The 57,671-nt window shown below is 60.4% G+C and carries 40 protein-coding genes (1 of these 40 running past the window's edge); 20 read left to right on the top strand and 20 right to left on the bottom strand.

The window, feature by feature from the left end; translation table 11 throughout:
• Both phoR and WH299_RS20575 read left to right on the top strand, forming a co-directional pair.
• A protein-coding gene (gene phoR, locus WH299_RS20580) for a phosphate regulon sensor histidine kinase PhoR (protein WP_240037379.1) crosses the window boundary here: on the top strand, nucleotides 1-806 show its 3' portion. Its footprint begins 481 nt before the window's first position; 806 of the gene's 1,287 nt are visible here — the last part of the coding sequence; its start codon lies beyond the left edge, outside the window; its stop codon occupies nucleotides 804-806.
• A 124-nt stretch (nucleotides 807-930) separates the two neighbouring features.
• The gene (locus WH299_RS20575) at nucleotides 931-2,271 is read left to right on the top strand and encodes a hemolysin family protein (RefSeq protein ID WP_010207573.1); all 1,341 of its coding nucleotides are present in this window, start codon (nucleotides 931-933) and stop codon (nucleotides 2,269-2,271) included.
• Nucleotides 2,272-2,274: 3 nt separating this feature from the next.
• Here WH299_RS20575 and WH299_RS20570 read toward each other — a convergent pair whose 3' ends face one another.
• The 8 genes from WH299_RS20570 to WH299_RS20535 all read right to left on the bottom strand — a co-directional run bounded on the left by WH299_RS20570 (nucleotide 2,275) and on the right by WH299_RS20535 (nucleotide 12,626).
• The gene (locus WH299_RS20570) at nucleotides 2,275-2,937 is read right to left on the bottom strand and encodes a M23 family metallopeptidase (RefSeq protein WP_339551151.1); all 663 of its coding nucleotides are present in this window, start codon (nucleotides 2,935-2,937) and stop codon (nucleotides 2,275-2,277) included.
• Between the two features lie 192 nt (nucleotides 2,938-3,129).
• Nucleotides 3,130-4,041: a response regulator gene (locus WH299_RS20565; protein ID WP_122729929.1), complete on the bottom strand. Its 912-nt coding sequence runs from the start codon at nucleotides 4,039-4,041 to the stop codon at nucleotides 3,130-3,132.
• 167 nt (nucleotides 4,042-4,208) lie between these two features.
• A complete protein-coding gene (gene phoU / locus WH299_RS20560; RefSeq protein WP_010207581.1) occupies nucleotides 4,209-4,970 on the bottom strand; it encodes a phosphate signaling complex protein PhoU in 762 nt (253 codons plus the stop codon).
• 70 nt (nucleotides 4,971-5,040) lie between these two features.
• Nucleotides 5,041-5,874: a phosphate ABC transporter ATP-binding protein PstB gene (pstB, locus tag WH299_RS20555; RefSeq protein ID WP_010207582.1), complete on the bottom strand. Its 834-nt coding sequence runs from the start codon at nucleotides 5,872-5,874 to the stop codon at nucleotides 5,041-5,043.
• Nucleotides 5,875-6,051: 177 nt separating this feature from the next.
• Nucleotides 6,052-7,722 (bottom strand): phosphate ABC transporter permease PstA, encoded by a 1,671-nt coding sequence (gene pstA, locus WH299_RS20550; RefSeq protein WP_323622947.1) that lies wholly within the window; start codon nucleotides 7,720-7,722, stop codon nucleotides 6,052-6,054.
• Between the two features lie 15 nt (nucleotides 7,723-7,737).
• Entirely contained in the window at nucleotides 7,738-9,771 is a 2,034-nt protein-coding gene (locus tag WH299_RS20545; RefSeq protein WP_339551162.1) for an ABC transporter permease subunit, read from the bottom strand.
• Between the two features lie 384 nt (nucleotides 9,772-10,155).
• Complete coding sequence (locus WH299_RS20540; RefSeq protein WP_016978637.1) at nucleotides 10,156-11,142, bottom strand: phosphate ABC transporter substrate-binding protein PstS; 987 nt, start codon at nucleotides 11,140-11,142, stop codon at nucleotides 10,156-10,158.
• 194 nt (nucleotides 11,143-11,336) lie between these two features.
• Nucleotides 11,337-12,626, bottom strand: coding sequence for an MFS transporter (locus WH299_RS20535; RefSeq protein ID WP_122729937.1), 1,290 nt, complete (start codon nucleotides 12,624-12,626; stop codon nucleotides 11,337-11,339).
• Between the two features lie 454 nt (nucleotides 12,627-13,080).
• Here WH299_RS20535 and WH299_RS20530 point away from each other — a divergent pair, with 454 nt between their 5' ends.
• From WH299_RS20530 to WH299_RS20520, 3 genes are all read left to right on the top strand, one after another.
• The gene (locus tag WH299_RS20530) at nucleotides 13,081-13,485 is read left to right on the top strand and encodes an acyl-CoA thioesterase (protein ID WP_003176975.1); all 405 of its coding nucleotides are present in this window, start codon (nucleotides 13,081-13,083) and stop codon (nucleotides 13,483-13,485) included.
• A gap of 58 nt (nucleotides 13,486-13,543) precedes the next feature.
• Nucleotides 13,544-14,446, top strand: a complete 903-nt coding sequence (locus WH299_RS20525; RefSeq protein WP_122729939.1) for a D-hexose-6-phosphate mutarotase — start codon at nucleotides 13,544-13,546, stop codon at nucleotides 14,444-14,446.
• A gap of 102 nt (nucleotides 14,447-14,548) precedes the next feature.
• Nucleotides 14,549-20,203, top strand: coding sequence for a hypothetical protein (locus tag WH299_RS20520; protein ID WP_339551150.1), 5,655 nt, complete (start codon nucleotides 14,549-14,551; stop codon nucleotides 20,201-20,203).
• Nucleotides 20,204-20,248: 45 nt separating this feature from the next.
• Here WH299_RS20520 and WH299_RS20515 read toward each other — a convergent pair whose 3' ends face one another.
• The 5 genes from WH299_RS20515 to WH299_RS20495 form a co-directional block, all read right to left on the bottom strand.
• Complete coding sequence (locus tag WH299_RS20515; protein WP_123478434.1) at nucleotides 20,249-20,785, bottom strand: DUF3299 domain-containing protein; 537 nt, start codon at nucleotides 20,783-20,785, stop codon at nucleotides 20,249-20,251.
• Nucleotides 20,786-20,863: 78 nt separating this feature from the next.
• On the bottom strand, nucleotides 20,864-21,109 hold the full coding sequence (locus WH299_RS20510) for a GlsB/YeaQ/YmgE family stress response membrane protein (protein WP_028618516.1): 246 nt from the start codon (nucleotides 21,107-21,109) through the stop codon (nucleotides 20,864-20,866).
• 109 nt (nucleotides 21,110-21,218) lie between these two features.
• A complete protein-coding gene (locus WH299_RS20505) occupies nucleotides 21,219-22,301 on the bottom strand; it encodes a 5-(carboxyamino)imidazole ribonucleotide synthase (protein ID WP_177011841.1) in 1,083 nt (360 codons plus the stop codon).
• Nucleotides 22,302-22,312: 11 nt separating this feature from the next.
• A complete protein-coding gene (gene purE, locus WH299_RS20500; RefSeq protein WP_339551147.1) occupies nucleotides 22,313-22,804 on the bottom strand; it encodes a 5-(carboxyamino)imidazole ribonucleotide mutase in 492 nt (163 codons plus the stop codon).
• 315 nt (nucleotides 22,805-23,119) lie between these two features.
• Entirely contained in the window at nucleotides 23,120-24,031 is a 912-nt protein-coding gene (locus tag WH299_RS20495) for a LysR substrate-binding domain-containing protein (protein ID WP_028618518.1), read from the bottom strand.
• A gap of 182 nt (nucleotides 24,032-24,213) precedes the next feature.
• Here WH299_RS20495 and aspA point away from each other — a divergent pair, with 182 nt between their 5' ends.
• The 9 genes from aspA to WH299_RS20450 all read left to right on the top strand — a co-directional run bounded on the left by aspA (nucleotide 24,214) and on the right by WH299_RS20450 (nucleotide 41,114).
• Nucleotides 24,214-25,638, top strand: coding sequence for an aspartate ammonia-lyase (gene aspA, locus WH299_RS20490; protein ID WP_028618519.1), 1,425 nt, complete (start codon nucleotides 24,214-24,216; stop codon nucleotides 25,636-25,638).
• Between the two features lie 380 nt (nucleotides 25,639-26,018).
• Nucleotides 26,019-27,464, top strand: a complete 1,446-nt coding sequence (locus WH299_RS20485) for an alanine/glycine:cation symporter family protein (protein ID WP_028618520.1) — start codon at nucleotides 26,019-26,021, stop codon at nucleotides 27,462-27,464.
• A gap of 76 nt (nucleotides 27,465-27,540) precedes the next feature.
• Entirely contained in the window at nucleotides 27,541-28,518 is a 978-nt protein-coding gene (locus tag WH299_RS20480; RefSeq protein WP_122729946.1) for an asparaginase, read from the top strand.
• Between the two features lie 50 nt (nucleotides 28,519-28,568).
• Nucleotides 28,569-29,561 carry an AraC family transcriptional regulator gene (locus WH299_RS20475; RefSeq protein WP_122729948.1) on the top strand — a complete coding sequence of 331 codons (993 nt, stop codon included), beginning with the start codon at nucleotides 28,569-28,571 and terminating at the stop codon, nucleotides 29,559-29,561.
• 153 nt (nucleotides 29,562-29,714) lie between these two features.
• The gene (locus tag WH299_RS20470; protein ID WP_123478431.1) at nucleotides 29,715-30,752 is read left to right on the top strand and encodes a histone deacetylase family protein; all 1,038 of its coding nucleotides are present in this window, start codon (nucleotides 29,715-29,717) and stop codon (nucleotides 30,750-30,752) included.
• A complete protein-coding gene (locus WH299_RS20465; RefSeq protein WP_323622949.1) occupies nucleotides 30,749-31,840 on the top strand; it encodes a polyamine ABC transporter substrate-binding protein in 1,092 nt (363 codons plus the stop codon). Before WH299_RS20470 ends, WH299_RS20465 begins: the two co-directional genes overlap by 4 nt.
• 99 nt (nucleotides 31,841-31,939) lie before the next feature.
• Nucleotides 31,940-33,970 carry a dermonecrotic toxin domain-containing protein gene (locus WH299_RS20460; RefSeq protein WP_339551146.1) on the top strand — a complete coding sequence of 677 codons (2,031 nt, stop codon included), beginning with the start codon at nucleotides 31,940-31,942 and terminating at the stop codon, nucleotides 33,968-33,970.
• A 27-nt stretch (nucleotides 33,971-33,997) separates the two neighbouring features.
• Nucleotides 33,998-36,415, top strand: a complete 2,418-nt coding sequence (locus WH299_RS20455) for a hypothetical protein (protein WP_339551145.1) — start codon at nucleotides 33,998-34,000, stop codon at nucleotides 36,413-36,415.
• A gap of 136 nt (nucleotides 36,416-36,551) precedes the next feature.
• Entirely contained in the window at nucleotides 36,552-41,114 is a 4,563-nt protein-coding gene (locus WH299_RS20450) for a dermonecrotic toxin domain-containing protein (protein ID WP_339551144.1), read from the top strand.
• On the opposite strand, the gene pdxR is transcribed toward WH299_RS20450, so the two are convergent.
• The gene (gene pdxR, locus WH299_RS20445; protein ID WP_339551143.1) at nucleotides 41,111-42,646 is read right to left on the bottom strand and encodes a MocR-like pyridoxine biosynthesis transcription factor PdxR; all 1,536 of its coding nucleotides are present in this window, start codon (nucleotides 42,644-42,646) and stop codon (nucleotides 41,111-41,113) included. The genes WH299_RS20450 and pdxR overlap by 4 nt on opposite strands.
• Nucleotides 42,647-42,733: 87 nt before the next feature.
• Between pdxR and WH299_RS20440 the strand changes: the two genes are divergently transcribed.
• Genes WH299_RS20440 through WH299_RS20430 form a run of 3 tightly spaced genes read left to right on the top strand, consistent with a single transcriptional unit; the run spans nucleotide 42,734 to nucleotide 44,497 of the window.
• Nucleotides 42,734-43,372 carry an FMN-binding negative transcriptional regulator gene (locus WH299_RS20440; RefSeq protein ID WP_339551141.1) on the top strand — a complete coding sequence of 213 codons (639 nt, stop codon included), beginning with the start codon at nucleotides 42,734-42,736 and terminating at the stop codon, nucleotides 43,370-43,372.
• Nucleotides 43,369-43,815, top strand: coding sequence for a GNAT family N-acetyltransferase (locus tag WH299_RS20435; RefSeq protein WP_339551139.1), 447 nt, complete (start codon nucleotides 43,369-43,371; stop codon nucleotides 43,813-43,815). Before WH299_RS20440 ends, WH299_RS20435 begins: the two co-directional genes overlap by 4 nt.
• Before the next feature lie 10 nt (nucleotides 43,816-43,825).
• Nucleotides 43,826-44,497 carry a GNAT family N-acetyltransferase gene (locus tag WH299_RS20430; protein ID WP_122729962.1) on the top strand — a complete coding sequence of 224 codons (672 nt, stop codon included), beginning with the start codon at nucleotides 43,826-43,828 and terminating at the stop codon, nucleotides 44,495-44,497.
• A gap of 41 nt (nucleotides 44,498-44,538) precedes the next feature.
• Here WH299_RS20430 and WH299_RS20425 read toward each other — a convergent pair whose 3' ends face one another.
• The gene (locus tag WH299_RS20425; RefSeq protein ID WP_122729964.1) at nucleotides 44,539-44,814 is read right to left on the bottom strand and encodes a helix-turn-helix domain-containing protein; all 276 of its coding nucleotides are present in this window, start codon (nucleotides 44,812-44,814) and stop codon (nucleotides 44,539-44,541) included.
• A gap of 415 nt (nucleotides 44,815-45,229) precedes the next feature.
• Between WH299_RS20425 and WH299_RS20420 the strand changes: the two genes are divergently transcribed.
• Nucleotides 45,230-46,522, top strand: coding sequence for an autotransporter outer membrane beta-barrel domain-containing protein (locus WH299_RS20420; protein WP_339551137.1), 1,293 nt, complete (start codon nucleotides 45,230-45,232; stop codon nucleotides 46,520-46,522).
• 75 nt (nucleotides 46,523-46,597) lie between these two features.
• Here the strand turns inward: WH299_RS20420 and oadA are convergent, their stop codons facing one another.
• Together oadA and WH299_RS20410 are read right to left on the bottom strand one after the other, a co-directional pair.
• Complete coding sequence (oadA, locus tag WH299_RS20415; RefSeq protein WP_123478426.1) at nucleotides 46,598-48,406, bottom strand: sodium-extruding oxaloacetate decarboxylase subunit alpha; 1,809 nt, start codon at nucleotides 48,404-48,406, stop codon at nucleotides 46,598-46,600.
• Nucleotides 48,407-48,417: 11 nt separating this feature from the next.
• Entirely contained in the window at nucleotides 48,418-49,833 is a 1,416-nt protein-coding gene (locus WH299_RS20410; protein ID WP_016978663.1) for an acetyl-CoA carboxylase biotin carboxylase subunit, read from the bottom strand.
• A gap of 196 nt (nucleotides 49,834-50,029) precedes the next feature.
• Between WH299_RS20410 and WH299_RS20405 the strand changes: the two genes are divergently transcribed.
• The gene (locus WH299_RS20405; RefSeq protein WP_339551136.1) at nucleotides 50,030-51,004 is read left to right on the top strand and encodes a LysR family transcriptional regulator; all 975 of its coding nucleotides are present in this window, start codon (nucleotides 50,030-50,032) and stop codon (nucleotides 51,002-51,004) included.
• On the opposite strand, the gene WH299_RS20400 is transcribed toward WH299_RS20405, so the two are convergent.
• The 3 genes from WH299_RS20400 to WH299_RS20390 form a co-directional block, all read right to left on the bottom strand.
• The gene (locus WH299_RS20400) at nucleotides 50,934-51,131 is read right to left on the bottom strand and encodes a PA3496 family putative envelope integrity protein (protein ID WP_122729970.1); all 198 of its coding nucleotides are present in this window, start codon (nucleotides 51,129-51,131) and stop codon (nucleotides 50,934-50,936) included. The genes WH299_RS20405 and WH299_RS20400 overlap by 71 nt on opposite strands.
• A gap of 210 nt (nucleotides 51,132-51,341) precedes the next feature.
• Nucleotides 51,342-52,208, bottom strand: a complete 867-nt coding sequence (gene hexR, locus WH299_RS20395) for a transcriptional regulator HexR (RefSeq protein ID WP_003177007.1) — start codon at nucleotides 52,206-52,208, stop codon at nucleotides 51,342-51,344.
• A 158-nt stretch (nucleotides 52,209-52,366) separates the two neighbouring features.
• Nucleotides 52,367-55,243, bottom strand: a complete 2,877-nt coding sequence (locus WH299_RS20390; RefSeq protein ID WP_126569424.1) for an EAL domain-containing protein — start codon at nucleotides 55,241-55,243, stop codon at nucleotides 52,367-52,369.
• A gap of 247 nt (nucleotides 55,244-55,490) precedes the next feature.
• On the opposite strand from WH299_RS20390, the gene uvrD reads away from it, so the two are divergent.
• The coding region (gene uvrD / locus WH299_RS20385) for a DNA helicase II (protein WP_339551135.1) at nucleotides 55,491-57,671 on the top strand (2,181 nt) is incomplete at its 3' end.

Genomic DNA, 57,671 nt, shown 5'->3' with positions numbered 1-57,671 from the left:
ACCGCGTGCGCATCCAGCTGTACCTGACGCGCTATGGCAACAACGAGCACCTGATGCTGGTGCGCGACGTCACCCGCATCCACCAGCTGGAACAGATGCGCAAAGACTTCGTCGCCAACGTCTCACACGAGTTGCGCACACCGCTGACGGTGATCTGCGGCTATCTGGAGACGCTGCTGGACAACGTCGACGAGATCAATCCGCGCTGGAGCCGTGCCCTGCAACAGATGCAGCAGCAAGGTTCACGCATGCAGACACTGCTCAACGACCTGCTGTTGCTGGCCAAGTTGGAGGCGACCGATTACCCGTCGGATAACCATCCTGTCACCGTGCAAAGCCTGCTGCAGACCATCAAGAACGACGCCCAGGCCCTGTCCGGCCAACGCGGGCAGCAGATCACGCTGGAAGCCGACCCTGCCGTGCTGCTCAAAGGCAGCGAAGGCGAGTTGCGCAGCGCGTTTTCCAACCTGGTGTTCAACGCCGTGAAGTACACCCAGGACAAAGGCAACATCCGCATCCGCTGGTGGGCCGACGAACAGGGCGCGCACCTGAGCGTGCAGGACTCCGGCATCGGCATCGACGCCAAGCACTTGCCGCGCCTGACCGAGCGCTTCTACCGCGTCGACTCCAGCCGTAACTCCAACACTGGCGGCACCGGGCTTGGCCTGGCGATCGTCAAGCACGTGCTGCTGCGTCACCGCGCACGCCTGGAGATCAGCAGCGTGTTGGGCCATGGCAGTACGTTCACCTGCCATTTCCCGCCGGCACAGATGACACGATCGAAGGCAATTGATCAGGACACCTGACGGCCCGCCCGGCAGTGGGCACTAGGCAAGCGCCCCGTCAGCCGCTACATTGGCCGACTTGCGCCTGCCTTCCAGGCCCACCTGCCACCCCTTATTGAACACACGGAACCTGCAAAACCCCATCATGGACCCTTCCCCTGGTATCACCCTCGCTACACTCTTCGCCGACTTCGGCATGATTCTTTTTGCACTGATCCTGGTACTGCTCAACGGCTTCTTCGTTGCGGCGGAATTTGCCATGGTCAAACTGCGCGCCACCCGGGTCGAGGCCATCGCCCACAAGAACGGCTGGCGCGGGCAAATCCTGCGCACCGTGCACAGCCAGCTCGACGCGTACCTGTCGGCCTGCCAGCTGGGCATCACCCTCGCCTCCCTGGGCTTGGGCTGGGTCGGTGAGCCGGCCTTCGCGCACATCCTTGAGCCGCTGCTGGGCGCCGTAGGCGTCGAGTCGCCGGAAGTGATCAAGGGCGTGTCGTTCTTCGCCGCGTTCTTCGTGATTTCCTACCTGCACATTGTGGTCGGTGAGCTGGCGCCCAAGTCCTGGGCGATTCGCAAACCCGAGCTGCTGTCGCTGTGGACGGCGGTGCCGCTGTACCTGTTCTACTGGGCCATGTACCCGGCGATCTACCTGCTCAACGCCAGCGCCAACGCCATCCTGCGCATCGCCGGCCAAGGCGAACCCGGCCCGCACCACGAACACCATTACAGCCGTGAAGAACTCAAGCTGATCCTGCACTCCAGCCGTGGCCAGGACCCGAGCGACCAAGGCATGCGCGTGCTGGCCTCCGCCGTGGAAATGGGCGAGCTGGAAGTGGTGGACTGGGCCAACTCCCGAGAAGACCTGGTCACCCTGGACTTCAACGCCCCGCTCAAGGAAATCCTCGCGCTGTTCCGTCGCCACAAATTCAGCCGCTACCCGGTGTATGACGCTGTGCGCAACGAATTCGTGGGCCTGCTGCACATCAAGGACCTGCTGCTGGAACTGGCGGCCCTGGACCACATCCCTGAGTCGTTCAACCTGGCCGAGCTGACCCGCCCGCTGGAGCGTGTGTCGCGACACATGCCGCTGTCGCAACTGCTGGAACAGTTCCGCAAAGGCGGCGCGCACTTTGCTCTGGTGGAAGAAGCCGACGGCAAGATCATCGGCTACCTCACCATGGAAGACGTGCTGGAAGTGCTGGTGGGCGATATCCAGGACGAACACCGCAAGGCCGAGCGCGGCATCCTGGCCTACCAGCCGGGCAAGCTGCTGGTGCGTGGCGACACGCCGCTGTTCAAGGTCGAGCGCCTGCTGGGCGTGGACTTGGACCACATTGAAGCCGAAACGCTGGCCGGTCTGATCTACGACACCCTCAAGCGCGTGCCGGAAGAGGAAGAAGTACTGGAGGTCGAAGGCTTGCGCATCATCATCAAGAAGATGAAAGGGCCGAAGATCGTGTTGGCCAAGGTGCTGCTGCTGGATTGACCCTCAATTGCCCAACGCAAAGTTGGGCAATGCACCCACGGGCTGGTTGAACTCATACGGGATCGACACCAGCCCCGCCTCGGTGGCGCGCTGCACCACGAAATGCAGATGCGGCCCGCTGCTGTTGCCGGTATTGCCCGACAACGCCAGCGGGCTTCCTACCGCCACACGCTGCCCAACCCTGACACTGACCGAGCCTTGCTTGAGGTGCAGGTACACGCCCTCGGTACCGTCATCGTGGCGCACCCTCACGAAATTCCCCGACGCATCACTGCCGCGCCCGGTCTGCGCGTTTTCGGTCTTCACCACCACACCGCTACGCGCCGCAATGATCGGCGTGCCTTCGGGCATGGCGATATCCATGGCGTAGCGGCTCTTACTATCGGTATGGCTGAAAGTGCCGTTGGGGCCTTGAGTCAGGCGGAATGGGCCGCCGCGCCAGGGCAAGGGATAGCGGTAGGCCTGAGGCGGGTAGCGGGCTGGAGGCCTGTCGAGTATCGGTCGTTCAAGCTTGTGCTCCCGGATCACGAACGCCTGGGCGCCCGGCGTATACCGGTCGCTGATAAACACCACGCCATCGGCATCGACGGATTTGTAGAGGGTCATGGCCTGGGTCGACACGGCGACCGTGGCCAGCCCACAGCACAGCAAAAAGCGCATGAGCATGGCGCGAACCTGCCGGGATGACTGAACGGCAGGCTAGCAAGGGATCGTTACAGTCTTTAGTGAGCGGGCTTGTCCCGCGCTGGGTGGCGAAGCCGCCCTAATGGGAGCCACCGCATTTTCTCAGATGATACGCGCCGTCTGGTTTTGGGGCGGCTTCGCCACCCAGCGCGGGGCAAGCCCGCTCACTACAAATCAAGCACCCGGCACAAAATGCTTCTGCGCCGTACCCCGTGCGATTAGACGGGAGATGTAATCGAGCTTCTGCGCGTCCTGGTCGATGAACCGGAAGGTCAGTTGCAGCCAATCGCTGTCAGGCTTGGGTTCGAAGGCGACGATAGCGTGCAGGTAGCCATTGAGACGGGCCACTTCGGCGTTGTCGCCTTGCTCCAGGTCGAGCACGGCGCTTTCCAGTACCTGGGGCAGGACTTCGCTGCGACGTACTACCAGCAGCGCTTCCTTGATGCTCAGCGCCTTGATCACGCATTGCTGGGTGCCACTGGACAGGCGCAACTGGCCTTGGCCACGGCCACCGGCAGGGGATGCAGCCGCAGGCGCCTGAACTGGTGGGCTGTTGAGCAGGCCTCGGCTCGGTGCAGGGGCAGCCGCCGCCACAGGTGCCGACTTGAGCGCTTCGGGCTTGCCGCCAGTCAGGGCGCTGAGTGAATCGTTGCCAAAGGCCGAGTTCATTTTGGTCGGCGCGCTGGCGACCAGGGCGTCGAGACGGCCGATCTTGTGCAGGGCCTGCTTGACCTTGTTCAGTAACTGCTCGTTGGTGAACGGCTTGCTGACGTAGCCGGAAACCCCGGCCTGAATGGCCTGGACCACGTTTTCCTTGTCGCCACGGCTGGTCACCATCACGAACGGCATGGCTTTGAGGTGAGGTTGCTCGCGGCACCAGGTGAGCAGTTCAAGGCCGGACATCTCCGGCATTTCCCAGTCGCACAGCACCAGGTCGAAGGTCTCGCGCATCAGGATGGCCTGGGCCTTTTTGCCGTTCACCGCGTCTTCAAGCTTGATCCCGGGGAAGTAGTTGCGCAGGCACTTCTTCACCAGGTCGCGGATAAACGAGGCGTCATCCACCACCAATACACTGACTTTACTCATCGACCCTTCATCCTATAAAAACTTCGGCACGCAAGACGCCTGACTGATGGCATTTTGCCAAAACCCTGTAGTCACGTTCAGACTTTTTTCATCCGATCCGCAAAAAATTCAGCGGCCACAAACAAAAACGCCCGACCAAAGGCCGGGCGTTTATTTCTCGGGCAATCTTACTTATCGTCAGATTCGCCCGGAACATTAGGGATAAGATCGGCCGAACCTTCAACTTCGGCCTTCATGCGCTTGAGGCCCATGTGCCGTACGTCGGTGCCGCGCACCAGGTAAATCACCAGTTCCGAGATATTACGCGCGTGGTCGCCGATACGCTCCAGCGAACGCAGCACCCAGATAATGCTCAAGACCCGCGAGATAGAGCGTGGGTCTTCCATCATGTAAGTCGCCAGCTCACGCAGCGCGGTCTTGTATTCGCGGTCGATGATCTTGTCGTACTGGGCCACCGACAGTGCCAGCTCAGCATCGAAGCGAGCAAAGGCGTCGAGGGCATCGCGCACCATGTTGCGCACTTGGTCGCCGATGTGGCGCACCTCCACGTAACCGCGTGGCGCTTCGCCTTCTTCGCACAGTTGGATGGCGCGGCGGGCGATCTTGGTGGCTTCGTCGCCGATGCGCTCCAGGTCGATCACTGACTTGGAGATGCTGATGATCAAACGCAGGTCGGACGCCGCCGGCTGACGACGGGCGAGGATGCGCAGGCATTCTTCGTCGATGTTGCGTTCCATCTGGTTGATCTGGTCGTCGATCTCACGCACTTGCTGGGCCAGGCCCGAGTCGGCCTCGATCAGCGCGGTGACGGCGTCGTTGACTTGCTTCTCCACCAGCCCGCCCATCGCCAGGAGGTGGCTGCGCACTTCCTCAAGCTCGGCGTTGAACTGCGCGGAGATGTGGTGGGTAAGGCCTTCTTTGCTAATCATGTTGGCGTCCTTGGAGCGTCCGGTAAGGTGCGGAAAACCGCAGCGTCAGTGCGAGGAAGATCCCGGCATCCTAGCCGTAGCGACCGGTAATGTAGTCTTCGGTCTGCTTCTTCGCCGGATTGGTGAACAGGGTATCGGTATCGCCGAACTCCACCAGTTTGCCCATGTACATGAACGCGGTGTAGTCGGAAACCCGCGCCGCCTGTTGCATGTTGTGGGTCACGATGACGATGGTGAACTTGGACTTGAGCTCGTAGATCAGCTCTTCGACTTTCAGCGTGGAGATCGGGTCGAGTGCCGAGCAAGGTTCGTCGAGCAGCAGTACTTCCGGCTCAACGGCGATGGTGCGGGCAATGACCAGACGCTGCTGCTGACCGCCAGACAGGCCGAGGGCCGATTCGTGCAGACGGTCCTTCACTTCGTCCCACAGCGCCGCGCCTTTCAAGGCCCACTCGACTGCTTCGTCGAGGATGCGTTTCTTGTTGATGCCCTGGATGCGCAGGCCGTAGACCACGTTTTCGTAGATGGTCTTGGGGAACGGGTTGGGCTTCTGGAACACCATGCCCACGCGGCGACGCAGCTCGGCCACGTCTTCGCCCTTGCGGTAGATGTTGGTGCCGTAGAGGTTGATCGCACCGTCTACGCGGCAGCCGTCCACCAGGTCATTCATGCGGTTGAACGTGCGCAGCAGCGTGGACTTGCCGCAGCCCGACGGGCCGATGAAGGCGGTCACGCGCTGCTTGGGGATGTTCATGCTGACGTCAAACAGCGCCTGTTTTTCACCGTAGTACAGGCTCAGGCCCGGCACTTCGATGGCCACGGTTTCCTGGGCCAGGCTCAGGCTCTGCTTGTCGCGACCCAGGGCAGACATGTTGATGCCGTGGGTGTGGGTGTCTTGTTGCATGGGATGCTCCCTGTGCTACCAATTCGTTGTGTTGAACCGCCGGGGCGATCTACTCAAATTTTGTGTCTGACGCTGGCCCCTGTGGGAGCTGGCTTGCCTGCGATGCGGGCGGCGCGGTGTTTCAGTCAAACCGCGGTGATGCCATCGCAGGCAAGCCAGCTCCCACAGGGGGCCGTGTTAGCTGTCCAACGCTTTGTATTTTTCGCGCAGGTGGTTACGAATCCACACCGCCGACAAGTTGAGCGTGGCGATCACCAGCACCAGCAGCAACGCGGTGGCGTACACCAGCGGCCGTGCGGCTTCGACGTTGGGGCTCTGGAAGCCGACGTCATAAATATGGAAGCCCAGGTGCATGATCTTCTGGTCCAGGTGCAGGTACGGGTAGTTGCCATCCAGCGGCAGTGACGGCGCCAGTTTCACCACACCTACCAGCATCAGCGGCGCCACTTCACCGGCGGCGCGGGCCACGGCGAGGATCATGCCGGTCATCATCGCCGGGCTGGCCATCGGCAGCACGATCTTCCACAGCGTTTCCGCCTTGGTCGCGCCCAGTGCCAGGGAGCCTTCACGTACGGTGCGAGGAATCCGCGCCAGGCCTTCTTCGGTGGCCACGATCACCACCGGTACCGCCAGCAGCGCCAGGGTCAGCGAGGCCCACAACAGGCCCGGCGTACCGAAGGTCGGGGCCGGCAGGGCTTCGGCGAAGAACAGGCGGTCAACCGAACCGCCCAATACATACACGAAGAAGCCCAGGCCGAACACGCCGTAGACGATGGCCGGTACACCGGCCAGGTTGTTCACGGCGATACGGATGACGCGGGTCAGGGTGTTCTGCTTGGCGTATTCACGCAGGTACACCGCCGCCAGCACGCCGAACGGAGTGACGATCATCGCCATGATCAGGGTCATCATCACGGTGCCGAAGATAGCCGGGAAGATCCCGCCTTCGGTGTTGGCTTCTCGTGGGTCATCGCTGAGGAATTCCCAGACCTTGCTGAAGTAGAAGCCGATCTTGGTAATCGTACCCATGGCGTTCGGCTGGTAGGCGTGCACCACTTTGCCGATGCCGATTTCGATTTCCTTGCCGTTGCCGTCGCGAGCGGTCAGCGCGTCGCGGTTGAACTGGGCGTGCAGGTCGGCCAGGCGGGCTTCGATGTCTTGGTAACGGGCATTCAGCTCGGCGCGGTCGGCATCCATGTCGGCCTGGGCGGCGGCGTCGAGCTTGCCTTCCAGCTCCAGTTTGCGGCCGTGCAGGCGGATGCGCTCCAAACCGGCGTTGATCGCGCCGATGTCGGATTTTTCCAGGGTTTTGAGTTGAGCGGCCAGCTTGTTGACGCGATCCACACGGGCCTGCAGCTCCGGCCATGCGGCTTCGCCCTCGGCGATGACCTTGCCATCCTGCTTGACGTTGACCAAGGTGCCGTAGAAGTTGCCCCACTCACGACGCTCGATGGTCATCAGGTTCGTCGGCGTGGTCTGGTCCTTGAGCCACTCGCCGACGATCCAGGTGAAGTCGTTGCCGTTCAGGTCACGGTTGCCGACCTTGATCAGCTCGCGGGTCATGAACTCCGGGCCTTGGTCCGGCACCGGCAGGCCAGCGCTTTTCAGGCGCTCGCGGGGGACTTCTTCCTTCTGCACCACTTCGCCGATGACGATATGGTTGGCCTGGCCCGGCACGTTGTAGTTGGCCTGGATCAGGTCGGCCGGCCAGAAGTGGCCCAAGCCACGCACGGCGATCACCGCCAGCAAACCAATGGTCATGATGACCGCGATGGACACCGCGCCACCACTGATCCAGACGCCGGGGGCGCCGCTCTTGAACCATCCATTCAGGGAGTTCTGTTTCACAGACTTCTACCTTTCTTAAAGCGACGAGTATTTCTTGCGCAGACGCTGACGGATCAGCTCCGCGAGGGTGTTCATGATGAAGGTGAACAGCAGCAGCACCAGTGCCGAGAGGAACAGCACGCGGTAGTGACTGCCGCCCACTTCCGACTCGGGCATTTCCACTGCGACGTTGGCCGCCAAGGTGCGCAAGCCTTCGAACAGGTTCATCTCCATCACCGGGGTGTTACCGGTGGCCATCAACACGATCATGGTCTCGCCGACAGCGCGGCCCATACCGATCATCAATGCCGAGAAAATGCCCGGGCTGGCGGTCAGGATCACCACGCGTGTCATGGTCTGCCACGGCGTGGCGCCCAAGGCCAGCGAGCCCAGGGTCAGGCCGCGTGGCACGCTGAACACGGCGTCTTCGGCGATGGAATAGATGTTCGGGATCACTGCGAAGCCCATGGCCAAACCCACTACCAGAGCGTTGCGCTGGTCGTAGGTGATGCCCAGGTCGTGAGAGATCCACATGCGCATATCGCCGCCGAAGAACCAGGTTTCCAGGTACGGGCTCATGTACAGCGAGAGCCAGCCCACGAACAGGATCACCGGGATCAGGATCGCGCTTTCCCAGCCATCGGGAACGCGCAGACGCAGGGATTCAGGCAAGCGGCTGAAGATGAAGCCGGCGACAAGGATGCCAATCGGCAGCAGCATCAACAGACTGAAAATGCCCGGTAGATGCCCTTCCACATACGGCGCCAGGAACAGGCCGGCGAAGAAGCCAAGGATCACCGTCGGCATCGCCTCCATCAGCTCGATCACCGGCTTGACCTTGCGGCGCAGGCTCGGGGCCATGAAGTAGGCGGTGTAGATCGCTGCCGCAACAGCCAGTGGCGCAGCCAGCAGCATGGCGTAGAACGCCGCCTTCAAGGTGCCGAAGGTCAGCGGGGCCAGGCTCATCTTGGGTTCGAAGTCGGTGTTGGCGGCGGTCGATTGCCAGACGTATTTAGGTTCGTCGTAGTTTTCGTACCAAACCTTGCTCCACAGTGCGCTCCACGATACCTCCGGGTGCGGGTTGTCGAGCATCAGCGGTTGCAGCTTGCCGCCGGCTTCCACGATCACGCGGTTGGCCCGTGGCGACATGCCATACACGCCTTGGCCATCGACTACAGGGTCGACCAACAGGGTGCGGTGTGCAGTGCTGTGGAACACGCCGAATTTGCCGGAAGCGTCTAGGGCGGTGAAGCCTTTGCGGCGCTCTTCGGCGGAAATTTCCACGATAGGCGTAGTGCCCATCTGGAAGGTGCGGATCTGCTTGAAGCGCTGCTCGCCATCCGGGTCGCGAGCCATGAACCACTGGGCCAGGCCGCCCTTGGAGTTGCCGACGATCAGCGAGATACCGCCCACCAGCTGCGTGCTGGCGGTGACTTCAGCGTTGCCGTCTTCGAGCAATTTGTAGCGACCGTTGAGGCTCTTGTCGCGCAGGCTGAACACGTCGGCCAGGGCGCGCCCGTTGATCACGTACAACCATTGCTGACGTGGGTCGATGAAGGTCGCTTTCACCGGCTCGGTCATCTGCGGCAGTTCGATGCGCTTCTGCTCGCTGGTGACTTCGCCGGTCATCATGTTTTCTTCGCGGCTCAGGGACAGCACGTTCAAGTGCGAACCGGCGGAACCTGCAACCACCAAGGTTGAATCGGTGGCGTTAAGGGCGACATGCTCCAGCGGGCGACCGGCGTCATCCAGCACGATCGGCGTTTCACCGTAGGGGTATTCGATCGCAGGCGTAATGGTTTTCTTGCCGTCCGGGTAGGACACCTTATAGGTGTGGCGGAACACCATGGACTGGCCATTGGACAGACCCAGGATCACCAACGGGCTACCGGGCTGGTCTTCACCGATAGAAGCAACGCTGGTGCCGGCAGGCAGTGGCAGGTCGACACGCTTGAGTTCGGCGCCGGTTTCCACATTAAAGAACAACGCCTGGCCCTTGTCGGAAACCCGCATGGCGACTTGGTTCTGTTCTTCGAGGGAGATCATCAGCGGCTTGCCCGCGTCCTGGATCCAGGCCGGGGTCAGGGCGTCTTCCTTGGTCAATGAGGCACCTTGGAACAGCGGCGCGACGACATAAGCAAGAAAGAAGAAAATCAGGGTGATAGCGCCGAGGACGGCGAGGCCGCCGACCAGCACATACCAACGGGTCAGGCGATCCTTGAGCGCGCGAATGCGGCGCTTGCGTTGCAGCTCAGGCGTATTGAAGTCAATGCGCTTGGGGGGAGAAGTCGTCGTCATGGTGGAATTGGCCAGATCATTCATGCGCACACCCTAGCGATCCTGTATGACAGAAAGATGACAGTGCAGTGACGCAACAAAGCCGCCGCGAAGCAAGGCTGGCAGCGGACTAGAAAATTCGGATGCGGGGCCGATACTCCGGCCCCGCAGAGGCAATCAGTTGCCTTCTTTCAGACCCAGGTCAGCCAGGGCCTTGGCGGCGACTTTGGCTGGCAGTGGGATGTAGCCGTCTTTCACCACAACTTCCTGGCCCTGCTTGGACAGAACCAGCTTCACGAACTCAGCTTCCAGCGGGGCCAGAGGCTTGTTCGGGGCTTTGTTGACGTACACGTAGAGAAAACGCGACAGCGGGTATTTGCCGTTCAGGGCGTTTTCTTCACTGTCTTCGATGAAGTCAGTGCTGCCTTTCTTGGCCAGGGCCACGGTTTTCACGCTGGCGGTCTTGTAGCCAATGCCCGAGTAACCGATGCCGTTCAGCGACGAGCTGATCGACTGCACGACCGAAGCCGAGCCCGGTTGTTCGTTCACGTTTGGCTTGTAGTCGCCTTTGCACAGGGCTTCTTCTTTGAAGTAGCCGTAGGTGCCGGATACCGAGTTACGACCGAACAGTTGAACCGGCTTGTTGGCCAGGTCGCCGGTCACACCCAGGTCACCCCAGGTTTTCACGTCGGCTTTGCCACCGCACAGGCGCGTCGAGGAGAAGATCGCGTCGACTTGTTCCATGGTCAGGTGCTGGATCGGGTTGTCCTTGTGCACGAACACGGCCAGGGCATCCACGGCAACCGGGATAGCGGTTGGCTTGTAGCCGTACTTCTGCTCGAAGGCCGCCAGTTCGGTGTCCTTCATCTTGCGGCTCATCGGGCCCAGGTTGGAGGTGCCTTCAGTCAGCGCAGGTGGCGCGGTAGCGGAGCCGGCAGCTTGAATCTGGATGTTGACGTTCGGGTATTCCTTTTTGTAACCCTCGGCCCACAGGGTCATCAGGTTAGCCAGGGTATCGGAACCGACGCTGGACAAGTTGCCCGACACACCAGTGGTCTTAACGTAAGCCGGAATTGCCGGATCAACACCAGCGGCCACCGCGTTGGCGGTCGCAACGCCAGCAGCGACAAAAGTCATTGCCGCCATCAAACGTTTCAGTTTCATGCCTTGCTCCTAGCAGATAGGGATAGTTGGATCGGGGCCAAGTATCGGGAGGCCGTGTGAACACTCTATGTCTGGAATGTGACAGTTAGATGAAAGGCCACTATTGGAAGCGAAGGCGTATGAGGCGCGAAACATTGAACACGCATTATGTGGCGAGGGAGCTTGCTCCCTCGCCACAGTGGATCAGGCTGGTTTCAGCGTCCGCGTTTCCACAGATACCCGCCCACCAACATGCCCATCACACACAAGACGGCAACGTAGTAGGCCGGGCCCATCGGGCTTTCCTTCATCAGCAGCGACACCGCCAATGGCGTCAGGCCGCCGAAAATGGCGTAGGCCACGTTGTAGGAGAACGACAACCCGCTGAAACGCACCACCGGCGGGAAGGCCTTGACCATGACGTAAGGCACTACGCCAATAGTGCCTACGAACAGACCGGTCAGCGTGTACAGCGGGAACAGCCAGTCCGGGTGAGCGATGAGGCTGTGATAGAGGGTCCAGGAGGTTGCCAGCAACAGCGCGCAACCGACGATCAGCACGCGGCCAGCACCGAAGCGGTCCGCCAGGGCGCCCGAGGCAATGCAGCCCAGGCTCAAGGCGACGATGGCCAGGCTGTTGGCCTGCAGCGCAACGGTGGCGCTGAAGTGATAGACCGTTTGCAGCACGGTCGGGGTCATCAGGATGACAACGACGATACCGGCCGACAGCAGCCAGGTCAGCAGCATCGACAACACGATGGCACCCCGGTGGTCACGCAATACGGCGCGCAATGGCAGCTCGGCGGCCAGGGTCTTGCGCTGCTGCATCTCGGCGAAGATCGGTGTTTCATGCAGCCAGCGGCGCAGGTACACCGACAACAGGCCGAACACGCCGCCGAGCAGGAACGGGATGCGCCAGGCGTAATCCGAGACCTGCTCCGGGCTGTAAATAGTGTTGATCGCGGTGGCGACCAGCGAGCCCAGCAGGATCCCGGCGGTCAGGCCGCTGGTGAGGGTGCCGCAGGCGTAGCCGATATGGCGTGGCGGTACGTGCTCGGAGACGAACACCCAGGCGCCGGGTACTTCGCCGCCGATTGCCGCGCCCTGGATAATGCGCATCAGCAGCAGCAGGACCGGCGCCCACAGGCCGATCTGCGCGTAAGTTGGCAGCAGGCCCATGATCAGGGTCGGCACGGCCATCATGAAGATGCTCAGGGTGAACATCTTCTTGCGGCCCAGCAGGTCACCGAAGTGCGCCATGATGATGCCGCCCAGTGGGCGTGCGAGGTAGCCAGCGGCGAAGATGCCGAAGGTCTGCATCATGCGCAGCCATTCAGGCATGTCCACAGGGAAGAAGAGTTTCCCGACCACGGTGGCGAAAAACACGAAAATGATGAAGTCATAAAACTCCAGCGCCCCGCCCAAGGCAGACAGCGACAGGGTTTTATAGTCGTTGCGGGTCAGCGGGCGCGAGGGTTGCGCACTGCTTGCAGGCACGGAGGACATGGCAAGGCTTCTCTTATAGTAATCAGGAGGGCAAGCGGGACTTGCGGCAGGTTTGGCAAGATAGCAAATCGCTAGAAAAAGCACAGCGTTGAGCGAACAACAGTTCAAAGCGATGAAATATTCCCCATTCCTGCCCTTTAACGGCGCCCAGAAGCACAGTTGCCGGAAAAAGCCGCGATACAGCCGCTAAATGCCGACCAAATGAGCCTCCAGAGGTCGTCGTGGCGTCAGGGTCTCGATATACTCGGCCCTTGCAAGCGCAAGAACCGCAGTCTTGAGGGGCTGCTGTGCCAAAACGCCGTTGGGTGCCATCCAGCCGATTTGGCAGAGTTTCCCTTTAGTACGCCTTACGAGAAACGCATCACGCGGTGTATGTTGGTGCTGAAACGTTTTTTTCGAAGACGGCTATCCACTTGAAATACCCATGAAGCGTTACGGGTCAGAGGCCCTCGGCATGATCGAACTCGAACAAGAAGATCCTATCCCGCAAGGCGATCTCGCCCTGCAAATCACCGCGCTCCCGCGTGAAACCAACGGTTTTGGCGACATCTTCGGCGGCTGGCTGGTCGCGCAGATGGACCTGGCCGGCACCGCCATGGCCAGCAAGGTTGCAGGCGGGCGTGTCGCAACGGTGGCCATTGATCGCATGGCATTCCTAGTGCCGGTCGCGGTGGGCGCGCAGCTCTCCTTTTATACCCAGGCCCTGGAAATCGGCCGCAGCTCGATCCAGATGATGGTCGAAGTGTGGAGCGACGACCCGCTGTCCAGCGAATGGCGCAAAGTGACCGAGGCGGTATTTGTATTCGTCGCCATCGACGGCAGCGGTCGCACGCGCTCGGTTCCGTCGCGCGCACGTTAAACCTCGCGGGGTTTTGACGGTCAACTGCCCCATTGCCTGCCATAAAGAGTGCTTTGTTATGCCGACGCCCCACGTTGAAACCGTGAAAATCGACGAGCTGGACTGCTGGCGCATCCGCCACAACGGTGCCGAACTGATGGTGGCCCAGCAGGGCGCGCACATCTTCAGTTACGGGCGCGATGGCGAACAACCGCTGATCTGGCCGAACCCTGAAGCGGTGTTCAAGAAGGGCAAGGGCATTCGGACCGGCGTGCCGGTGTGCTGGCCGTGGTTTGGTGTATTCGACCGCAACCCGCAGAGCGTCAAGGCGATGCGTCAGAGTGACCAGCCCGCCGGCGCCCACGGTTTCGTGCGCACCGCGTTGTGGGAATTGGCCGCGACCGAGCTTGAAGGTGAAGCGCTCCGCGTGGATCTGGTACTGCCGACCCCGGCAGGCGGTTTTCCTGGCTGGCCCCATCAGGTCGACCTGACACTGAGCCTGCTGCTGGATGAGCAACTGCATATCCGCCTGACCAGCCATAACCGTGGCACCGACACCGTAACCCTCAGCCAGGCACTGCACACCTACTTCGCCGTCAGCGATGTGCGCAATGTGCAGGTCGAAGGCCTGGACGGGCGTGCCTATATCGACACCGCCGATGGCTGGACCGAGAAGACGCAATCCGGCCTGCTGCACTTCACCGCCGAGACCGATCGCATCTACCTCGACACGCCGTCGCAACTGAACATCGTCGACAAAGACTGGCAGCGCTGTATTCAGCTCACTGCCGAGGGCTCGAAGTCGACGGTGATCTGGAACCCTTGGACCGAGCGCGCCAAGGCTTTCGACGACATGGCCGACGATGGCTGGCATGGCATGTTGTGCATCGAGACGGCGAATGTGCTGGATGACGTGGTGGTGTTGGCACCAAGTGAAAGGCACACGCTGCAGGTGAGCATCACAGCTATACCTTTGGGTTAATCGCTGCGCTGCGCGGTGGACGGGGACATTACTTATATAGGACCGCGTGTCTGAACGGCCTCGCTAGAGTGCGAAATCGCATCTAATAGCAGAGGCAACACGATGATCCCCTCTCCCCAGGAAGTAACGCAACAGTCTCCCGCCGACGTGGCCGAACTTATGGCCACGTGCAATGACACACTTATCGCGACACTCAGCGCACAACCCTTACTGACCTTTTGCGCAAATAGGCAGGTGTTGGAAGAGATCAACGGATTGTTTGATCGGTACTCAACCCAACACATCTACCTGAAAACCCCAGAAGACTCCTTGACTGACCCGCCCACTGATCAGGACAGGGCGCTGATCAGTTTGGTGAACGACGCTGTGCGTCAATGCCGAATTCCGGATTATTACAGCCTGCATGGTGACTTCTATATCTATAGAAACAAAGCATTTACCCGGCTTGACGACTCAAGTCAGACAGAAATCAGAGGCCTGATAAATACGTTACTGGAAGCTGGGCCTTATCTGAATGATCTGAACCGATTCTGGAACGCCAATCACAGCGCAACAGAGCAAACCCATCAAGCCTTTATTGCTCAAGCCGTCGCGCTATTGATCCAGTGCGAGGCGTCATTGAGGTTCGAAACGGCTTCACTTGAGCCCGCCAGCGTTGCGCTGGTCCGGCAACTGAATACAGCCACCTCGCCAGAATCGCTGAATCTCTTTCACCTTTGCTTGCAAGATACAACGCACACCATTGCGCTGGTCGGTGCATTTGCCATCAGCACGTGGGCACCGAACGAGCACCCAACCGCCAATCCCACAGTGCTCTACCTGCCAGGCCAGCGCTTGGCTGAATTTGCCAGCCCGACGGCGCTGAAAACACATCTGACAACACTGCTGAAAAGCGTGCGTGGGCGTGAGCAATTGCTGATCAGCGTTGCACATCGTCAACATTCGGCGTTCGAAAGCCTGACGCAAAGAGCCAGCCAGGATGGGAGCGTCAACCTGGTTCCTGTCACTGCCGTCGAGAATTTTTTCGAGCATCAGATCAGCCTGCTCATCACCAAGCAACGCCAGGATATCGAACATCACTGGTCCGTCAGCCGCAGCGCCCAGGGCGGCGTAACTGAACGGATCAACCAGTCGGCGAACCTTGCACCGTTGCTGGATTTCAGCGAGGCCATCGAACGACACGCCCGCCCGCTCTTAGCCCTCAGCGCACGACGCAGGGAGGCGACGCGCGCCGCTCAGCAACGGCTGATACAGCAACAAACCGACCGCTCAATTGATTTCACTGGCTTGCTCGCACAGTTGAAAAGCCTCCAGGCACAGACTGCACCGCAGCCATTGGCACATCAGTTCTTTACACCTCATCGCCAATCTCCGCTGTACAAAGCCTGCGCGCAGGCCGTCACCGTCTTGCAGAAGCTCAAGAATGACACCGACTTTTCAGCCTGGCTGAACGCACGGTCGAGCAAGACCGAGGTCGGTTGGTCGCCTTTGTTCGTACTCGAAAAGCTCATCAATAACCAGCCAGCTATTGTGGATTCGCCACTGACTCGCTTTACCATTCAGGGCAAGCTGCTGCCCCTGAGCGAAGTGCCCACGTACTGGAGAAATGATGTTCACTCTCTGATAGCGGCGCGTCGCGATATTGGTGATGGTATTCGAGAAGACGGCACTGTTCGACTTGACCTTGCACTCAAGTTCTATGGTGTCCACATCGCCCCCGATAGCCCGCTCCAGCATGTGATTGAGCGGCTGCAGGAACGCGCCGCCACGCTATCACTCGAGATGGATGAAGGTAGGCTGCCTTTTGATGAAGTCATTGACGAGCAAGGAGATACCATCCTGCAACGGCGGCTTTCTCAACGTCAATTGTCAGATAACCATTCGATATTCAAGCAACTGACCGAAGATTTTTTGACGCAACAACGCGAAGCACAGGCATTAAAGACACCCACGGTAGTACTCGAACAATGGCTCAATACCCAGCAATGCCTCGAGCTTGGCAAACAACTGGTCGAGGCACTGGATTGGTACACCACCGAGGATGAAACACCACCGGTAAAAGTGCGGCGTGACTTGGTCTGGCGGGCACTTTGGCTGCATTTTGAACGCCCAACTGGCAATGCTCGAATGACAGTCGCCGGAGAAGAAATAGCCACGGCACGGCATTGGGGCTACAGCTATAGTCATATTCGCCAACAAATCGAGCGATCCCTGAGCCGCACTCACCAACTCACCCCCGGTGGTGTGCAACTGGCCCTGCGCCTGCTGCAACAGGGTTCTGCTGCGGAAATCTGGGTGAGGGACATTCCCGACGATCTGCATTACGCCAGCTCCATCGCCTGGGTGAATTTCAAGGCTGGCGTGATGCTTGCGCAAGCCATTGCACCCGACGCGGTGCAACACATGACCTTCCAACAATTGCTCGAGTTACTCGCGACAGCAAGCCGGGATGCGACGCCCGAGCAAAAAATGGTCATCTCGATAGCCAGATTGGGGCCAACGCTGGAATGGGCCCAAGCCAATGGCGTATTAACGTCGGCAAAAACTGACTTCACCCCTGAACAAGTCCAATTGGCCGTAGAAGCCTTGGAGCAACACGAACAGGAAATGATTCAGGCAACCGAAACGATTTCTCAAGCACCACCTGGCCGCTGGCGCTTCACCACGGATGACGCCTTCGACGTGGGGTTTAGTGATTACCTGAGCGGTGTCAAAGCAGCCTACCAAACCTTGATCAGGGCCTTGCTGCCCAACCTGTCATTGCTTGATCGCACCGCGATCGAAAACGGCGAGGTAACGTTGTATGCCCTGCGCCAAGAGATTCGCGACCTGCAGGTTGGGCAAGAAAACGCGCAGAACACCGCTGCCGCCAAAGGCCGCCACGGCTTCATCATCCGGGCCCAAGTGAAGCACCGCACCACTTATTATGAGGTGTTCCCTCGGGCGGCAATCATCCGCGCACGCCCGGATATTAAAACGCTGACGATCAATGGCAATGTTGTCGTGGAAACAACAGGCGGCTCAAGCCGTTCGGGCAAAGGAACCTTTCGGCGCGCGACCTCCATGCCGTTCGACTGGGAAGCCTACCAACACAGCCGTCGTCCTCGAGACGGTGAGTCCAGCCTGGTGATCGCCGAGCAGATCGGCCAGGTGTTACCCGCCACCGCGCCCGCCCCTTCGGAAACTATGTGGGAAGCACAATCATTGTCTTCAGTGCGCAGTCGAGCACTGGCAGCCATCGTTGCCAATGATCTATTTCACACTGACGAATCTCAGCTCAAATTGACCGCCAAGCGTAACGTTGATGTGCTTGATATCCCGCAACAAACCGTTGACGACTTTCTCTACTACGCCAAGATGCTGGTGCCCTTCTGGGGCGGCGTCGAGGACATCGCCTCGGGCGATCCGCAACGCGTGGAGAGAGGGGCGTTGTCATTGTTCACCGACTTGGTCTCCTTCGCGGTTCCCATCGGTAAATACGTCGGCGGTTCGACACGCTTAATTGCACAAGCTGGGAGAATCAGTTTTCAGGCGGCGCTACCGAAGTTCGCAACACTCACCAAAACCTTTTTACTGGGCGCCATCAGAGAGCTAAACCCGCTGGAAGCGGTGCCAGCTCTGCTCAAACTCGGAGGCTTAGGTGTGTTGCGGCTCAGCGCTGCAGCTGGGCGTCAGGTAGATGCAGGCCTGGCGTTGTTCAGAAAAGCGCTGGGTAAACCAATGATCGCACCCACTGGCCGAACGCTACAGTCGGTAGACCCGCGAGTCTGGAAACCCCTTGAAACGCAGGACAGTCTGTTTACCGTGGCAGGCGTCGATCATATTCCCATGCGCAGTGTCGGCACCGATCTGTTGCCCGAATATCGCCTGATCGATCCACTGACCAATACAGTCTTCGGCCCCCGGTACATCCCATGGGGCGAAGCGGGCCTGCAAAAAATCCCGGATCTTGACGACTACATCGCGCCCGTCTCGTATGAGCAAGCCGCAGAATTCAGCCGTCGGGCCAACGGCATCTACGATGGAAAAAATCAGCAGAGCTATGTGCGTGCCCGCGGGCAATGGTATGTCGTCGAAACCCGCCACAGCCTCACAGGTGAGGTCGAGTTCTATATCGTTCACCCGCGCAACAAAACACGCCCTGCTTACCGCATCGTCAATAAGGACGGGGTTTGGTTCCCGGTCGACGAAAGTGGGCATGCCGGGGGACGGCTGGAGGAACTTAGAAAAGCCAATGCCAAACAGGATGCGCACTACGAACAAATGTTCGTGAAGGTTGAGGCGTCTACAATCCTGCTGGATCAGGCGATTCGATCAATCGAATTCAATACGATAAATATGCTGTTTGATAAAGCGCTCCTACACTTGGAGACCGCTCAAGAATTGGGCCTGGTATACGCAAAGCACAGTAGCTTTCCAGTATTCAAACCCAAGGAATTCGTTACCACACCGGACCTCGGCAGGGCTCGGCTGATCGAGTCCATTGAAAAGGCTGACAATCTTGGCCCGCGTTATGCGGCAATCGTTGATAACCTGGAAGGCTATTTGGAGGCCCAGCAAAAAAGTCTTCAACGGTTGATAGAGGCCAACATATTCGATAAGCAAGATGCCGCACTTAAACAGCTTACCGATTTTCTCGACGCTAAACGGAAGGTCGTTAACACCATAATCGAGCAGACCAAGGTGTTAAAGTCGTTGCTGGACGAAGAACTGGAAAACATGCTCGACGTCCTGGAAAAACTCCCGGTGAAAAAAAACCCGGTGAATACAGCCGGGCCATCACGCGTCCTCTCCGTACCGCCTGGCACGCCGAAACCACCGTCCACCACCCCTCTGCCGCCGGCGCCCCCAAATACTGAGCCGAAAAATCGCATCTCAATACTGATTGCCGGCGACGACCCCCTCACAACCAGAACCGTACTCGCCAAGCCCAGAGCCGGGAACAGTGACGTCGCAGACGTCCTCGACAGTCGTGGTCAGCGCCTCGACACCTATATCAGGGTCGGCGAAGACAAGCTCTGGCTCAAATCCAACATCAAGATCAAAGAGCCGAGTGCGCCAGCATCTTCCAACCAAACAACTATCACGCAGGAACTGAACGCTGCCGCCAGGAAAATGCAATATTTGATTGAAGAGTATGATGACCTCATCGTGTTTTACCGGAAAAGCACGTCGGCCGAACCAGCGGGTGCCGAAGCGCTCATCATGTCCGGTGCGACCAAGCTCAATCAGGGCGCCGATGACCTTCAGGCGGCCTGCAGTGCCATCACCGATGAGGCAACCCGACAAGGTCTGCTGGCGCAAGCGACCCGCTTCAGGGAGAACGCCACCCGCTATAACCTCATGGCGAAAGCGTTGCGTCTGGAGCTGATTTCCAAGCAAGCCCCCAATGGCAACGCCCTGGCGTTCTTGCACAGTCAACCGGGTGTGCTGAGCCTCCGTAAAACCCTGGACCGAGTAGCAGGCACCCGGCAGATACAAAAGCCGGGCGGCCGAACCTGGATAAAAGTTCCAGATTTCCTGGACGAGTTTGAGATTCGCGTGAGAGACAAACCGTGGGCCTACGCTCACATGCACTTTGAACAGGCCTCCCACACCGTCCCCGGCAAAATCCATCTTAAGACACAGGCACAGCGATCACTGGGGGCAAACGCTCAAACCAATGCTGCTCGCGAAGGCTCGCGCCTGGATATTCATCGTGCAGAGATCTATTGGCCACAGGCCAGGCGGGTGTTTTACCCAGCGTTGCCAGAATGACTCGACACACTGGTGATCCGCACAAGCAGGGTGGTCGACAATGGGTTAAAGATCCGACTCCTTGACCGCCCGCACTTTCACCGCCTCCAGGGCATAGGCCGCATCGGCCAGGTCATTGTTGACCTTCTCGACTTTGAGGGTGCCCGTGACCCACAGCGGTGTGTAGATATCATCCAGCGTCAATCCCTTGGGATAACGCACCAGCACCAGTTGGTTAGGCGGCGGCGGTGGCACGTGGATGCATGCGCCTGGGTACGGCACCAGGAAGAACAAGGTGCTGCGGCCCTTAGCGTCGGTTTCCAGCGGCACCGGGTAACCGCCGATGCGGATGCTCTTGCCGTTCATGGCGGCCACGGTCTTGGTGGAATACATCACCGCCGGTAAGCCTTTGCTCTGCTTCAGGCCACCTTTGTCAGTGAAGGTGCCCTGGGCTTCGGGGGAGTTGTGGTCGATCTCGGGCATGGCTTCGAGGGCTTTCTGGTCGGAAAGCGGCATCAGGTCCAGCCAGTCGGTTTCCGGCAATTCGCCAGCGTGCGCAAGGCCGGAGCCCAGCAAAAGAAGAGTCAACAGAAGACGGCGCATGGAGAGGCTCGGCAAGAACAAGTGCCGAGCATTCTAGCCCTCTGCGCCTGCGCAGCGCAGAGGGCTTTGTCGCTTAACTCATTTCTTTTTCAGCAGACCGTAGATCACCAGCAACACGATGGCACCGATCAGCGCACCGATAAAGCCGGCGCCCTGGCCCGCCTGGTAGATGCCCAGGGCCTGACCACCGTAGGTCGCGGCCAGGGAGCCAGCGATACCCAACAGGATGGTCATGATCCAGCCCATGCTGTCGTCGCCAGGCTTGAGGAAACGCGCGAGCAGGCCGACGATCAAGCCGATAAAGATGGTTCCGATGATACCCATGGCATTTCCCTCTGATTGAAAGTGAACTATGCCAAAGCCTAGTCAGGCTTTGGCATCCTGCAATCAGAGGATAACAGTCACCGAATGGTTCCCGCCGCCCCCAGGCTTATTACTCGGCGATCAGTGCTTCGACCTTGAGGATCTGCGCTTCGAGGGTTGCGCGGTCCTTGCAGCGCAGGTTGGCGTGGCCGACCTTGCGCCCAGCCTTGAAAGCCTTGCCATAGTGATGCAGATGGCAGTCGTCGATGGCGATGACTTTTTCCACCGGCGGGACCACACCGATGAAGTTGAGCATGGCGCTCTCGCCGACCTTGGCCGTGGAGCCCAGTGGCAAGCCCGCTACCGCCCGCAGGTGGTTTTCGAACTGGCTGCACTCAGCGCCTTCGGTGGTCCAGTGCCCGGAGTTGTGCACGCGCGGAGCGATTTCGTTGGCCTTGAGGCCACCGTCGACTTCAAAGAACTCGAACGCCATCACGCCGACGTAATCCAGCTGCTTGAGCACACGGCTGGAATAATCTTCCGCCAGGGCCTGCAACGGGTGGTCGGTGCTGGCCACGGACAGCTTGAGGATGCCGCTGTCGTGGGTGTTGTGCACCAACGGGTAGAAGCGGGTTTCGCCATCACGAGCACGCACGGCGATCAGCGAGACTTCGCCAGTGAACGGCACGAAGCCTTCCAGCAGGCAGGCAACGCTGCCCAGTTCGGCAAAGGTGCCCACCACATCAGCGGCGGTGCGCAGGACTTTCTGGCCCTTGCCGTCGTAACCCAGGGTGCGGGTTTTCAACACGGCCGGCAGGCCGATGCTGGCAACGGCAGCGTCCAGGTCTGCCTGGGACTGGATGTCGGCGAAGGCTGGGGTCGGAATGCCCAGATCCTTGAACATGCTTTTCTCGAACCAGCGGTCGCGAGCGATGCGCAGGGCTTCGGCGCTCGGGTACACCGGCACGAACTGCGACAGGAAGGCCACGGTTTCAGCCGGAACGCTTTCGAACTCAAAAGTCACCAGGTCGACTTCGTCGGCCAGTTGGCGCAGGTGGTCCGGGTCGCTGTAGTCTGCCCGCAGGTGTTCACCCAACGCGGCCGCGCAGGCGTCCGGGGCCGGGTCCAGGAAAGCGAAGTTCATCCCCAGCGGGGTTCCCGCCAGGGCCAGCATGCGGCCCAGCTGGCCGCCACCGATTACACCGATTTTCATCGTCAACAACCTCAGGCGATACGTGGGTCTGGATTGTCCAGCACGCTGTCTGTCTGCTCAGCACGGAATTTTTTCAGCACCGCATGGAATTGCGAGTGCTTGGCGCCCAGGATGCTCGCGGACAACAGCGCGGCGTTGATCGCGCCCGCTTTGCCGATCGCCAGGGTGGCCACCGGGATCCCGGCCGGCATCTGCACGATGGACAACAGCGAATCCACGCCCGAGAGCATCGCCGACTGCACCGGTACACCGAGCACGGGCAGGTGGGTCTTGGCCGCACACATGCCGGGCAGGTGCGCTGCACCGCCGGCTCCGGCGATGATCACCTCGATGCCACGGGATTCTGCTTCATCGGCATACTGGAACAGCAAATCCGGAGTGCGGTGGGCGGAGACCACTTTCACTTCGTAGGGAATGCCGAGCTTTTCCAGCATATCGGCGGTGTGGCTAAGGGTGGACCAATCGGACTTGGAGCCCATGATCACGCCAACCAATGCACTCATCGTCGTGCCTCTTCTCTCTGGGCGCCCGCAGGCGCGTCAAAAAACAACAAGCCACGCGGGAAATCCGGCGTGGCTTGTTGTACGAATTTTGGCCGGTTGGACCGGCCGAAGGCCGCGCAGTATACCGTAATAATGCAGATAAACAGCCCCTTGAATGACCATCTGTCCAGTGGCGCAAAGCGGCGGTTTTATTGACTTTCAGGTCAGCGAAAGCACCCCATTCCTTGTAGGAGCCAGCTTGCCGGCGAGAGCGGTGTACCAGCCACTATAAGGCTCGCCGACCCACCGTGATCGCCGGCAAGCCGGCTCCTACAGTCAGGCGCGTTCGGCAGCGGCCCCACCTTCCAACTTGCGCCACAACAACCGCACATTTGCCTTACGCACTAGGGCACAGCGATACAGGCGAATTTCCAGCGGAACATGCCATTGCGGGCCGCCGCACACCACCAGCTCACCGCGCGCCAACTCCGCCCGTACGCTCAATTGCGGCACCCAGGCGATGCCCAGCCCTTCCAAAGCCATGCTCTTGAGGCTGTCAGCCATGGCGGTTTCATACACGGTGGTGAAGCGTAGGGCGCGCTGGCGCAACAGCAGGTGCACCGAACGGCCAAGAAACGCACCGGCGCTATAGGCCAACAACGGTACGCTGCCCTCGCCTTCCAGGTCGAACAGCGGCTTGCCATCGGCATCGGCGGCGCATACCGGCAGCATTTCAGTGTTGCCCAGGTGCAGGGACGGGAAGATTTCCGAGTCCATCTGCATCGCCGCATCCGGATCGTAGAACGCCAGCATCAGGTCACAACCGCCTTCGCGCAGGGCATGCACGGCATCACCGACGTTAGTGGCGACCAAACGCGTGGCAATGTTCAAGCCTTCGTTACGCAATTGCGCAATCCAGCGCGGGAAGAAACCCAGCGCCAGGGAGTGGGCCGCTGCCACTTGCATGACTTCGCCCTGCCCGCCTTCCAAGTGATGCAAATGGCGCAGCACTTCACCGAGTTGTTCGACCACCGTGCGTGCAGTCACCAGGAACAGTTGCCCCGCTGCCGTCAATTCCACCGGCGTGCGCGAACGGTTGACCAAGGTCAGGCCCAGCGCAGCCTCCAGGCTGCGAATCCGTCGGCTGAACGCCGGCTGGGTCACGAAGCGTCGCTCCGCCGCCTGGGAAAAGCTGCGAGTGGCCGCCAGGGCGCTGAAGTCTTCCAGCCATTTGCTCTCAAGGTTCATCACTTCCTCCCACGGGTACGCACCATTTTGGCACACACGCCCGCCATGATAACCGGGTCACACCTGCATTATGCCGTTTGTGCATAGGCCAGTGTTTAACAGCATTGGCCCAAAAACTTCCACAAGCCTAGCATTCGCAGCGTTCCGGCCAGTTCCGGGTCCCTATCGAGATGATTTCCGTCATGTCCTCTGCTGCATCATTCCGTACCGAAAAAGACCTGCTTGGCGTACTTGAAGTACCGGCTCAAGCGTATTACGGCATCCAGACCCTGCGAGCGGTGAACAACTTCCGCCTCTCGGGCGTTCCGATTTCGCATTACCCGAAATTGGTGGTCGGTCTGGCAATGGTCAAGCAAGCGGCGGCTGACGCCAACCGCGAGCTGGGTCAGCTCAGCGAAGCCAAGCACGCTGCCATCAGCGAAGCCTGTGCCCGTCTGATCCGCGGCGATTTCCACGAAGAGTTCGTGGTGGACATGATTCAAGGCGGCGCTGGCACTTCAACCAACATGAATGCCAACGAAGTCATCGCCAACATCGCGTTGGAGGCCATGGGCCACAACAAGGGCGAATACCAGTACCTGCACCCGAACAACGACGTGAACATGGCGCAGTCGACCAACGACGCCTACCCAACCGCGATCCGCCTGGGTCTGCTGCTGGGCCATGACGCGCTGCTGGCCAGCCTCGACAGCCTGATCCAAGCCTTCGCCGCCAAAGGCGTCGAGTTCGGCCATGTGCTGAAAATGGGCCGCACCCAACTGCAAGACGCCGTGCCGATGACCCTCGGCCAGGAATTCCGTGCCTTCGCCACCACCCTGAGCGAAGACCTGGCCCGTCTGAAAACCTTGGCGCCAGAGCTGCTGACCGAAGTGAACCTGGGCGGCACCGCCATCGGCACCGGCATCAACGCCGACCCACGCTACCAGGCCCTGGCCGTACAACGCCTGGCCACCATCAGCGGCCAGCCGCTGGTGCCGGCAGCCGACCTGATCGAAGCCACCTCCGACATGGGCGCCTTCGTGCTGTTCTCCGGCATGCTCAAGCGTACGGCGGTGAAGCTGTCGAAGATCTGCAACGACTTGCGCCTGCTGTCCAGCGGCCCACGTACCGGCATCAACGAGATCAACCTGCCGGCCCGCCAGCCAGGCAGCTCGATCATGCCCGGCAAGGTCAACCCGGTGATCCCGGAAGCCGTGAACCAGGTTGCATTCCAGGTCATCGGTAACGACCTGGCCCTGACCATGGCAGCCGAAGGCGGCCAATTGCAATTGAACGTGATGGAGCCGCTGATCGCTTTCAAGATCTTCGACTCGATCCGCCTGCTGCAACGCGCCATGGACATGCTGCGCGAGCACTGCATCGTCGGCATCACCGCCAACGAAGCACGCTGCCGCGAACTGGTCGAGCACTCCATCGGCCTGGTCACCGCGCTGAACCCGTACATCGGCTATGAAAACGCCACCCGCATCGCGCGTATCGCCCTCGAAAGCGGCCGCGGTGTGCTGGAACTGGTGCGTGAAGAAGGCTTGCTCGACGACGCCATGCTCGACGACATCCTGCGCCCCGAAAACATGATCGCTCCACGTTTGGTCCCGCTGAAGGCCTAAGCGTTTGTTGCACCGCTCACCAGGTTGAGGGACTAGACACCTCTCACCTTTTGAGGGCCTGAAGGCTCGTTCTTCAGGCCCTTTTTTTTGCCTCAAGGTTGTGAAATGACGCCCATAAAAAATCCAATATCGCCCTGCATGCCCGCCTCAGTGCTGAAACCTTTAATCGCCTCGGGCAGACGGATCACGTTCGCCTAGGTATAGTGCCGCCCCTCTTCGCGTCTGCGGCCGTCGGTAACGAGGCCCGGATACAGCGCGAAACCGCATGAATAACAACCCGCAAAAGGATTGGGGTCGAACTGCCGCGCACTGCCTGGTGCCATGCGGCGTGGTCGGACCGTCCTGCGTTTGCCATTAGAAAAATCAGCGAGGAACACTCCATGCTCGAAGTCATCAACGACTTCCTCTCAGGGAAAGTACTGATCGTGCTCATTGTCGGGCTCGGCGGTTATTTCACGATTCGCTCGCGTTTCGTTCAACTGCGTCACTTCTTCCACATGTTCTCGGTGTTCAAAGACAGCCTGAAGAGCAGCTCCGGTCAGCTCAGCTCCTTTCAGGCGCTGATGCTCAGCCTGGCCGGCCGTGTGGGTGCAGGCAACATTGCCGGCGTCGGCATTGCCGTGACCCTGGGTGGCCCCGGTGCCGTGTTCTGGATGTGGGTCACCGCGTTGGTGGGCATGTCTTCGAGCTTCATCGAGTGCTCCCTCGGCCAGTTGTACAAACGCACTGACGCCGAAGGCACCTTCCGTGGCGGCCCGGCCTACTATATCCAGCACGGCCTGCAGAAGCGCTGGCTGGGTATGGTCATGGCCTTCCTGCTGCTGGTGACCTTTGGTTTTGCGTTCAATGGCCTGCAAGCCCACGCCGTGACTCACTCGCTGAACAACGCCTTCGGCCTCGACACCACCTACACCGGCCTTGCGCTGGCTGTATTGCTGGGCCTGGTGTTCATCGGCGGGATCAAGCGTATTGCCTCGATTGCCGACCTGCTGGTGCCGGTCAAGACCTTGGTGTACATCGCCGTGACCCTGTATGTGATCGTGCTGCAATTCGACCACGTTCCGGCCATGCTCGCGACCATCGTCAAGAGTGCTTTCGGTCTCGACCAAGCCTTCGGTGGCTTGGTCGGCAGTGCAATTATCATGGGTGTAAAGCGCGGCGTCTTCGCCAACGAAGCCGGTCTGGGCAGTGCGCCTAACGTGGCGGCGGTGGCTTCTGTAGAACACCCGATTGCCCAGGGCGTGGTCCAGGCGTTCAGCGTGTTCCTCGACACCTTCGTGATCTGCACCTGTACTGCGCTGCTGATCCTGCTTTCCGGCTTCTACACCCCAGGCTTTGAAGGCGACGGCATTGCCCTGACCCAGAACTCCCTGGCCGCTGTGGTCGGCGACTGGGGCCGCATGTTCATCTCCGTGGCCCTGGCGTTGTTCGTGTTCACTTCGATCATGTACAACTACTACCTCGGCGAGAGCAACCTGCGCTTCCTGGTCGGTAACAACCGCAAGGTGCTGATGGGCTACCGCGCACTGGTGCTTGTGTTGATTTTCTGGGGTTCCATCGAGAACCTGAGCACCGTGTTCGCCTTCGCTGACATCACCATGACCATGCTCGCGTTCGTCAACCTGTTCGCCCTGGCGTTCCTGTTCAAGATCGCCATGCGCATCCTGAACGACTACGACAACCAGCGCGCAGCGGGCATCAAGACCCCGGTGTTCGATTCCAGTCAATTCCCTGACCTGGACCTGGACCGCAAGGCCTGGCCGGCCAATCCGGTAAAACCGGAAGCAGCGCCATCGGCAGAGCTGAACGCTCAAACGCAACGCTAAGCGTAGATAGATGACACGCCGCCTCGCCTTGGGCATGCTCTGGGCCCGGCGGCGTTTTTCGTTCAGGAGAATCTCAATGTCAGCATCCAACAACGTCATGGTGCTCTACACCGGCGGCACCATCGGCATGCAGGCCAGCGCCAATGGCCTGGCCCCCGCATCCGGCTTCGAAGCCCGCATGCGCGAACAGCTTGCCAACGAGCAACTGCCCAACTGGCGTTTTCGGGAAATGTCGCCACTGATCGATAGCGCCAACATGACCCCGGACTACTGGCAGCGTTTGCGCACGGCCGTGGTCGAGGCGGTGGATGAAGGCTGCGATGGCGTACTGATCCTGCATGGCACCGACACCCTGGCCTACAGCGCGGCGGCCATGAGCTTCCAATTGCTCGGCCTGCCTGCGCCAGTGGTGTTTACCGGCTCGATGTTGCCCGCCGGCGTGCCCGACAGCGATGCCTGGGAAAACGTCAGCGGCGCGTTGATTGCCCTGGGGGCAGGCCTGGCGCCCGGCGTTCACCTGTATTTCCATGGCGCGCTGATGGCGCCGACCCGCTGCGCGAAGATCCGCAGTTTTGGCCGTCATCCGTTTGCCGCATTGCAACGCAACGGCGGCGTGGCCCAGGCCGATGTAATCCCGGCGGCGCTGCATTTTCGCCAGCCGAAAGCGTTGGCTAATGTCGGCGTGCTGCCGCTGGTGCCTGGCATTGCTGCCGCGCAACTGGATGCGCTGATCGACAGCGGCATCCAGGCACTGATCCTTGAATGCTTCGGCAGCGGCACCGGGCCAAGCGACAACCCCGCGTTCCTCGCCAGCCTGCAACGCGCGCAGACTGAAGGGATTGCGGTCGTAGCCATCACCCAATGCCATGAAGGCGGCGTAGAGCTGGACGTCTACGAAGCCGGCAGTCGCCTGCGCGGCGTGGGCGTATTGTCCGGCGGCGGCATGACCCGGGAAGCAGCGTTCGGCAAGCTCAATGCGCTGATCGGTGCCGGGCTCGCTACCCAGGAAGTCCGCCGCCTGGTGGAGCTGGACCTGTGCGGCGAGTTGCGCTGAGCGGCATGTAACTTGCTCCTCTTCCAGCCATCCCGTGGCTGGAAGACTCTATGTTGCACTCCCACCTCACTACCCTCAACGCCGTCTCGCTGGTCATTGATGCGTTCAAGGCCGAAGGCTTGCCCGCTGAAACGTTGCTCGCGGGCAGCGGCATTTGCGCCGCGGACTTGAGCCGCGCCGACGCCTGCATCACCACCAACCAGGAGATGCGTGTATGTACCAACGCAGTCGCGCTGCGGCGGGATATTGGCCTCGAATTGGGCCGCAAGATGCATGTGTCGTCCTACGGCATGCTCGGTTATGCCCTGCTCACCTGTGCCACCTTCGGTGACGCTTTGCGCCTGGCTCTGCGCTACCCGGCGCTGTTGGGAACACTTTTCGAGCTGAGCCTGGAAAACGACGGTGAGCGTATCTGGCTGACTGCCGCCGATTACCGGGAAACGCCCGCGCTGGAAATGTTCAACGTCGAATTCTGCCTGGTTTCGCTGAAACTCATCTGCGACGACCTGCTGGGCCAGCCGCTGCCGTTACTCGGCGCGTGTTTCGAATACAGCGCGCCGGACTATCACGCGCGCTACCACGAGTGCTTCGCGTGCTCGCTGCATTTTGAAGCCAGCGCCAACGCCTTCGCGTTTGATAAGCGCTGGCTCGACCAGCCGCTGCCACTGGCCGACGCCGTCACCCATCAAGCCGTGACCGATCGCTGTCGCAAGCAGAACCTGGAGTTCACCGGGCGTCAGGCCTGGCTGGGTCGAATCCGCCGCCTGCTCGCCGCCCAGCTCCACGCCGCGCCCGGCATTGAAGGTTTGGCTGAGCAGATGAACTGTTCCGCGCGAACCTTGCGTCGGCGTCTGCATGACTTGGGCAGCAGCTACCAAGAACTGCTCGACGAGCTGCGCTTCGACCGCGCCAAACAGTTGCTGGGGCAGAACGAACTGCCAATCTACCGAATCGCCGAACAACTCGGTTTCAGTGAAACAGCCAGCTTTCGCCACGCATTTGTACGCTGGAGTGGTGTGGCCCCCAGTCAATTTCGCCCCTGACGCATCGCAATGGCGCGCCGATGCGCGCTAACGGGGCGAATTGCGGACACACAATTTGGCCGTATTTATCCCCTTTTGGCCGCTCTTGCCGTTTTCTTAAAACCGCCCCACCGCAAGACTGCATTGACTGACACAGCTTGCGGAGAACAACAAATGCTGACGATCTACTCAGACGATCACCACCTGCACCACGGCCGTTGTGAACTGATGGACGGGCAACTGATGCCCTGCTTCGAAATGCCCTCGCGGGCCGATCACGTGCTGCAACGGGTAAAAGACCGCGAACTGGGCCCGGTCCACGCCCCGCAGGACTTTGGCTTGGCACCGCTGCAACGCATCCACAGCCGCGACTACCTCGACTTCTTCCAAGGCGCCTGGCAACGCTGGACCGCCTACGGCCAGGACGGCGACCTGTTGCCCTACACCTGGCCCGCCCGCACCTTGCGCCGTGTGTTGCCCACCAGCCTGCACGGCCAACTCGGTTACTACAGCTTCGACGGCGGCGCGCCGATCACCGCCGGCACCTGGCAAGCAGCGTATAGCGCGGCGCAAGTGGCGCTCACGGCGCAACAGGCGATCCAGCAAGGCGCGCACAGTGCTTTCGCGCTGTGTCGCCCGCCAGGCCATCACGCTGCCAGCGATTTGATGGGCGGTTATTGCTACCTCAACAACGCCGCCATCGCCGCCCAGGCCTTTCTCGATCACGGCCACCAGAAGGTCGCGATCCTCGACGTCGACTACCACCATGGCAACGGCACGCAGTCGATCTTCTATGCGCGCAGCGACGTGCTGTTCACCTCGATCCACGGCCACCCGGAAGCAGAGTTCCCGTTCTTTCTCGGTTATGCCGATGAGTTGGGCGAAGGTGCAGGTGAAGGCTTCAACTTCAATTACCCGCTGCCTGCAGGTTCCGGCTGGGACCAGTGGAGCACAGCGCTTGAAGAGGCCTGCGCCGAGATTGAACGCTATGGCGCCGACATCATCGTCGTGTCCCTGGGCGTGGACACCTTCAAGGACGACCCTATCTCGCAGTTCAAACTCGACAGCCCGGACTACCTGGCGATGGGCACACGTATCGCCCGCCTGGGCAAACCCACGCTGTTCGTGATGGAAGGCGGCTACGCCGTCGAAGAAATCGGCATCAACGCCGTTAACGTCCTCGAAGGTTTCGAACAAGGATCAGCACCATGAAGATGCTCAAGTACGTTGCCCTCTGCGCTGCCGTTCTCGGCGGCGCCGCCCACGCCGAAGAGAAAACCCTGCGGGTCTACAACTGGTTCGACTACATCACGCCCAAGGCGCTCGAAGACTTCAAGACACAAACCCCCACGGTCAAATTGGTGTACGACATCTTCGATACCAACGAAGCCCTGGAAGCCAAACTGCTCACCGGAAACTCCGGCTATGACGTGGTAGTGCCATCCAATGTGTTCCTGGCCAAGCAAATCGAGGCCGGAGTTTTCCAACCGCTGGACCGCAGCCATCTGCCCAACTGGAACCACCTCGACCCCAAGCTGATGAAGCTGATCGAAGCCAATGACCCGGGCAACAAATTCGCCGTGCCCTACATGTACGGCACCATCCTGATCGGCTTCAACCCCGACAAGGTCAAGGCAGCGTTGGGCAGCGACGCACCGGTCGACAGCTGGGACCTGATTTTCAAGGAAGAGAACATCAGCAAGCTCAAGCAATGTGGTGTCGCCCTGCTGGACTCGCCTTCGGAAATCCTGCCCCTGGCCCTGCAACACTTGGGCCTGGACCCCAACAGCAGCAACCCCAAGGACTATGAGAAAGCCGAAGCGCTGCTAATGAAAATCCGCCCGTACATCACCTATTTCCACTCGTCCAAGTACATGGCCGACATCGCCAACGGTGACATCTGCGTGGCCGTCGGCTATTCCGGCAGCTTCTCCCAAGCCGCCAACCGGGCCAAGGAGGCCAAGAACGGCGTGACCGTAGACATGCGCCTGCCCAAAGAAGGCGCGCCAATCTGGTTCGACATGCTCGCCATTCCCAAAGGTGCGAAAAACCCGCAGGACGCCTACACCTTCATCAACTACCTGCTGCAACCGCAGGTGATCGCACCGATCAGCGATTTTGTCGGCTACCCCAACCCCAACAAGGACGCCACCGAACAGGTTGACCCGTCGATTCGCAACAACCCCAATCTGTACCCGACCGAGGCGGCGATGGCCACGCTCTACACGCTCAAGCCGCTGACCCGTGACGCCGAGCGCGCTCGCACGCGGGCCTGGACCAAGATCAAATCGGGCACCTGAGCCCCTGCGCCAAGGGACAGTTAGTTACTACCCGGGGCTGACTGTCTCTCGCTACGTTCTGCTCATTCGGGAATTTCCCGCCTGACCAGGACTGCCTGCATGAACGCCCTGCTGACCCTAAGTGACCTGACTCACCAAACCAACCTCGGCCCCTCGCTCTACGAAGTGGCCACCCAACTGCTGCGCGACGCACTGAAAACCCTTGAGCCTGCGCTGGATATCGACCCCGACAGCGCGACCATCGCCACGCCCATGTCAGACCAGACGTTTGTCTTTGAAAGCCTGACCCACACTCTGATTACCCAAGCCCTGGAAGGTGGCAGCGCCGATTACTTCAACGGCCTGCACTTCCTGACGCTGACGCCAACAGCCGCTGCTCCCGTGCAACTGGATGTGGACATGACGCAACTGAGCGGGCTGCTGAACGCCTGCAACCAAATGCTGTTTGTCACCTGCCAGGAGCGCCAGCTGGATTTCTGGAACGGCACCGTCGAACGACTGCCGCGCTGGAAGAAGCTGTCCGAGACGCTCAAGGAGGCACTCAATGTCAGCCGAGTACCTGGCTGGAACACAGACCACTGCACCCTGGCCCGCTTGATCGCGGACAACCCCACCCTGGCAGAGCGCCGATTGCTCACGCCGTTAGCCACAATCAAGGTTGGCCTGCCCGACATTGATCAGGTCGGAGGCGAACAGCACCAACATCTGATGCTCGACGGTGGTGTGATTATCAGTGGCACTTATAGACGCCAGGCCATGCACCTGATGTACAGCATCAGCCACGGCTACGAAGCGTTTGAATCCATGAGCAAGCTGGGCGAGTCCATCGCTGCGCGCCTCGATAGGGATCTGGACGCGTCACACCTCACCTGGCGCCTTTATGAGCCCGACGGCAGTGTTTTCGACTACGTCGTCTGGGCCCTTATCGCTGCGTACATCCAGGCCGCCGGTACGCTTTCAGGGGGCGGCATGCCCTCTTTTGATAACGATACTCAACGTGTGGACCAGCTTTCCTCCGAGGACAAAGCTGGCCTTACTCAACTCCAAGCCTCGATGCCGGACTGGATGAAAACTGCATCCATGGACGATCAATTGGAATACAGCCGTTATTTGAGAACCCTGGGCAAACTTCACACGCAATACGATATGTCGGCCGCCAACGGCGACATCCTCCCCATCGGTAGCTTCGCCCAAACCAAAATGCGCGACGCGATTACAGCCGATAAAAAGCCTGGGGCAGAGGCACTGATACTCGACAACCTGACGATCACCACCACCGACAGCATGGACGTCGGCGGGCTGCTACTGCCTGATCCCGCCAGCCGCAAAAAAGAAACGCTGGGTGAGTTCGCCCTGCAAAACACGCCGCCCTTCATGGGCTCCCTCGCCTTTACCGATCAAACCAGCGTTCCCGACTGGCTGACACTTGACTACCTCAACCAAAAGGCAGAGCAGCTCAATATTGGCGACACCTACCCTGCACTGATCAAGCAGACCTTACTTGACGATGCCGCTCAGGCAACTCGCCACAAGGCCAGCTACATGCGCCTGTTGCCCGTGTTGCTGCCCATGCGGGCATTGGAGTGCAAACTCAGGCATCAGGGTGCAATGGACGAACGTGGCTACCGCCTGGTCTGTCAGAGTCTGGAAAAACCGGCAACCGGCGCGGTTATACGCCCACTGGCGTTTATCCCGCAGCGGCGCTTGAGCGGTTCCAGCGATCGAGTCGCCAATATGTTCATCATCACCGCGCAGGGTTCGCCCAATGGGCTGTGTGTACTCTATCGCCCCATGTTCGACCCACCGTTCCTGCAATTTCCCTCGGCGCAAAACCTGCTGTACGCGCTGCACCAGGATGGCGAACTGCGGGAAAACGTATTGGCCTGGCTGGCCACCCCGGCCTTGAGTTTCGAGTACGCCAGCTATGTGTTCGGCCAACACCTGCCCTCACTGTGGACCCTGACCCAACTGGCTTTCGAGCCGTTGATTCATCTGGACATGATCGGCGATGTGAGCCTGGATACCACACCTGTAAGCGGCGACGTGCTCGAACACCTGTACCGGGAAAACGCCGATGCGCTTATAGCGCTGGCTGACCGTCAATCGGTGTCCAACCGCGAACGACGCTAGGCGTTACTGGGGGAAAGTGGCTGGGCCGTGTTCAGCGTGGCGAGCAACTTTTTCACCGGTTCGGCAGGCACTGCCGTGTGGGTCTGGCAAAGCATCGATAAAATCCAGCGGGCGCTGGGCGACTACGAAAAAGGCGTGGGCTTGATTAACTGGAAGTCGATTGCCGATGTACTTCTGGCATTCAGCATCCTCATGGCTCAACGCGTGGCGCAACGACGCATGGCCGGCAAGCATGAAGGGCTCGCCACGACCCCATCCGGCCCGCCTCCGGCCAAGCAGCGTGTCAGCATCACCCACGAACCGCTTGCGCTCACGGGTACGCTACCGCTCCCACACCTGGGGGCCTTGGCGCCCGAGGTCATCGCCGCGCCGCGCAGTGGTATTGGGTTCGAGCAGTACATCAGCACCTTCACCGTGCCAAGGCACACCGAAATCGAAGCGCATTTGAACGCAGCCAGCCACCTCTATGAATGGGAGGGCAAACACTACGCATCGGTGGGCGCGCACTGGTTCCAGATCAAGGTCACGCCAAACGGTCCCCATGTGATCCAGGACCCGAAACAACCTGGACGGACCGGTTTCGAGGTGAAATACGACACCGTTACCCAACAATGGTATTGGGACCTGAAACTGCGCCTGCGTGGTGGTGGAAAAACCCAAGCCGAACTCGCTCGAAAAGCAAAACTCGCGGCGCTGGACCAGCAACTGACTGAATTTGTCCAACCCAAGAACCAACTGGCGCGCAAAGCCCGCGCGGACATGGGGCAACACGCCTATGAGCAGCTCCCCCGGCAGGAAACCCTGGACCTTTACTTGCGGCAATTGAAGATCACCATGGATCAATGCCAGGGCGCCATCGATCAGTTCAACGAGTGGTTAACGCTGGGTGGGCGGTCGCGGGCGGCCCACGAAACGCGCCTGAGAGTCACCGCCGAACATCTGTTCTACGTTACCCAATGGCTCAAAGATGTCCGCTTGACCTACAACGTCAAGGCCCGCGCCGCCATGGACGGCATCGACTTCACTACCGTGCCCGCCAATGCCGGACATCTGGAACACACTCGCCAGGTGATTGCGCTGGGACGCGAAATGATCGATCACATCCAGACATTTGAAAAAGCCAGCCCCGGCCTGACCACCATGATCACCAACCCGAGTTTATCCAGGACACAAATAGAAAAAATCAGGATGGTCAACACCAATGCGTCGCGCGTGCTCAAGCAACGTGACGTGCAGTATTTACAAATCAATGAAATCGGACTGTCCGGTGAACTGTGTATCAGTCTCCCCTGGAACGCTGCCAACGCACAGGCACGCACGGCGGTGGCGCAGCTTTTCGAGGTCACCTGCACCGCCGCCAGTGAACTGCTGCGCTGGGAAAAAAGCCAGAAAACGCCGGCCACGGCGAGCCAGGATGTCACCACCCTGGACGGCCTGGTGGACCGTTTTGCCGACGCTGCCCAACGCCTGGCGCAACTGCCTGAACAGTATCCCGAGCAACTGGAGAGCGGGCCCCTTGAACGCGTGCTCACGCTGGTCCAAGGGTTTCAGACACACACCATTTCACAACGTGTGACGCTATTGCGCGAACAACGCAAACAGCAAAAAAACGCTCCGGCCCAGGCTGGCACTTCACGTGCGGCCAAAAAATCCAGCAAGGCCACAGCAAGCCCGCCAACACCAGCAGAGCCTGCATCGTCCCTGGACGAAGAGTCCGCCGAATTGATCATCATCACGCCCAAGGCCGTCACGCCCACATCCATCACCGGCAGCGACACCACTATCGTTAAACAAGCTCTGGAACTGAGCCTGCCGGAGAGCGTCGACGGGTTTATCCAACGCACTACGCTAGATGCACAGCGCTACTACCGAATTGCCGAGGATGTCGATCATCTGTTTGACCGGCAGGCAAGCAAATACGAGCAAGCGGCGCGCGATGTCGAACGCATACTGGCGAAACAAACCGAGGAAGGCTCTTCAGAATTTCCGGTCAGCACCTTGCCCAGGCAACTGCGCGAAATCGCCGAAAGAACCCGTCGGGCGAGCATTGGCGTCCACGCCGACATGCTCAAACGCAAAAAGCCGCGGCAAACGTACTTTCAGTGGCTGCTGGACCACCAGCAGATCAAGCTGCAACGTGACCCACGCGGCAAGATCCTGACCCAAAAAGCTCAGGACTACTTCCAGGAATACCAAATCCTGGATCGCAGCCGAAACGACGCACCCCTGTGGGTCGCGCATTTTCACTATGTCGGCCTGAACATGCCGGCCGAGCAATTCAGTGCGGCCCACCTGAAAATCGCCGAACCCTACCTTGCGACCCTGATGCCCGCCCTGCGCGAGCAATTAAGCGCCCTGACACCCATCGACTATGAGCAACGCAAGCTCACCGCCCCTGAAACCGTAGCGATGTTCCTGGCACTGGAACCGCAGCCTGCTAACTAATTAACACCCCGCAACCTGACGCCGCTCCTAACGTGTGCCAGCCCTAACCGCGCCTCACGTCAGGAGCGGCCATGGTTCTTCGCCACATGACGCAAACCTGCGACATCGCACTTTTCCAAGGCTAAGGAATGCCTCAATGAACGACCTTATCTCCTCAGTAAACAGCGAATTACTCACTCAAGTGACTACCGGCCCGTCCCTGCGTGAGGTCGCCTCGGTAACCTTGCGCGAGGCGTTGCGCGAACTTTACCCGCGGTTGGACATCAACCCGGACCTGGCCACCGTGAACGACCCGCGATGGTACCTTCGCGACGGTGAAATCATCCGCGGCGAGCCGCATTCCGAAACCCTCACCGGCCTATTGGCGCGCAGTGCAGTTTCGCACAAGCCGGTGGTCTGTCTCGATCGCATGCACTTTCTGGTCTACCCCTTGGGCAACGAGCCTGACGTACACCTTCCCGTCAGGATCGACGCGATAGCCCGCTTGATCAACGAACTGGCACCGCTGTTATTTGTGTCTCACCAGGAACAGCAATTGGCGTTCTGGAACCACACCGTCGACGCCAGTGGCCCACGCTGGCGAATGCTTGCCAAGTCACTGCGCAATGTCTGGAATGTACAAGCGGTCGAAGGCTGGGACGCTGACGACTGCGCCGTGGCGCTTGCGATGTATCACTATCCCGTTTACGCAGAGCGCCTGCCTCACGACAAATACGGCACACGGGCCTACCTGGTCGACCTCGATATACAGGACGGTACAACCGTGCGGCACTTGAACGTCAGCGCGCTTTCCGTGCTGATCGCCACCCACGGCGCGCGCACCATCATCCTCAGCCACTCGATCGGTGGCGGGTATGCAAAGTTCGCCGACCTGGAAGCCTTCGGCCAATCACTGTTGCCTTACGCAGGCAACTTAAACGGCAAGACCCTGAACTGGCGGTTGCTGGAACCGGACGGTGATTTTTTCGAGCAACAGGCCTGTAGCGTGATTGGCTTGCAAATTGAGGCCATCGGTCAGATCGGTGCGGCGCCAACCCACAGGCCCACGCAGTTGGCTGCCGAACCTGTCGGCGCGCAAGCGGCTGACCTTTCCGTGATCAACCAAACGCGTATCCGCAGCGTACAACGTGCATTGCCGTCCTGGCTACTGCAGGCCTCGGAAACCGACCAGTCGGACTATGGGCGCTACCTGATGGACCTGGCCGCTCTGACGACGCGCAACGAAGGCAAAACCTTCGTCGACGATCTGCCAACCCTCACCGACTTTGCCCGCCAAGCGCTTCGTGCGCAGCTCATCAAGGAGCATCCCGAAGCCACCCACCTGAACGTTGATCATGTCGAGATCACCGTCACCAGCCAAGTGGTCTGGGGCACAGTGGCGATTCCCGGCGAAACGCAGACTGTGACATTAAGCCTTGTCGAACTGGCCCTGCAAAACCTCGTCGCGCTGCCACTGGGCAACAAAACCGTGCGTTACCGGGATGGCAGCCCAACGCCAAACTGGATGACAGCAGCGTACCTCGATCGACTGGTCACCCAAGCTGATATCGGTAAACACTACCCCGAACTGGTCAACACACTGCTGCTGGCCAACCCCGGGCAAGTCTTGCAGCGTCAAGGCCTGTACGCCGAGCAACTGCGCCTGCAACTGCCCTTGCTGGCGTTGCAATACAAGATTCGTGGCCTGTTCAACGTTGACGAACGGGGTTATCGCTATGTGTGCGCTGTGATGGCCGTTGAAACGCACCAGCGGCAGGTGGATGGCTATACGGTCGAAATCAGGCCGTTGGCGTTGCGCCCCACATGGCGCCTGGGCGGCGGTGCGGACCGGGTCGAAAACATGTTTATCATCGGGCCACAGGACCCCAAAAACGGCCCGTGCCTGTTGTATCGACCGCTTTCCAACGAACCGCTGATGCAGTTCCCGTCACTGACCAACGTGCTTTACGCAATCAAGCAGGACACGCCGTTGCGCGACGCAGTACTTGCTTGGTTGCCTGACAATGTACGCCTGAATTACGCCCAATTTGTCTTCCCTGGCAAAGTGCCTTCGCCTTGGGTATTGCCCGCGCTGCTCAGCAGACCCATGAGTTCGCTGGCGATGGTTGGCCCGATCGAGTTCGGCACCCAGACACTGGGCTCAAACTACTTCGCGGCGCTTTATAATGCCAACGCCCGCGCCCTGCTGACACTGGCAGACCGTCAGTCGGTGTCCAATGCCGAGGCGCGCTGGGAAAGCTTCAAACACGCAGGCTGGATCGTCCTTAACGCTGCACTGCCGTTCCTGGGCCGCACGGCAGGCGCGGCGGCCTGGATCTGGCAAATCATGGACGACCTGCAGGTCATCATCGACGCCAAAGAAAGCGGCGACCGAACCACGACCATTTCAGCCGTGGTAGACATTTTTCTGAACCTGGCCATGGCCCTGGCGCTGCACATCAGCCAGCGACACGCGCCAGCCAGCGAGCCTGAAAAGCCAGGCATCACGCCTGCCCCTGCGTTGCCGGCCAAACCGTCAATCCTTCAAAAACCCATGATCGAAACCGGGCACCTGCCCCCTGGCCATGAACTCACGCTGCTTACCCACGGTGCCCTGACCCGCAGCCCGCTGGGCCTGTCCCATACGCTGGACAGTTTCAGCCTGGCGAAGCCCGAAGGCTTGGGGCGGCAGAACACTACTGCCGGGCCGTACCTGCACCTCTACCCGAAGGGCGAGAAGTGGTACGTCCCCGTCGCACAGCGCTGGTTTGAAGTGACGTTCGATGAAAACGAGACCGTGCTGATCATCGACCCCAAAAACCCGAGCCGAGAGGGCCCCGCCTTGATCAACAACCTGCGGGGCCAATGGTTTGTCGACACCCGTCTGCGCCTGCGGGGTGGCGGGCTACGCAGCCAACGGCGCAAAGGCCAGGCCCTGCGGCCACCAAAAATCCAGGAGTTGCGAGAGCAACTGGAGGCATTCGACGCTCAGACAGAGCGACGGCGCCAGCAAATGGTGGGGCTCCAGACCGCCATCAAACAGGCATCACCCGGCAATCAGGCCGCAGCGCGCACCACCTACCTGACCGAAGTTAGCGCGCGCCTTGAGGAACTGGACGTGCCGATCGCAAAGCTCAAGTCGCTGAACATCCTCGATACCGTGCCTCGTTATCAGGAGGCCATGCTCAGCTACCTTGAGGACCAGATCATCCTGGGGCAAAGCGCCGCTACCGAGCAACTCATTCGCTTTCGGGATGGGCTGCATACCGTCACGGAATTCCTGGACAAGACAGACCTGCCAGACACCCCCATGGCGCTTGAAGATTGCCGTGCCGTCGACACCTCCACCCAGAACGTGATCGACCGTATCCAATACATGCACTCACGCTTCAAGGAAGCCCACTCACTGGGTTTCAAAGGCGCAGAACTGGTTCAGCACTACGAACCACTGTTGTCCAAAGTAGGACTGGATGAGCTCAAGGCTTTCCGGATTACGCTGTCGCGCTATCTGTGCCTGAACGACGGCACTAAGGTGAGCCCGGACGGCGCCTATTCGGTCATCGGCCAATTGGTTGACAGAGCCGACCTGGCGGTACAAAGCCTGTGCGAAACCTTGCAACCGGACAACCTCACGCCGCTGGATGAACAGATTGAGGTCCTCGACAACCTGGTGGACCAATTCACGGGGGTGGATCAAAGCCTGGCAGACTTGCCGGCGGATTTCCCCCTGGACGTGCACCGGCCGTCTCTCGAAACTTTGAAAAACCTCACCGAAGAATTTGCGCAACGGGCAGTCAAACGCCTGGTTACGCTGTTGCGTGAACGCAAAGCGTTAGAGCCGGTCAGTGCCGGCCCATCTACGTCCACACCGCGCCAAAGGGTGATCAAGACCCGTTTCAAGGGGATAGTCGTCGGGGAAGAGCGGCCGCCGCTAGGCGCCGAGAAAACCCCTTTGGTCGAGGTCAAGCAGCCATTGACCGGCAAAGTGATTGCCGTCTTTCACGAAAAGGACGGACTGTGGGTTGAACACAAGTCCCCCACCTCGCCGCCTGTGCGGCCGACATCGCGTAGCTTGACCGCCACTATCGCCAGTGCCCAGACGTTGTTCGATGATACCGACCACTTCGTTGAGCGCACCAAAAGCCTGTCCGCTGACGTACGGCGGCTGCCAGTGGAGATCGAAGAGCGCTTTCACCGCCGGGCCGGACAATTGGAAGAGGCCGGCCGCGAGATCGAAGAGGCCTTGACCGCTGCCAACTTGACCGAAAGTACATCGACGTCAGCCGCCCAGATCAATCGCAACCTGGACACGGCGATCAAGCGTCTCTACACCGAGGGCCGCCGGGTCAAGCTCGACATGCTCAAGCAGCGCCCGCCGACGGCCGCACATGTTGAACTGCTGTACAACGAAAAAGAGGTCACCATCAACCCGATACCGGGCTCACGCACTAAGCTCGCCGGGCGCAACAAAGGGTATTTGAAGGAGTACGAAATCCTCGACGCCGCCAACTCGAACGCGCTGTGGTACGCGCACTTTCACTACAACGAACTGGTCGGGCCCGAAGCGGCCTACACCGCCGCGCACTTGAAGACCAAGGCGCAGCGGCGCCTGGGCGGCAAGTATCAATCGCCTGGCCCGCGCGATGACCGCGGCAATATTGCCGTGTACCGCAGTGAAATCGGGCCCAAGCTGGCGCGGTCACTGTTTTTCAAGGATTAGCGCCACACCTCGCGCAGGCGTGCCAACGCCTGATCGATGGCGTCCTCAGGCACGGCGGCAAATCCCAGCACCAGGCCGGCACGCGCGTCCGGCGCGGTGTTGGAATCCGGCAGCCAGTAACTGCTCAAGCCATTGACCTCGACCCCCACCGCGTGAGCCAGCTCCAGCAGCTCACGCTCGCGGGCCAGGCTGTCGACCCGCACGGTGAGGTGCAGGCCGGCCATCACCTGCGGCAGGCTGCCCACACCCGGCAAACCTTGAGGCCAGCCGGCCAGCAGCGCGTTGCGCCGACTCAACGCCGCACGCCGCATCCGGCGAATGTGCCGCTGGAAATGCCCGGCCGCCATGAATTCGGCCATGACGGCCTGGGTGCTGACTTCGGAGTGGCGCATGTCCACCGCGCGCCGCCGGGAGAAGGCATCCACCAGGCCCGGCGGTAACACCAGGTAGCCCAGGCGCAACGCGGGAAAGGCCACCTTGCCGAACGTGCCGACGTACAACACCCGCCCGCCACGGTCCAGTGCCGCCAGGGGCGAAAGCGGCGCGCCGCTGTAGCGGTACTCGCCATCGTAGTCATCCTCGATGATCCAACCGCTCGTGCGCTCGGCCCAGGCCAGCAATTCCAGGCGCCGCGCCAGGCTCATGACCACGCCCAGCGGATACTGATGAGACGGGGTGACATAGGCCACCCGGCAGTCATCCAGCGTGTTGAGCACCTGGCAATCAATGCCCTCACCGTCCACGGGTATGCCGTGCAAACGCCCGCCGGCCAAGGCGAACGCATGCCCTGCCGCGCGGTAGCCTGGGTTTTCCAGCGCCACGCCGTTGCCCGGCTCGACCAGCAACTGTGCACAAAGGCTGATCGCCTGCTGCGCGCCACTGGTGATCACTATTTGTTCAGCCGTGCACTGCATGCCCCGTGAGCTACGCAGGTAGGCGGCGATCAAACCGCGCAGGCGACCGTCGCCCGCAGGGTCGCCGTAACAGAGTTGTTCCAGGTCCGGCTTGCGCCAAAACGCCCCGTTCAGCTTGGCCCATACCTCAAATGGGAACAGATCGAACGCCGGTACGCCTACCCGAAATGCCCGTGGCGGTCCCGCTGGAGGCTGGGGCAGATGGTTGGTTTTTATCTGCGCCAAGCCCCGGCTGTGGATAACTTCACTGTCCAGATCCTCCGGTAAATTGCCCCATTTTGTGGATAAGGCTGGGGATAAGCCTGTCGATAACCCTGTGGATACTTTTGTGGATAGTTTTTTAGCCGTGGGCAATTGGGCTACGTAAGTGCCGTCACCGACCCGACTCTCAATAAACCCCTCCGCATACAACTGGTCATAGGCGCGCACCACGCTGTTACGGGAAATCGACAACGCTGCCGCCAAGTCACGGGTAGCCGGCAAGCGCGTGCCGCTGACCAGCCGCCCGTCCAGCACGCGCTGGCGCAAGGCTTCATACAGCTGGCGCGTCAGCCCTTGGCGGCGGTCCAGCTCAATACCGGCGGGGTTGAACGACAAGGGCGGTGAGACAGGCGACATATTGGACCTATGAAATGGCTGCCAGATGGATCTTTAAACCAGCCATTAGCCTGCCTAGGATGCAAGCATTCGCCAAGGAATATTTGCATGTACACACCGCGCGCCTTTGCCCTCGATGATTTGCCCGAAATCCAGCAACTGATCCAGCACACTCGCCTGGCACAGCTTGTGACCGTTGGTGAGCAAGGCTTGCTGGCCAGCCACTTACCGCTGTTGCTTAACCTCGATGAGGGCGCGAACGGCACGCTGTACGGGCACCTGGCCAAAGCCAATCCTCAATGGAAGGATTTGCAGAACGGTAGCGAAGCCCTGGTCATTTTTGCCGGTGCCGAGGCCTATATCAGCCCTGCGTTTTACCCGGCCAAGGCCGAGCACGGCAAAGTGGTGCCCACCTGGAACTACATCGCCGTGCACGCCTATGGCACGCCTGAGGTATTCAGCGACGCCGAGCGCTTGCTCAGCGTGGTCACGGCGCTGACGGATCGCCATGAATCAGGGCGCGCCCAACCCTGGAAAGTCAGCGACGCCCCGGCCGACTACATTGACGGCATGCTCAAGGCCATCGTCGGCTTCGCCCTGCCGGTGGAGCGCCTGATCGGCAAACGCAAACTCAGCCAGAACCGCAGCCCGGCCGACATGGCTGGCGTACGCGAAGGCCTGGCCGCCAGCCCCGACGTGCGCGACCAGACCCTCGCCCGCTTCATTCCCCAAGGAGCTTCAGAATGAGCCCGATCGACATCCGCCCCGTCACCGCCGCCGACCACGCCGCGTGGTTGCCGTTGTGGCAGGCATATTTGACGTTCTACAACACCGAACTGCCGGACGCTGTGAGCCAAAGCACCTGGCAACGCCTGATCGACGCCAACGAGCTGACCCATTCGGCGCTGGCCTGGCAGGATGGCAAAGCGGTGGGCATGGTCAACTTCATCTACCATCGTTCCAACTGGAGCATCGAAAACTCCTGCTACCTGCAGGATCTGCTCGTGGTGCCGACCCAACGCGGCACCGGTGTCGGCCGCAAGCTGATCGAATTCGTCTACGCCACCGCCAAGGCCGATGGATGTGCCAAGGTGCACTGGCTGACCCACGAAACCAACGCCACCGCGATCCAGCTGTACGAACGCATCGCCGAACGCCCGGGTTTCATCCAATTTCGCAAAGGCCTTTAAGGAGCGCAGCATGTCCACTTCCCTCGCCGACTGGAAAGGCGTCCCGGCACCGACCGTGCAACTGCTTGAAGGGCGTTTTATCCGCCTGGAAAAACTCGACCCCACGCGCCATGGCGATGATTTATTTCAAGCGCTGCAAGGTCCCAATGCCGACCCGAAACTGTGGGATTACTTGCCATACGGCCCATTCCCGGAGCGCAGCGCCTTCAATGACTGGCTGAACAACCACGCGGCCCACAAAGACCCGTATTTCTTCAGTGTGATCGACCGCGTCACCGGCCAGGTTCAGGGTCTACTCAGCCTGATGTCCATCGTCCCCGAGCAAGGTCGCATTGAAATCGGCCACGTCACCTTTGGCGCGCCGATGCAGCGCTCGCCGAAAAGCACCGAGGCGGTATACCTGCTGGCCAAATACGCGTTCGACCAAGGTAACCGCCGCCTGGAGTGGAAGTGCAACAACGCCAATGGCCGTTCCAAATACGCAGCCGAGCGATTGGGGTTCAGCTTTGAGGGCGTGTTCCGCCAGCACACAGTGGTGAAAGGCAAGAACCGGGATACCGCGTGGTACTCGATCATCGATTCGGAGTGGCCGAAGATTGAGGCGGGTTTTGAGAAGTGGTTGTCGCAGGCCAATCAGAGCGGTGACGGGCAGGTGAAAAGCCTGGCGCAGTGCCGGGCCTGATGATGTAGAGGATTGTTCCCACAGGGGTGGGAACAGTCGCGTCAAAGATCGCGCCGAACCTTCACCACGCCCATCCTCAACCCGAACGGCCTGAACACCGCATTCAGCGACTTCAGGGTCTGATTGCCCTCGCCATGCTCGATATGCACCAAGGTCCGCACCGAGATTTTGCACATCCTGGCAAATTGGCTTTGGTGCAGGCCAGTGACTTCGGTGCGCAGACGGCGTACGGCGTCGCCTATCTCAAGCGAACCATTGGTTAGGCCTTGTTCAATACTCTCAATGACGTGCGCCCGCTGATCAATCGAAAGGCTCATCTCAACCCCCAGGTTTTCAAGCGCTGATCGAGGTCACGCAAGCCAAAACGACACGGGCTGTCGAAGCCTTTTTGCGGCTCGGCAAAATCCAAGGTCATTGCGTCCTGCCAACGGCCCGTTTCAAAAACCTGGAGGGTAAGCCTGAGAGGGGCGTCTATCGGCAATTTAATGCACCTGGAAGTCAAGGGTCGTCACTTAAACTGCAATATAGTGCATAAAATCAAAGAACGCTGCCTAAAAAACGCAATAAAATGCAAATCCATCAACCGCTAAGCTCAAGGCGGCCAATAACAGATGCGTTTTTAATCGCGCCGCACTAGAGACAACTCTCGCAAACCAGAGGTCGGTAGCCTGACAGTTATCGCCTCGCCATCTCTCTAAATTCCCGGCCTCATTCATCAGAGGTTGGAAATTCATGCCCTTTACACAGCACAGACTTGCATTTGTCACCGCCCTCGCCCTCAGTGCCGCCAGCCTTCAATCCGCGCAAGCGCGAGGCGATATCGAATACACGCCCTACATGTTTCAACCCTACGATGCGCTGCCAGATGAGTGGTTTGACGAGCCCGAAATCGAAGCCGCGCCCCTCGACGGCTATCTCATCCAACAGGCCCGCTCCCACAATGGCTTGCAAGTGGCCAAGGTGCTGGAGCCTGCGCTGACTCGGTTACTGGAGTCCGGGGAGCTGACCTCCGAGGAAATCAAAGCCCTGGAAAAATTTGGCGATGCGCTGGATAAGCAACCCGGCGGGATCGGCGCAAGCCTTGAACAATTGGCCGGTAGCCAGAACGCCAACCTCGCTGGCGCAACGCAAAACACCACGCAGCAACTGAGTAACCAATTGCTCTCGACGCTGCGCACGCTGCCCGCTGACGACAACGGTCACTTCTGGGTGCAGGGCGTGGGCAACGGCGGCAGCCTCGACAAACAAGGCGGCAGCGCCGGCCTGAAACACGATACCCACGGTCTGTTGTTGGGTGCCGACTGGGCACTGGATCATGCTTGGCGGGTTGGGGTCATGGGCGCCAAATCCAGCAGCAACCTCAATGCACAACGTTTCTCCGCCGACCTGGACAGCTGGCACCTGGGGGGTTATGCCGTGCGTAAGGACGGGCCACTGGCCCTACGTCTGGGAGCGATCTACAGCGACCATGCCGGCCGGAACAAACGTAACGTCAACCTGCTCGACTACAAGGAGCAGCTAAAGGGCAGCTACAACGCTCAAAGCCAAACCCTGTTCTCCGAGCTAGGCTATCAACTGGGCAGCGCCGATGTCAGCGTCGAGCCCTTCGCTGGCATCGGCTTCCAACGCTACCACCGCGACAGTTTCAAGGAAACGGGAGGTATGACCGCGTTGAACGTGGGCGCGCAAACCCAACAAAACCTGAGCAGCACCTTTGGCCTGCGCCTGGCAACGGTGTATCGGTTCGATAGGCAGATCAGCCTCACCCCTCACCTCAGCACAGGCTGGAAGCACCTCTACGGCGAAGTCGACAGCAAAGTCCGCCATTCCTACCGTGCCCTGCCAGGACTGATAGACGGCTTCACCGTCAAGGGCACCTCGATCGACCGCAATAGCCTGGACCTGCAAGCCGGCCTGGACCTCGCGTTGTCGACACAACACACCTTAGGCCTGACCTACAGCGCCCAAGCCGGTACAAACAGCCGTAACCAAGGCTTGATGGGCCAATGGAGGATGAGCTTCTAACCCCGTCAAATTTCGGGCAAAAAAAAGGGGAGCACCTGCCCCCCCGAGGATTAAACGGTCGTGTCGAAGGCTGTATCAGCCTTCGATTTCAATCAGGATTTCGCCAGGGTTGACCCGGTCGCCCTTGGCCACATGAACGGCGGTCACCTTGCCGGCAATCGCTGCCTGCACTTCGGTTTCCATCTTCATGGCTTCGGTGATCAGCACGGCCTGGCCGGCCTTGACCACGTCGCCTTCCTTGACCAGCACGTCGACGATATTGCCCGGCATTGCGGTGCTGACATGACCCGGCGCAGTGGCGTGCTTGCGCTTGCTGCCGCCGGCGCTGACAAACTCGTTGAGCGGTTCGAACACCACTTCTTCCGGCATGCCGTCGATGGACAGGTAGAAGTGACGCTTGCCTTCAGCCTTCACGCCCACACCGGTGATGTCCACGCGGTAGCTTTCACCGTGCACGTCGATGACGAACTCGGTCGGCACGCCTTCGCCACCGGCACGGGCCACGCCGCCGGCTTCAGGAATCGGCAACAGCACTTCCGGCGCCAGGGTGCCGGCGTCGCGTTCTTCGAGGAACTTGCGCCCGATGTCCGGGAACATGGCGTAGGTCAGCACGTCTTCTTCGGACTTGGCCAACGCGCCGATTTCGCCGCGCAGCTTGTTCATTTCCGGCTTGAGCAGGTCGGCCGGGCGTACGTCGATCACTTCTTCACTGCCGATGGCCTGGCGACGCAACTTCTCGTTCACAGTACCCGGCGCCTTGCCGTAGCCGCCTTGCAGGTAGAGCTTCACTTCGTTGGTGATGGTCTTGTAGCGCTCGCCGGCCAGCACGTTGAAGAACGCCTGGGTGCCGACGATCTGAGAGGTCGGCGTCACCAGAGGCGGGAAGCCGAGGTCTTCACGCACGCGCGGGATTTCGGCCAGCACTTCGCTCATGCGATTGAGTGCGCCCTGCTCTTTCAACTGGTTGGCCAGGTTGGAAATCATCCCGCCCGGCACCTGGTTGACTTGCACACGGGTGTCGACGGCGGTGAATTCGCTTTCGAACTGGTGGTATTTCTTACGCACGGCGTAGAAGTACAGACCGATTTCCTGCAGCAGTTCCAGGCTCAGGCCGGTGTCGAATTCGCTGCCTTTAAGGGCGGCGACCATCGACTCGGTCCCTGGGTGGCTGGTGCCCCAGGCGAAGCTGGAAATGGCGGTGTCGATGTGGTCGGCACCGTTTTCGATGGCCTTGAGCTGGCACATCGCGGCCAAACCAGCCGTGTCATGGGAGTGGATGAAGATCGGCAGGGTCTGCTCGGCCTTCAGCGCCTTGACCAGTTCGCCGGTGGCATACGGCGTCAGCAGACCGGCCATGTCCTTGATCGCGATGGAATCGCAACCCATGGCTTCCAGTTGCTTGGCCTGGGCCACGAACGCTTCAACGGTGTGCACCGGGCTGGTGGTGTAGGCGATGGTGCCTTGGGCATGTTTGCCAGCGGCTTTCACCGCTTCGATGGCCACGCGCAGGTTACGCACGTCGTTCATCGCGTCGAAGATGCGGAACACGTCGATGCCATTAACGGCAGCCTTGGCCACGAATGCCTTGACCACGTCGTCACTGTAGTGGCGGTAGCCCAGCAGGTTCTGGCCGCGCAGCAGCATTTGCAGGCGGGTGTTGGGCAACGCGGCGCGCAGTTTGCGCAGGCGCTCCCACGGGTCTTCTTTCAGGAAGCGCACGCAGGCGTCGAAGGTCGCGCCGCCCCAGACTTCCAGGGACCAGTAGCCGACTTTGTCGAGCTTGTCGCAGATCGGCAGCATGTCGTCGGTGCGCATGCGGGTCGCGAGCAACGATTGGTGGGCGTCGCGCAGGATGGTGTCGGTGACAAAGATTTTCTTGGACATTGTTGTATTCCTCACAGGCCTGCGTGGGCGGCGATGGCGGCGGCGATGGCCAGGGCCAGCTCTTCGGGTTTGCGCTTGATCGAGTAGTTGGTCAGTTCAGGGTGGGCTTCAACGAAGCTGGTGTTGAACTGGCCGCTGCGGAATTCCGGGTTGCGCAGGATTTCCTGGTAATAGGCGGCGGTAGTCTTCACGCCTTGCAGGCGCATGTCGTCCAGGGCACGCAGGCCACGGTCCATGGCTTCTTCCCAGGTCAACGCCCACACCACCAGTTTCAGGCACATGGAGTCGTAGAACGGTGGGATGGTGTAGCCGGTGTAGATCGCCGTGTCGGTGCGCACGCCAGGACCGCCGGGCGCGTAGTAACGGGTGATCTTGCCGAAGCTCGGGAGGAAGTTGTTTTTCGGGTCTTCGGCGTTGATACGGAACTGCAACGCGAAGCCACGGTGCTGGATGTCTTCCTGTTTCACCGACAGCGGCAGGCCCGAGGCGATGCGGATTTGTTCGCGGACGATGTCGATCCCGGTGATTTCTTCGGTGATGGTGTGTTCCACCTGCACGCGGGTGTTCATCTCCATGAAGTACACCTCGCCCTCGGCGAGCAGGAACTCCACGGTGCCGGCGTTCTCGTAGCCCACCGCCTTGGCCGCACGTACCGACAGGTCGCCGATGTAGGCGCGCTGTTCCGGTGTCAGTTGCGGGCTTGGAGCGATTTCAATGAGCTTCTGGTTACGACGCTGGATCGAGCAATCGCGCTCGAACAGGTGCACCACATTGCCGAAGCTGTCACCGAGGATCTGCGCCTCGATGTGCTTGGGATTGACGATGCACTTTTCCAGGAACACTTCCGCCGAACCGAAGGCCTTGGTGGCTTCGGAGATGACACGGGGGAAGGCTTGTTCAAGTTCTTCGCGGCTGTTGCAGCGACGGATACCACGGCCACCACCACCGGAGGTGGCCTTGAGCATCACCGGGTAACCGATGCGGTCGCCTTCGGTGAGTGCTTCGTGGATGTCCGCAACGTTACCTTCGGTGCCCGGCGTGACCGGCACACCGGCCTTGATCATGCTGCGTCGCGCTTCGGTCTTGTCGCCCATGCGGCGAATCACTTCCGCCGACGGACCAATGAATTTGATGCCACGTTCGGCGCAGATGTCCGCCAGTTCGGCGTTTTCCGACAGGAAACCGTAGCCGGGGTGCAGCGCATCGCAGCCGGTTTCCACCGCCAGGTTCACCAGCTTGCGCGGGTTCAGGTAGCCAGCCAGGGGCTCTGCACCAATGCTGTGGGCTTCGTCGGCACGCTTGACATGCAACGCGTGGCGGTCGGCGTCGGAGTAGACCGCGACCGAGCGAATGCCCATCTCGGCGCAGGCACGCACGATTCGTACGGCAATTTCACCACGGTTGGCGATCAGGATCTTTTTTATCACTTGGAAATTCCCTTGAGCCGATTGCTGCGTTCTTTGACCCGCTGGATCCGGGTCGGCGCGTGACCAAATGTTTCATGACAGTCGCGAGACACACACTAAGCCCGCCGAGGGATTAACAAAAATCAATAATTATTGGGTCGTGCATAAGTAAAGACTTATAGTTGAACTCATCAGGTTCAGCGGGAGCGTGCTAAATATGCGTAAGTCATTGATGCGTATGACATTGCGTCAGTTGCAGATCTTCAATGAAGTGTGCGATTTGCGCTCCTATAGCCGCGCCGCCGAGGAAATGTCCCTCACACAACCCGCCGTTAGCCTACAAATTCGCCAGTTGGAAGAGCTGATCGGGCAGCCGCTGTTCGATTATGTCGGCAAAAAGCTCTACATGACCGAGGCCGCTGAAGCCTTGCAGCGGGCGAGTCGCGACATTTTCGGGCGCCTGGAAAACCTCGATATGCAGCTGTCGGACATGCAGGGTTCGCTGCAAGGCCAGTTGAAGCTGGCGATTGAGTCCAGCGCCAAGTACTTCGTGCCGCACCTGTTTGCCGCCTTCAAGCGCCAGCACCCGGAAGTGCAGTTACACCTCACGGTGGTGAATCGCGCCCAGGTGATCCGCAGGCTTTCAGACAATCGCGATGACTTGGTGATCATGTCCATGGTGCCTCAGGACATGGGCCTGGAATTCCTGCCGTTCCTCAACAACCCGATCGTCGCCGTGGCGCCACCCGATCACCCGCTGAGCCTGCAAGGGCCGCTACGCCTGCAGGATCTGGAACCCTACACACTGCTGGTGCGCGAACCGGGTTCCGGTACGCGGCTGGCGTGCGAGGAGTATTTCAAGGAGAAACGCGTGCACTTCACCCAGACGGTGGAAGTGGCCTCGGCCGAGGCGCAGCGTGAGTGTGTATGCGCGGGGTTGGGCGTGGCGCTGATGACGCGTCACGCGGTCAACATGGAACTGGCCACCGGCGGGCTCAAGGAGCTGCCGGTGGAAGAGCTGCCACTGTACCGCAGTTGGTGCATGGTACAGGCCAAGGCCAAGCGCCTGTCACCGGTAGCCCATGCGTTCCTGGGCTTTATCCGCAGCGAGAGGGTGCAGATCAGCGCGCTGGCTGAACGCTTCGCTGGGCAGCCGCGGGTGCCTGCCAGTGGAGTTCCGGGTAGTCACTGATGCTCTGGAGCAACTGGCGCTCCTCGCAACGGTCTTCGATTGCGCGACGGAACGCCATGCGGCGTTGGTCTTCCTGCTGACGACGGGTTTTAACGGAGCTGTTGCTGTCTTCGTAGGGCCGGGCCATTTGGAGTCTCCCAATGCGAGTACGGGGAGTTCAGAATGGCCCTGGGCGATGACGCAGCGATGACAGACTGATGAAGATTCTGGGTTCGCAGGAGATCCAAATGTGGGAGGGGGCTTGCCCCCGATTGCGGTGTATCAGCCAGCAAATTCATTGGCTGACCCACTGCTATCGGGGGCAAGCCCCCTCCCACATTTTGCTCTGTGTACCGCTTTAGTCATCCAGGGCTTTGACGGACTTGGGTGACAGGCGAAGGCTGCGCAGACTGCGCTTCACGCTCTTAAGGTGGTTGACCAGGCTCGGCCCACGCGCCATGGCCACGCCCATCGCCAGCACGTCGATCACCACCAGGTGGGCGATGCGCGAAGTCAGTGGCGTGTAGATCTCGGTGTCTTCATGCACGTCGATCGCCAAATTGACCGTGGACAGTTCCGCCAACGGCGTCTGGCTCGGGCACAGGGTGATCAGCGACGCACCGCTTTCACGCACCAGGTTGGCGGTGATCAGCAGGTCTTTGGAACGGCCCGACTGGGAAATACAGATGGCCACGTCCGTAGGCTTCAAGGTCACCGCCGACATGGCTTGCATGTGCGGGTCGCTGTAGGCCGCGGCGGTAAGCAGCAAACGGAAAAATTTGTGCTGGGCATCGGCAGCCACCGCACCCGAAGCACCAAAGCCATAGAACTCGACACGCTGGGCCTGGGACATGGCGGTCACGGCCTTTTGCAACTCCACCGGGTCGAGCTTCTCGCGCACTTCCATCAGGGTGTGCAAGGTGGTGTCGAAGATTTTCAGGCTGTAGTCGGCGACGGAGTCGTCTTCATGGATCGCAAATTGGCCGAAGCTGGCGCCAGCGGCCAGGCTTTGCGCCAGCTTGAGTTTCAAGTCCTGGAACCCGGAGCAACCAATAGCGCGGCAGAAGCGCACGATGGTCGGTTCGCTGATGCCCACGCTGTGCGCCAGGTCGGCCATGGAACTGTGCATCACAGCCGCAGGGTCAAGCAGCACGTGATCGGCAACCTTGAGTTCCGATTTGCGTAACAGGTGGCGCGACTGGGCGATATGTTGCAACAGGTTCAAAGGGCAGGACTCTTGTTATGGGCAGGGCCAGGGATGTAGCAAGCTTGTAGTTATACTACAAGAATTGTCGTTTTGCCCGTCCGACGCATCACTAAATCGCCCTGCTCCCCTTTGAATCTAGGGGCGGCCAAGTTGTAGCCACAGGGGCGCCCCAGGCATCACTGGGAAAAATCTGCATTTTTCCGTAACAAATCTGCCAGCCCTTCGGCCTGCATCGGCCGACTGATCAAATAGCCCTGCACTTCGTCACAACGCTCACCGCGCAGGAAATCCAACTGCTGCTGATCTTCCACGCCTTCAGCCACCACCTTGAGCGCAAGGCCGTGGGCCATAGCGATAATGGCGCGGGTGATAGCGGCGTCTTCACGCCCCTGGCCCAGCCCACGGATGAAGGTCTGGTCGATCTTCACGTAATCCACGGGAATGCGCTTGAGGTAGCTGAGGGACGAATAACCGGTGCCGAAATCGTCGATCGCCAGCTTCACGCCCAGGTCCCGCAGTTGCTGGAAGGTCGCGATGATGTGTTCGACGCTGTCGAGCAATTGGCTTTCAGTCAGCTCCAGCTCCAGGTATTGCGGGTCCAGGCCGGTTTCTTCGAGCACCTGGCGCACCAGGCTGACCAGCTTGCCCTGGCGCAATTGATGCACCGACAGGTTCACCGACACCCGGATCGGCGCCAGGCCCTGGCGCTGCCATTCACACGCCTGCCAGCAGGCCTCGCGCAGCACGAACTCGCCCAGCGGCACGATCAGGCCGGTCTCTTCGGCCAGGCCGATAAAATCCCCCGGCGGCACCATGCCCCACTGCGGATGCTCCCAGCGGATCAACGCTTCAGCGGCATTCAACTTGCCGGTGGCCAGGCACAGCTTGGGTTGGTAGAACACCGTGAGCTGGCGCTCTTCGATAGCCTTGCGCAGATGATTTTCCAGCTGCAATCGCTCCAGCGTGCTGGCTTGCAGGCTGTCGGTGTAGAACTGGAAGTTATTGCCGCCCAGGTGCTTGGCATGTTGCATGGCCATGTTGGATTGGCTGACCAGTGCGGAAATTTCCCGCGCATTGTCCGGCAACAGGCTGACGCCCATCGAGGCACTCACTACCAATTCATGCCCTTCCACCGTCACCGGCACCCGCAGTTTGGCCAGCAGCCGCGTGGCGACCCGCGCCAGGCTCGACAGGTTGCCGTAGGCGTCGAACAGTACGGCGAACTCATCCCCGGACAGACGAGCGATAGTGTCAGCCTCGGGTAACGCATTGATCAGGCGACGCGCCATTTTTTGCAGCAGCTGGTCGGCGACTTCATGACCCAGGCTGTCATTGAGCAGCTTGAAGCGGTCGAGGTTGATGTGCAGCAGCGCCAGGCTACGCCCGCCCTGGCGGACCCGCTGGTGGGCCTCGCGCAGCCGTTCGCGGAACAGCGAGCGGTTCGCCAGGCCGGTCAATTCGTCGTAATGGGTAAGGTAGCGCATGCGCTCTTCGGACTCACGTCGCGCCGAGAGATCGGCGAAGAAGCCCACGATATGGCTGACGTTTCCCCGGATATCGCGCACCACATTCAATTGCAGCCACTGCGGGTACAGCTCGCCGTTCTTGCGCGTTTCCACCAGCTCACCCTGCCAAGTGCCGTGGCTGAGCAACGCCTGGCGGATCACCGGGAAGTGGCGACGTGCATCGCGGCTGCTGGGCAGTTCGACCACATTGCGGCCGATCATGTCGTCGGTTTCAAAGCCTGTGACGCGGCTGAACGCCTGGTTCACGGCGATCAGCTTGTAGTCGGGGCCAAGGATCACAATCCCTTCGCTGGCGGCCTCGAATACCGTCGATGCCAAACGCTGCTGTTCTTCCAGGGCCTTGCCGGCAGTGATATCGCGGCGTGTACCGAGCATGCGCGTCACCCGCCCACTGGGCGTGCGCTCTACGGCGCGGCCACGGTCTTCGATCCACACCCAGTGCCCATCGCCGTGGCGCACGCGGTATTCCACCTGGTAGTCCTCGCTGCGACCCTTAAGGTGTTCCACCAAGGCACGCTTGAGCAGCGGCAGGTCTTCGGGATGCAGGCGCGGCTTGAGGTGGCTGAGCATCGCCGTGACGTATTCCGGCTCCAGGCCGAACAGTTCCTTGAGCTGCGTGTGATGGACTTCGTCAGTTTGCAGGTTCCAGTCCCACAGGCCCAACTCACTGGCTTGCAGCGCCATGGCCAGGCGCGCTTCGCTTTTATTCAGGGCCAGGCTGGCAGCGTCCAGCTCCTGGCTGCGTTGGGCCACGCGGTCTTGCAGGCTGATCTGGGCTTCGCGCAGTTCTTGCTCGACCTGACGACGTTGTTCAACTTCGCGCACCAACTCCTGATTGAGCTGCTCGCTGCGCTGTTGTGCCTGTTGCAGATGTTCGATCAGCGCCTGATTCTGAAAACGGCGCAGCAGCCCGCGTTGGATCAGGCGATTGACCTGCCACGCCACCAGGCTCAAGGACGCCAGCAGGATCAGGCCAAGCACGCCCCAACCGCGCTGCTGCGGATCGCCCGTCCAGAACAAATAGACGATAGCCGGCACCAGGCACGGCAAGGCAAACGACAAGAACGCCGGCAAGCTCACGGCATAGGCCACGCTGGCCGACAGCGTCGCCGCGCCGATCAGGCCGAACACCCAGGCCTGTTGCATGAAGCTGTCCACCGGCACCAGCGCGATGGCGGCCGTAGCCAAGGTCAGGCCGCTGACGGCCGAGCCGAGCATGAACATACGCCGCCACACCGGTTGGGCCTGGCGACTGGGCATGGCCGAATCGAACGCCGCCACTTGGATCACGCGCATCGCCACCAGGGCCAGCAGCCAGACCAGCCAGATGCTGTCCAGCAGGTATTGCTTGGGGTTCCACAACAGCCAGGCGCAGACCAGGCCATTGACCAGCATCAACAGGGTCGGCAGCAGCGAGCCTTGATACAGCAGGCGTGTGCGCTCGACCGCCATCTCCGTGGCGTAGTGTTTGCGAAGAACCTGCGCGGGGGCCGCCGAGGGGCCGAGCAGGTCGGTGCTGAGGGTCATAGGCAGTGTTCTTATAATGGTGAGCCCGAAACGTCGACGGAGCATACACAAGCAAGCGCCTGGGCCAAACTGCTCTGCGTCATAAAAACTGCACGGTCGCGCAGCGCAAACTTCCGGGCCAGACGGCTTGAGCGAGACACCGCGCGGGCTGTGGCCATTGACCGACCGGTCATCAGCCTGGCGGTTTTCCGTCGACCACCCGGCATTGGTATTTGCCCCACTCCCCCGGGCACCCTAGAATGCGCCGATGCGCGATGATCTCTCCCTTTTGCTGAACTCCCTCAACGATGCCCAACGCCAGGCCGTAGCGGCCCCCGTTGGCCGTCAGTTGGTCCTGGCCGGTGCTGGCTCCGGTAAAACCCGAGTGCTGGTGCACCGTATCGCCTGGTTGATCCAGGTCGAAAACGCGTCCCCGCATTCCATCCTGTCGGTGACCTTCACCAACAAGGCCGCTGCCGAGATGCGCCACCGCATCGAGCAGTTGATGGGCATCAGCCCGGCCGGCATGTGGGTCGGCACCTTCCACGGCCTGGCGCACCGCCTGTTGCGGGCGCACTGGCAGGAGGCGGGCCTGGCCCAGACCTTCCAGATCCTCGACAGCGATGACCAACAGCGCCTGGTCAAGCGCGTGATCCGCGAGCTCGGCCTCGACGAACAGCGTTGGCCAGCGCGCCAGGCGCAATGGTTCATCAACGGCCAGAAAGACGAAGGCCTGCGCCCGCAACATATCCAGGCCAGCGGCGATTTGTTCCTGGCCACCATGCGCAGCATTTATGAAGCCTACGAGGCTGCCTGCGTGCGCGCCGGGGTCATCGACTTCTCCGAGCTGCTGCTGCGCGCCCTCGACCTGTGGCGCGACAACCCAGGCCTGTTGGCCCATTACCAGAAACGCTTCCGCCACGTCCTGGTGGACGAGTTCCAAGACACCAACGCCGTGCAGTACGCCTGGTTGCGCCTGCTGGCCAAGGGCGGTGACAGCCTGATGGTGGTGGGCGACGACGACCAGTCGATCTACGGCTGGCGTGGCGCGAAAATCGAGAACATCTATCAGTATTCTGAAGACTTCCCGGACGCGGTGACCATCCGTCTGGAACAGAACTATCGCTCCACCGCCGGGATCCTCAAGGCCGCCAACGCCTTGATCGCCAATAACACCGGGCGCCTGGGCAAAGAGCTGTGGACCGACGGCGGCGAAGGCGAGGCGATCAACCTGTACGCCGCGTTCAACGAGCACGATGAAGCGCGTTACGTGGTGGAAACCATCGAAAGCGCGCTGAAGACCGGTCTGGCGCGCAGCGACATCGCGATTCTGTACCGTTCCAACGCCCAATCGCGGGTCTTGGAAGAAGCCTTGCTGCGCGAACGCATCCCGTATCGCATCTATGGCGGCCAGCGGTTCTTCGAACGTGCCGAAATCAAGAACGCCATGGCTTACCTGCGCTTGCTGGAAGGCCGTGGCAACGATGCGGCGCTGGAGCGGGTGATCAACATCCCGGCCCGTGGCATCGGCGAGAAAACCGTCGAAGCGATTCGTGACCATGCGCGCCATGCCGATGTGTCGATGTGGGAAGCCATGCGCCTGCTCATCGTCAATAAAGGCCTGACCGGCCGCGCAGCCGGCGCTTTGGGCGTGTTTGTCGAGCTGATCGAGAACCTGGCGGCCAAGTGCGCGGAAATGCCGTTGCACCTGATGACCCAGACCGTGATCGAACAGTCCGGGCTCATCGCTTACCACGAAGCGGAAAAAGGCGAGAAAGGCCAGGCCAGGGTAGAAAACCTTGAAGAACTGGTGAGCGCCGCCCGTGCGTTCGAAAACACCGAGGAAGACGAGGAGCTGACCCCGCTGGCCGCGTTCCTCGGCCATGCATCGCTGGAAGCCGGCGATACCCAGGCGGATGAGCATGAAGACAGCATCCAGCTGATGACCTTGCACAGCGCCAAGGGCCTGGAATTCCCCTATGTGTTCCTGGTGGGCATGGAAGAAGGCCTGTTCCCGCACAAGATGAGCCTGGAAGAACCCGGCCGGCTTGAGGAAGAACGCCGCCTGGCCTACGTGGGCATCACGCGCGCCATGCAGAACCTGGTGATGACCTACGCCGAGACCCGACGCCTGTACGGCAGCGAGACCTACAACAAGGTGTCGCGCTTCGTACGTGAAGTGCCGAAGGGTCTGATCCAGGAAGTGCGCCTGTCCAACAGTGTCAGCCGCCCGTTCGGTGGTGGCCAGCAGCAGAGCGCCAGCACCTTGTTCGCCGGTTCCGAGATTCCGGAAACCCAGTTCAGCCTTGGCCAGCAGGTGAGGCATTCGGTATTCGGCGAAGGCGTGATCCTCAACTTCGAAGGCGCGGGCGCCCAGGCGCGAGTGCAGGTGAATTTCGCCGAAGGCAGCAAATGGCTGATGATGGGTTACGCGAAGCTCGAAGCCATC

The sequence above is a fragment of the Pseudomonas sp. MYb541 genome, assembly GCF_037479595.1.
Lineage (GTDB): Bacteria > Pseudomonadota > Gammaproteobacteria > Pseudomonadales > Pseudomonadaceae > Aquipseudomonas > Aquipseudomonas canadensis.
This window is presented reverse-complemented; position numbering and strand designations above follow the sequence as displayed.

Bases quoted from the DNA above. Each gene is read 5' to 3' on its own strand.
- WH299_RS20425 (WP_122729964.1), bottom strand. From the start codon at position 44,814: ATGAGCCTTTCGATTGATCAGCGGGCGCACGTCATTGAGAGTATTGAA.
- WH299_RS20540 (WP_016978637.1), bottom strand. From the start codon at position 11,142: ATGAAACTGAAACGTTTGATGGCGGCAATGACTTTTGTCGCTGCTGGC.
- WH299_RS20440 (WP_339551141.1), top strand. From the start codon at position 42,734: ATGTACACACCGCGCGCCTTTGCCCTCGATGATTTGCCCGAAATCCAG.
- WH299_RS20515 (WP_123478434.1), bottom strand. From the start codon at position 20,785: ATGCGCCGTCTTCTGTTGACTCTTCTTTTGCTGGGCTCCGGCCTTGCG.
- WH299_RS20495 (WP_028618518.1), bottom strand. From the start codon at position 24,031: ATGAACCTTGAGAGCAAATGGCTGGAAGACTTCAGCGCCCTGGCGGCC.
- WH299_RS20430 (WP_122729962.1), top strand. From the start codon at position 43,826: ATGTCCACTTCCCTCGCCGACTGGAAAGGCGTCCCGGCACCGACCGTG.
- WH299_RS20480 (WP_122729946.1), top strand. From the start codon at position 27,541: ATGTCAGCATCCAACAACGTCATGGTGCTCTACACCGGCGGCACCATC.
- WH299_RS20435 (WP_339551139.1), top strand. From the start codon at position 43,369: ATGAGCCCGATCGACATCCGCCCCGTCACCGCCGCCGACCACGCCGCG.
- WH299_RS20525 (WP_122729939.1), top strand. From the start codon at position 13,544: ATGCCGACGCCCCACGTTGAAACCGTGAAAATCGACGAGCTGGACTGC.
- oadA (WP_123478426.1), bottom strand. From the start codon at position 48,406: ATGTCCAAGAAAATCTTTGTCACCGACACCATCCTGCGCGACGCCCAC.
- WH299_RS20465 (WP_323622949.1), top strand. From the start codon at position 30,749: ATGAAGATGCTCAAGTACGTTGCCCTCTGCGCTGCCGTTCTCGGCGGC.
- WH299_RS20575 (WP_010207573.1), top strand. From the start codon at position 931: ATGGACCCTTCCCCTGGTATCACCCTCGCTACACTCTTCGCCGACTTC.
- WH299_RS20565 (WP_122729929.1), bottom strand. From the start codon at position 4,041: ATGAGTAAAGTCAGTGTATTGGTGGTGGATGACGCCTCGTTTATCCGC.
- WH299_RS20530 (WP_003176975.1), top strand. From the start codon at position 13,081: ATGATCGAACTCGAACAAGAAGATCCTATCCCGCAAGGCGATCTCGCC.
- WH299_RS20470 (WP_123478431.1), top strand. From the start codon at position 29,715: ATGCTGACGATCTACTCAGACGATCACCACCTGCACCACGGCCGTTGT.
- aspA (WP_028618519.1), top strand. From the start codon at position 24,214: ATGTCCTCTGCTGCATCATTCCGTACCGAAAAAGACCTGCTTGGCGTA.
- WH299_RS20405 (WP_339551136.1), top strand. From the start codon at position 50,030: ATGCGTAAGTCATTGATGCGTATGACATTGCGTCAGTTGCAGATCTTC.
- WH299_RS20390 (WP_126569424.1), bottom strand. From the start codon at position 55,243: ATGACCCTCAGCACCGACCTGCTCGGCCCCTCGGCGGCCCCCGCGCAG.
- WH299_RS20510 (WP_028618516.1), bottom strand. From the start codon at position 21,109: ATGGGTATCATCGGAACCATCTTTATCGGCTTGATCGTCGGCCTGCTC.
- WH299_RS20475 (WP_122729948.1), top strand. From the start codon at position 28,569: ATGTTGCACTCCCACCTCACTACCCTCAACGCCGTCTCGCTGGTCATT.
- WH299_RS20520 (WP_339551150.1), top strand. From the start codon at position 14,549: ATGATCCCCTCTCCCCAGGAAGTAACGCAACAGTCTCCCGCCGACGTG.
- WH299_RS20450 (WP_339551144.1), top strand. From the start codon at position 36,552: ATGAACGACCTTATCTCCTCAGTAAACAGCGAATTACTCACTCAAGTG.
- WH299_RS20485 (WP_028618520.1), top strand. From the start codon at position 26,019: ATGCTCGAAGTCATCAACGACTTCCTCTCAGGGAAAGTACTGATCGTG.
- WH299_RS20420 (WP_339551137.1), top strand. From the start codon at position 45,230: ATGCCCTTTACACAGCACAGACTTGCATTTGTCACCGCCCTCGCCCTC.
- WH299_RS20570 (WP_339551151.1), bottom strand. From the start codon at position 2,937: ATGCTCATGCGCTTTTTGCTGTGCTGTGGGCTGGCCACGGTCGCCGTG.
- pstB (WP_010207582.1), bottom strand. From the start codon at position 5,874: ATGCAACAAGACACCCACACCCACGGCATCAACATGTCTGCCCTGGGT.
- phoU (WP_010207581.1), bottom strand. From the start codon at position 4,970: ATGATTAGCAAAGAAGGCCTTACCCACCACATCTCCGCGCAGTTCAAC.
- WH299_RS20535 (WP_122729937.1), bottom strand. From the start codon at position 12,626: ATGTCCTCCGTGCCTGCAAGCAGTGCGCAACCCTCGCGCCCGCTGACC.
- pdxR (WP_339551143.1), bottom strand. From the start codon at position 42,646: ATGTCGCCTGTCTCACCGCCCTTGTCGTTCAACCCCGCCGGTATTGAG.
- purE (WP_339551147.1), bottom strand. From the start codon at position 22,804: ATGAGTGCATTGGTTGGCGTGATCATGGGCTCCAAGTCCGATTGGTCC.
- WH299_RS20460 (WP_339551146.1), top strand. From the start codon at position 31,940: ATGAACGCCCTGCTGACCCTAAGTGACCTGACTCACCAAACCAACCTC.
- WH299_RS20505 (WP_177011841.1), bottom strand. From the start codon at position 22,301: ATGAAAATCGGTGTAATCGGTGGCGGCCAGCTGGGCCGCATGCTGGCC.
- WH299_RS20400 (WP_122729970.1), bottom strand. From the start codon at position 51,131: ATGGCCCGGCCCTACGAAGACAGCAACAGCTCCGTTAAAACCCGTCGT.